Origin of the sequence: Haematospirillum sp. H4485 (assembly GCF_012102745.1) — a bacterium.
Lineage (GTDB): Bacteria > Pseudomonadota > Alphaproteobacteria > Rhodospirillales > Rhodospirillaceae > Haematospirillum.
In genome coordinates this window covers 57,672-106,407 of sequence record NZ_JAAVSY010000008.1, presented here as the reverse complement: position 1 = coordinate 106,407, position 48,736 = coordinate 57,672, and the positions used below count along the sequence as shown (strand labels likewise).

At 57.3% G+C, this 48,736-nt stretch carries 34 protein-coding genes and 1 riboswitch; of the genes, 23 read left to right on the top strand and 11 right to left on the bottom strand.

The annotated features are described in order from the left end of the window. Positions 1–185: 185 nt before the first annotated feature. Together HEQ61_RS07595 and HEQ61_RS07590 are read left to right on the top strand one after the other, a co-directional pair. A complete protein-coding gene (locus HEQ61_RS07595; protein WP_209315749.1) occupies positions 186–1,661 on the top strand; it encodes a Mu transposase C-terminal domain-containing protein in 1,476 nt (491 codons plus the stop codon). Continuing rightward, positions 1,658–2,476, top strand: a complete 819-nt coding sequence (locus tag HEQ61_RS07590) for an AAA family ATPase (protein WP_168021451.1) — start codon at positions 1,658–1,660, stop codon at positions 2,474–2,476. The genes HEQ61_RS07595 and HEQ61_RS07590 overlap by 4 nt, the downstream gene beginning before the upstream one ends. Before the next feature lie 186 nt (positions 2,477–2,662). Here HEQ61_RS07590 and HEQ61_RS11410 read toward each other — a convergent pair whose 3' ends face one another. After that, entirely contained in the window at positions 2,663–5,524 is a 2,862-nt protein-coding gene (locus HEQ61_RS11410) for a M10 family metallopeptidase C-terminal domain-containing protein (protein ID WP_209315676.1), read from the bottom strand. Between the two features lie 562 nt (positions 5,525–6,086). Between HEQ61_RS11410 and HEQ61_RS07570 the strand changes: the two genes are divergently transcribed. The 3 genes from HEQ61_RS07570 (at position 6,087) to gltB (ending at position 13,519) form a co-directional block, all read left to right on the top strand. Continuing rightward, a complete protein-coding gene (locus tag HEQ61_RS07570; protein ID WP_168020519.1) occupies positions 6,087–7,250 on the top strand; it encodes an AGE family epimerase/isomerase in 1,164 nt (387 codons plus the stop codon). 255 nt (positions 7,251–7,505) lie between these two features. Then, positions 7,506–8,966 (top strand): NAD(P)-dependent oxidoreductase, encoded by a 1,461-nt coding sequence (locus HEQ61_RS07565; protein ID WP_168020520.1) that lies wholly within the window; start codon positions 7,506–7,508, stop codon positions 8,964–8,966. Further along, positions 8,966–13,519, top strand: a complete 4,554-nt coding sequence (gltB, locus tag HEQ61_RS07560) for a glutamate synthase large subunit (protein WP_168020521.1) — start codon at positions 8,966–8,968, stop codon at positions 13,517–13,519. Before HEQ61_RS07565 ends, gltB begins: the two co-directional genes overlap by 1 nt. Before the next feature lie 2 nt (positions 13,520–13,521). On the opposite strand, the gene HEQ61_RS07555 is transcribed toward gltB, so the two are convergent. After that, positions 13,522–14,424 carry a DUF1848 domain-containing protein gene (locus HEQ61_RS07555; RefSeq protein WP_168020522.1) on the bottom strand — a complete coding sequence of 301 codons (903 nt, stop codon included), beginning with the start codon at positions 14,422–14,424 and terminating at the stop codon, positions 13,522–13,524. Between the two features lie 86 nt (positions 14,425–14,510). Continuing rightward, the gene (trxA, locus tag HEQ61_RS07550; RefSeq protein WP_168020523.1) at positions 14,511–14,834 is read right to left on the bottom strand and encodes a thioredoxin; all 324 of its coding nucleotides are present in this window, start codon (positions 14,832–14,834) and stop codon (positions 14,511–14,513) included. 171 nt (positions 14,835–15,005) lie between these two features. Here trxA and HEQ61_RS07545 point away from each other — a divergent pair, with 171 nt between their 5' ends. From HEQ61_RS07545 to HEQ61_RS07530, 4 genes are all read left to right on the top strand, one after another. Beyond that, positions 15,006–15,350: a hypothetical protein gene (locus tag HEQ61_RS07545; protein WP_168020525.1), complete on the top strand. Its 345-nt coding sequence runs from the start codon at positions 15,006–15,008 to the stop codon at positions 15,348–15,350. A 27-nt stretch (positions 15,351–15,377) separates the two neighbouring features. Further along, entirely contained in the window at positions 15,378–16,148 is a 771-nt protein-coding gene (locus HEQ61_RS07540; protein WP_168020527.1) for a competence/damage-inducible protein A, read from the top strand. Between the two features lie 13 nt (positions 16,149–16,161). Beyond that, entirely contained in the window at positions 16,162–16,410 is a 249-nt protein-coding gene (locus HEQ61_RS07535; protein WP_168020529.1) for a hypothetical protein, read from the top strand. A gap of 350 nt (positions 16,411–16,760) precedes the next feature. Further along, positions 16,761–24,629 carry a hypothetical protein gene (locus HEQ61_RS07530; protein ID WP_168020531.1) on the top strand — a complete coding sequence of 2,623 codons (7,869 nt, stop codon included), beginning with the start codon at positions 16,761–16,763 and terminating at the stop codon, positions 24,627–24,629. A gap of 12 nt (positions 24,630–24,641) precedes the next feature. Here the strand turns inward: HEQ61_RS07530 and HEQ61_RS07525 are convergent, their stop codons facing one another. From HEQ61_RS07525 to HEQ61_RS07510, 4 genes are all read right to left on the bottom strand, one after another. Then, complete coding sequence (locus tag HEQ61_RS07525) at positions 24,642–25,316, bottom strand: lysophospholipid acyltransferase family protein (RefSeq protein WP_245183188.1); 675 nt, start codon at positions 25,314–25,316, stop codon at positions 24,642–24,644. 117 nt (positions 25,317–25,433) lie between these two features. Next, positions 25,434–26,249: a GNAT family N-acetyltransferase gene (locus HEQ61_RS07520; protein ID WP_168020535.1), complete on the bottom strand. Its 816-nt coding sequence runs from the start codon at positions 26,247–26,249 to the stop codon at positions 25,434–25,436. 132 nt (positions 26,250–26,381) lie between these two features. Next, positions 26,382–26,762, bottom strand: coding sequence for a Fur family transcriptional regulator (locus tag HEQ61_RS07515; protein WP_168020612.1), 381 nt, complete (start codon positions 26,760–26,762; stop codon positions 26,382–26,384). A 262-nt stretch (positions 26,763–27,024) separates the two neighbouring features. Further along, positions 27,025–27,441 carry a MucR family transcriptional regulator gene (locus HEQ61_RS07510; protein ID WP_066133752.1) on the bottom strand — a complete coding sequence of 139 codons (417 nt, stop codon included), beginning with the start codon at positions 27,439–27,441 and terminating at the stop codon, positions 27,025–27,027. A gap of 97 nt (positions 27,442–27,538) precedes the next feature. Here HEQ61_RS07510 and HEQ61_RS07505 point away from each other — a divergent pair, with 97 nt between their 5' ends. Beyond that, positions 27,539–27,790 carry a sulfurtransferase TusA family protein gene (locus HEQ61_RS07505; RefSeq protein WP_168020537.1) on the top strand — a complete coding sequence of 84 codons (252 nt, stop codon included), beginning with the start codon at positions 27,539–27,541 and terminating at the stop codon, positions 27,788–27,790. 14 nt (positions 27,791–27,804) lie between these two features. Here HEQ61_RS07505 and HEQ61_RS07500 read toward each other — a convergent pair whose 3' ends face one another. Genes HEQ61_RS07500 through HEQ61_RS07490 form a run of 3 tightly spaced genes read right to left on the bottom strand, consistent with a single transcriptional unit; the run spans position 27,805 to position 31,268 of the window. Beyond that, positions 27,805–28,866, bottom strand: coding sequence for a DUF2125 domain-containing protein (locus tag HEQ61_RS07500; RefSeq protein ID WP_168020539.1), 1,062 nt, complete (start codon positions 28,864–28,866; stop codon positions 27,805–27,807). A gap of 42 nt (positions 28,867–28,908) precedes the next feature. Further along, positions 28,909–30,234, bottom strand: coding sequence for an aminodeoxychorismate synthase component I (gene pabB / locus HEQ61_RS07495; RefSeq protein WP_168020541.1), 1,326 nt, complete (start codon positions 30,232–30,234; stop codon positions 28,909–28,911). 53 nt (positions 30,235–30,287) lie between these two features. Further along, complete coding sequence (locus HEQ61_RS07490) at positions 30,288–31,268, bottom strand: 2-hydroxyacid dehydrogenase (RefSeq protein WP_168020543.1); 981 nt, start codon at positions 31,266–31,268, stop codon at positions 30,288–30,290. 307 nt (positions 31,269–31,575) lie between these two features. On the opposite strand from HEQ61_RS07490, the gene HEQ61_RS07485 reads away from it, so the two are divergent. The 13 genes from HEQ61_RS07485 (at position 31,576) to HEQ61_RS07425 (ending at position 46,659) form a co-directional block, all read left to right on the top strand. Next, complete coding sequence (locus tag HEQ61_RS07485) at positions 31,576–32,037, top strand: SH3 domain-containing protein (protein ID WP_322099224.1); 462 nt, start codon at positions 31,576–31,578, stop codon at positions 32,035–32,037. A gap of 216 nt (positions 32,038–32,253) precedes the next feature. Next, the gene (gene rimP, locus HEQ61_RS07480; protein ID WP_168020614.1) at positions 32,254–32,751 is read left to right on the top strand and encodes a ribosome maturation factor RimP; all 498 of its coding nucleotides are present in this window, start codon (positions 32,254–32,256) and stop codon (positions 32,749–32,751) included. Positions 32,752–32,842: 91 nt separating this feature from the next. Then, on the top strand, positions 32,843–34,384 hold the full coding sequence (gene nusA, locus HEQ61_RS07475) for a transcription termination factor NusA (RefSeq protein WP_168020545.1): 1,542 nt from the start codon (positions 32,843–32,845) through the stop codon (positions 34,382–34,384). Positions 34,385–34,398: 14 nt separating this feature from the next. Next, on the top strand, positions 34,399–35,199 hold the full coding sequence (locus HEQ61_RS07470) for an RNA-binding protein (RefSeq protein WP_168020547.1): 801 nt from the start codon (positions 34,399–34,401) through the stop codon (positions 35,197–35,199). Positions 35,200–35,220: 21 nt separating this feature from the next. Further along, a complete protein-coding gene (gene infB, locus HEQ61_RS07465) occupies positions 35,221–38,034 on the top strand; it encodes a translation initiation factor IF-2 (RefSeq protein WP_168020549.1) in 2,814 nt (937 codons plus the stop codon). A 117-nt stretch (positions 38,035–38,151) separates the two neighbouring features. Further along, a complete protein-coding gene (gene rbfA, locus HEQ61_RS07460) occupies positions 38,152–38,580 on the top strand; it encodes a 30S ribosome-binding factor RbfA (protein WP_168020551.1) in 429 nt (142 codons plus the stop codon). Beyond that, positions 38,581–39,516, top strand: a complete 936-nt coding sequence (truB, locus tag HEQ61_RS07455; RefSeq protein ID WP_168020552.1) for a tRNA pseudouridine(55) synthase TruB — start codon at positions 38,581–38,583, stop codon at positions 39,514–39,516. Positions 39,517–39,533: 17 nt separating this feature from the next. Then, the gene (gene rpsO / locus HEQ61_RS07450; RefSeq protein WP_168020554.1) at positions 39,534–39,803 is read left to right on the top strand and encodes a 30S ribosomal protein S15; all 270 of its coding nucleotides are present in this window, start codon (positions 39,534–39,536) and stop codon (positions 39,801–39,803) included. A 250-nt stretch (positions 39,804–40,053) separates the two neighbouring features. Beyond that, positions 40,054–42,186: a polyribonucleotide nucleotidyltransferase gene (gene pnp / locus HEQ61_RS07445; RefSeq protein ID WP_168020556.1), complete on the top strand. Its 2,133-nt coding sequence runs from the start codon at positions 40,054–40,056 to the stop codon at positions 42,184–42,186. A 91-nt stretch (positions 42,187–42,277) separates the two neighbouring features. After that, on the top strand, positions 42,278–43,045 hold the full coding sequence (locus tag HEQ61_RS07440) for a glycerophosphodiester phosphodiesterase family protein (RefSeq protein WP_168020558.1): 768 nt from the start codon (positions 42,278–42,280) through the stop codon (positions 43,043–43,045). Between the two features lie 193 nt (positions 43,046–43,238). After that, positions 43,239–44,639 carry an NAD(P)H-dependent flavin oxidoreductase gene (locus HEQ61_RS07435; protein WP_168020560.1) on the top strand — a complete coding sequence of 467 codons (1,401 nt, stop codon included), beginning with the start codon at positions 43,239–43,241 and terminating at the stop codon, positions 44,637–44,639. A 71-nt stretch (positions 44,640–44,710) separates the two neighbouring features. Then, positions 44,711–45,136 (top strand): iron response transcriptional regulator IrrA, encoded by a 426-nt coding sequence (gene irrA / locus HEQ61_RS07430; protein ID WP_168020562.1) that lies wholly within the window; start codon positions 44,711–44,713, stop codon positions 45,134–45,136. 152 nt (positions 45,137–45,288) lie between these two features. After that, entirely contained in the window at positions 45,289–46,659 is a 1,371-nt protein-coding gene (locus HEQ61_RS07425; protein ID WP_168020563.1) for an MATE family efflux transporter, read from the top strand. 58 nt (positions 46,660–46,717) lie between these two features. Here the strand turns inward: HEQ61_RS07425 and thiC are convergent, their stop codons facing one another. Next, complete coding sequence (gene thiC, locus HEQ61_RS07420; protein ID WP_168020564.1) at positions 46,718–48,529, bottom strand: phosphomethylpyrimidine synthase ThiC; 1,812 nt, start codon at positions 48,527–48,529, stop codon at positions 46,718–46,720. Positions 48,530–48,603: 74 nt separating this feature from the next. Continuing rightward, a riboswitch (TPP riboswitch) is annotated at positions 48,604–48,733 on the bottom strand. Positions 48,734–48,736: the final 3 nt, after the last annotated feature.

The following is a 48,736-nucleotide window of genomic DNA, read 5'->3' as shown; positions in this document are numbered from 1 at the left end:
CGACGAGGGCATGACGCTGCGCAGCAAGGTCTTGCTTGTCAGTAGAGCAGCGCGCGTAACCAATCGTAATATTCTTCATGTCATAAGATGTACGTTAGACGTACCGTTACTGCAATTTTTATCGTACTATTCAATTGATAAAGAAAGCCTCCCGTTATTTACCGATATGTGTACTGAGTGGGTTTATGATGATGAACCGTCCGCACAACGATCCCCTTACGGACAATCTCACAGACTTCTCTGAAGAACAGCGCAGCCGGGCAATGCGCCGGTTTGCACTTCTCCGGCCGCATCTGATCGAAGGTGCACCCCTGCGGGCGACGGCTTGTGCTGCTGGCCTGCCGATCCGCACCGCACAGCGATGGACAACCCGGTATCGGCGTTTTGGGCTTGCCGGATTGATACGTGCACGCCGTGCCGATGCCGGACAGAGAAAGACGCACGCTGAAATCGTTGAAGCCGTGGAGACCCTGGCCTTGCAGAAGCCCCGCTTATCGGCGGCGGCCATTCATCGGCGTGTCTCGGCGCAGGCAAAGGCCGCGAATTATTCCCCGCCATCCTACGCGGCTGTGCATGCCATTCTCTGCTCTCTCGATCCGGGCCTTCTGACCCTTGCCCACGAGGGGGCCGCCGCCTATCGTGACCGGTTCGAGCTGATCCACCGGCACCAGGCCGAAGAGCCGAACGCCGTCTGGCAGGTCGATCACACCCAGCTCGATATCCTCGCGCTCGATGCAAATGGTGCAAACGTGCGCCCTTGGCTTACCGTCGTGCTCGATGACCATTCCCGAGCGGTCGCTGGATATACCGTTTTCCTCGGCTCGCCTTCGGCGATCCAGACCGCTCTCGCACTGCGGCAGGCAATATGGTGCAAGACCCGCCTCAACTGGCCCGTCTGCGGTATTCCCGAAATGCTTTATGTCGATCATGGCAGCGATTTCACCAGCCAACATCTCGAGCAAGTTGCCGCCGATCTGCGCATTGACATCGTTTTCTCAACAGCTGGACGACCGCAGGGGCGCGGAAAAATCGAACGGTTTTTCGGCACACTCAATACTGAATTGCTGCCGGAGCTGCCTGGTGCTCTTTGCGACGGCCAGCCCGCGACCCTGCCACGCCTGACCCTCGCCGATCTGGACGAAACCATCGGTACCTTCGTAACCGGCACCTACAACAACCGCCTTCATGGCGAGATCGGTGCGACACCGAACGACGCTTGGCGCGCTCAGGGATGGCTGCCGCGCATGCCGGATAGCCTCGAAAAGCTTGACCTGCTCCTCCTTACGGTCGCGCACAGCCGCCTTGTACGCCGCGACGGCATCCATTTCCAAGGCTTGCGCTACACCGACCCGATTCTCGCTGCCTATGTTGGTGAGACTGTCACGGTCCGGTACGATCCGCGCGACATAACGGAGGTCCGTGTCTTTCACCACAATCGGTTCTTGTGCCGCGCCGTTAGCCCCGACCATGCGCACCGCACGATTTCGCTGAAGGACATCCAGCAGGCACGCATCGCGCGTCGCAAGGCTCTGCGCGGACAAATCGATGCGCGGCGGGGAAAAATCACGGACTTTATTTCCGATGACCTACCGCCTCCGGCAAGCAGCCCGGCCCGTCCAGTCAGAAAACTCGCGCTTTACAAGGAAGACAAGGCCCCATGATTCGCCACCATGCCGGGCCCTTCATCGTGACGCGTGAACACAGGCGTTTCGTCGAGTTCGCCGACGCCGTGCGTCGTCATGCCACCATTGGGCTTTGCCATGGGCGCGCCGGAGTCGGCAAAACGCTTTCCGCTCGGTCCTATGCCCAATGGGATCTGGTCGAACCGCTCTTGACTGAATGGGGGCCACGCGAACCCTCCGACGCGAAGGTCTATGCTGCCCTCGCCAAGACCCGTACCCTCTTCTACACGCCGCCCGTCTCCACCTCGATGACAACCGTGCGCAAGGATCTCTCGCTCCTGGTCACCCGCGTCAATATCTGCATCAACGACAAACTCAAGAACCGCCCACCGGGGCGGTGGACCGCGCCCCTCGGACGCATCGAACTTCTCATCGTCGACGAGGCAGAGCGCCTCACCACTCCCACGCTCGAATTTCTTCGCGACCAGTTTGATCGAGCCCAGATCGGTCTTGTCCTGATTGGCATGCCCGGTATTGAAAAACGCATGAGCCGCTATCCGCAGCTCTACAGCCGGATCGGCTTCTCCCATGAATATCCGACCCTCTCGAAAGACGAGATGCACTTTGTCTTGACCCGTCATTGGAAGCGACTCGGCCTTGAGCTCGACAAGGAGGATTTCACCGACACCCGAGCCGCGAACGCCATCATTCGCCTCACCAATGGTAATTTTCGGCTCCTTCAGCGGCTTTTCATGCAAATCGAACGTATCATCCGCATCAATGAACTCGCCATGATCACTGAAGATGTCGTCGATGCCGCAGGACAGGCCCTCGTCATCGGAAACGCCAAATAGCAATCAAAATTCAAAGCCATGTAGCGATCAAGCTCACATCCGGTATCGAGGAGTTTTGGCATTTTTAATCGGTAGAAAACATAATAAATTATCATTCTCGTTTAATAATATCAATATTCATTTTTGATAAAATGAAATAAATATTGTCATGTATTTTACAAATTAAATGAAGTTTTATTTATATAGTTATAATAATATTGTTCCTTCATCACTGAATCCAATGCCTGTTAGTGTAATACTGAAGCCTTTTGTTTCAGCGTTTCCATCTGTATCAAAGTACAAGACTATGCTGTTATCTGCTTTTTCTATCCGGATAGATGGAGGCTGCATAGAGTTTGGTTTCTGGTGCGTATGGATCTCGGGGAGGGTGGGTACGGTCTGTATGGCATCATTTTGTTTGGTGCTGAAATCCAGAACCATGTCGTGCGCGTCTGTGGTCCGGGCTGGACCATGATCTTCCCGGTTCGCTATACCCTCTTGTTCCTGAGATACCCTGAGATAAGCTACCCTCGGACTGTCGGCGTTGTCAGATGTGATGACGGGAGTATCTTCAGGTTCATGCGGCATGTCAGCCGGCATGGCATCAGGCGCGTTCCTTAACACAAGGTCTCTGGCCGTCAGCAGGGGGTTATCCTTGAGTCTGAGATCGACCTCGGCTGTACTGGTGTCAAGGTCCGTATCACCTCTCAGGACAAGATCCTTTCCTTCCGAGGTGGCCCACAGTGTCCCCGGCGCAGGTCGATCTCCGAGGAGGGTAAAGATGTATCCTGTTTGAGAGAGGTCAATCCGGTCCTCCCCTGGCTGGAAATCCAGGATTCGGTCACCATGGGTTTCGGCTGTCGTGGTGTAGAGGAAGACATCGGCCCCGGGGCCCCCGTGGAGGGTGTCGGCACCTGGTCCTCCATGCAGGGTATCAGCACCATTTCCTCCTCTGATCCAGTCCCGCCCCTCTCCACCATTCAGGTGGTCGTTACCATTGTTTCCGCGCAGCGTATCGCTTCCCGTACCGCCATTCAGGGTGTCATCACCAGAGCCACCCCTGAGCATATCGTCTCCTGTGCTGCCGTTCAGGATATCATTACCCTTTCCACCTGAAATCTTGTTAAGTCCTTTGAACTCCGAAAGCCCAAGGATGACGTCTTCCTTTGTTTCCGCAGCATTCAGGTGATTCCCGTTTATGGTCAGGGTGTTGTTAACTCCGTCGATATCGTTTGCTGTCAGGAGTGGGTTGTTCATAAGCCTGAGCTCGACTTCAGCCGTGCTGACATCGTGGTCTGTATCACCCCGCAGGATCAGATCCTCTCCTTCCAAGGTTGTCCACAGGGATCCCGGTGTAGGTCGATCTCCGAGCAGGGAAAAGATATGCCCTGTTTCAGAAAGATCGATCCGGTCCTCCCCCGGCTGGAAATCCAGGATTCGGTCACCATGGGTTTCGGCTGTCGTGGTGTAGAGGAAGACATCGGCCCCGGGGCCCCCGTGGAGGGTGTCGGCACCTGGTCCCCCGGTCAGGATATCGTTTCCTCCATCACCTTTCAGCCAGTCCTGTCCTTCTCCGCCATTCAGGCGATCATTCCCGGCATTACCGCAGATCTCGTCGTTTCCACCTTCACCATCCAGCGTATTATCTTCCTCGTCCCCGGTCAGCTGGTCCCCCGCGTGGCCTCCTTTGATGTTCTCGATATTCCGTATGCGATCTTCCTCTGTATCGTCCACGTACACAGTGGCGTCCTGTGATCCATGCAGTGTTACCCGGACAGGTGCTGTCTTTCCGTCGTACCAGGCCCAGTCTGTGCCAGATCCTCCATCCAGGCTGTCCTTGCCTCTTCCTCCCCGGAAAGTATTGTCGTTTTCATCCCCTGTCAGCACGTCGTCACCAGAGCCTCCGTACACGATTTCGATATTCTTGACCGTATCTTCAGCCCAGCGATGGATGTAAACGGTTGCTTCCTGTGACCCCAGCAGCGTGACCCGTACGGGTTCGGTCTTCCCGCTGTAGGACATAAGGTCGTTGCCTTCGCCGCCATCCAGGCTGTCTTTGCCCGGACCTCCCCTGAGAATGTCGTTGCCTGCGCCGCCATACAGGAAATCGTTTCCATTTCCCCCTTCAAGGTGGTCATCTCCGGCGCCGCCGTGCAGGGTGTCGACACCAGGACCACCGTTCAGAATGTCGTGCCCATCCCTTCCGTCCAGAAAGTCATTGCCTCTTTCGCCCAGAAGGGTGTTGTCGCCTTCGTCTCCGGTGATTTGGTCATTTCCCCAGCCACCGCGTATATTCTCGATATTCCGGACCGTATCTTCGGCGATGCCCCCCACATATACGGCGGCATCCTGCGCACCGTGCAGTGTCACGCGAACAGGAGCTGTCTTGTCTGTGTAGTCAGCGAAATCATTTCCATCACCACCGTCCAGCGCGTCATGACCGTGTTCGCCCTTCAGTGTGTCGTTTCCGGCAACACCATCGAGAACATCATTTCCGCTGCCGCCATCCAGGGTATCGTCTCCGGTCCCACCATAGAGGACGTCATTGCCGGTATTGCCCCGAAGCCAGTCGTTGCCGTCTCCCCCGTCCAGAAAGTCCTCTCCGCCACCTCCCCGGAATTCGTTGCTGCCTTCATCTCCTGTCAGTTCGTCATTTGCCCAGCCGCCGCGTATATTCTCGATGTTACGAATAGTGTCCTCGGCAACATTACCTACGTACACGGTTGCGCTTTGCGATCCTTGCAGTGTTACCCGGACGGGTTCCGCTTTTTCGTCGTACCAGGCCCAGTCTGTTCCGGCACCGCCATCCAGTGTGTCGTTGCCCGGGCCGCCCTTGAGAACGTTGCTTTCTTCGTCACCTGTCAGATGATCATTGCCCTGACTGCCGTAGACACCTTCGACACTGTTCACCGTATCTTCCGGTACACCATTGACATAAACCGTCGCTTTTTCTTTTCCGCGCAGGACGACCCTGATCGGCTCATGCCGGTCTTCGTAGGACACCGAATCATTCCATCCGGGGCCGCTGAAGATCTCTTTCATATTTGGTGTGTCTCTGTATTCCTTCATGGTCCCCTCCTGCGTGGCTGGGAGCCTGCGTTGCCTTGCTGATGGATGGTGAAGAGATGCGAGCAAGGTTAACCCGGGCCAGACCGCGACGGCCCCGTGTCATCAGGGTGTAAGCAACAGATGGTGGATTTCCACTTCTGTTGGCATGGGTTTATCAGCTCTTTTTTTGGACACAGCCCCGCTACAGGAAACAGCCCTCACCGTCAGGAGATAGAAGAACCATCTCCTGACCTGCTGCTCCATGGGCATGCGACCTTGTTTTAACTATTTTGTAGCAGAAATAATAAGTTTAACTAACCCATTGCCAAATTTTTCATTTTTATTATGCATACATCTTGTTGATCAGGGCGGATTCAGCATTGATATGAATGAGTCGATAACTTGTCCTGCTGTTGACATATTTTGTTTTCTTATCTTTTTGGCGTCTCTTGATCACGGTTGTATCGTGATCCGGTGATGCAAGGTTTGTCCTGCGACAGCGCAGTGTCATGGTGTAAAGTTGTTGCGTTCGGGCTTCTCCCCGGCCTTTGTTGCCCTCTTTTACAGATACCGGATTTTTCTGATGACACTTTCTGTACGTTCTCTCGACAGGGCTTTTATGGCTGGTCATCTTGATATCTGGGCGGGGCCCGGATGGGACAGGGAAACAGGGTCAACCGTCGAGATCCTGGAGGAAGACGGTACACCGCGCTGTCAGACGCCCCGTCGTGTGATGGCTTTGTGCCGCCAGCTCTATGTCCGCTGTGCCTTGTATGCGATTGATCCCGTCTTGTGTCGTGATCAGGGGGGGCGTCTTCTGGAGAGACTGGACACCCTGTATGCCGATCCCCTGAACGGGGGATGGTGGTTCAGTATCATGCCGGATGGCGAGGCTGCGGACCGGCGCAAGGATTTGTATGCCCATGCCTTTGTTGTTCTGGCGACAGCGGTTGCGGCCTCTGTTCTTGGTCATGATCGCGCACTGTTCCTGGCGCGGCGGACAATCGATGACATCCGGACGCTGTTTACTCTTCCCGACTGTTCGTGGTTTGCAGCCGGGGCAGACCCGGATGGATCAGGGCCAGACAGACGCCTGTTGCAAAACCCGCACATGCATCTGTTTGAGGCTGCTATGGCTTTTGCCCTGGTTTCGGGTCGCAGTCAGGATGCCGATATGGCTCACCATCTGGCTGCTTTGTTTCCATCGCTTCTGCACCCCCAGGCCGGAATGGTTGCGGAATACTTTGGGGAAGACGGATCTCCCGAGCTTGCGGCCCGGGCCCAGATTGAACCGGGTCATCAGTTCGAGTGGGCTTGGTTGTTGCATGAATATGCGGTGCGCTTCCACGAACCTGGTCCTGTGCAGCAACGCTGGCTGGACCAGGCTCATGACCTTCTGGAACGTGGCATGACGTGCGGGATTGATCGTGCGTTCGGTGGCGTTTTCAACAGTGTGGATGCGCACGGTCGTGTGACGGACGAGGGAAAGCGCATCTGGCCCTTGACTGAATTGCTCAAGGCGTTGGCTGTTCTGCGACCGGGGCAGGAAAAGGAATTCCTGGATTTTCTTGGTCGCACCTATTTGCGCCCGGGTGGCTTCTGGATTGAAGCGTGCAGCCGCTCCCTTGAGCCATTTGATCAAACGCTGCGTGCCAGTACGGGCTATCATCTGGCAACGGCCTGGCAGGAGCTGGGGCGTATGGCGGGCGGTCGCGGAGTGTATGATCTGGGGCGCGCTTCCCCTTGATGCTTTCGTAAGGATATGGGCCTAGTTCTGCCAGCATGGCGTTTACAGCGCCTTGGTTGCGGTTCATTATGGTTTCAAGGGCCATGCGAATGGCCAGTATTGCTGACCATTTCTGCGGCTTTATTGTTGCGTGAGAGCATGGTAACCCGTATACCCGAATAGTTGGGTTACTGCTCGTATTCCTCCTGTGGGTTGAGAGCGATTCTCTTCTGCGGTGCTGTTGTGCCGGTACCGCTTGATCGGGGAGGTTTTTGCATGCCGTCAAAGATGATGCAGTTTGTCCGTCTGGATCAGCAGATACCTGACAAGCGTTCCGCGCAGGAGCGATGCGGTGACTTTGACGAAATTTACAGCGTGTTTAACCCGGACAAGGCCAGTGAGCAGGCTTCGCGTTGCACGCAGTGTGGCATTCCGTTTTGCCAGATTCATTGTCCGCTCGGGAACAATATTCCCGATTGGTTGGCCATGGCCGCAGCAGGTCGCCTGCGCGAGGCATACGAGTTGGCCTCCGCAACCAATGCCATGCCGGAAATTTGCGGTCGTATCTGTCCGCAGGATCGTCTGTGCGAGGGATCCTGTGTTCTGGAGCAATCTGGCCATCACACAGTGACCATCGGTGCAGTTGAACGTTTTGTCACCGATACAGCATGGGCGCAGGGGTGGGTGAAGCCTTTGCAGCCTGGCCCGGCCCGGGGGCAGAGCGTCGGGATTGTTGGTGCCGGTCCGGCCGGACTGGTTGCTGCAGAAGAGCTTCGTCTTCGTGGCTTTGATGTGGATATTTACGATCGTTACGATCGTGCCGGCGGGTTGCTGGTTTATGGTATTCCCGGCTTCAAGCTGGAAAAGGATGTGGTACGCCGTCGTGTCCAGCGACTGCAGGACGGCGGCATTGTGTTTCATCTTGGCGTGGATGTTGGGGGCAATCTTGCCTTTTCCACTCTCAGGGAGCGCCACGACGCCATCCTGCTTGCCACGGGCGTGTACCGGGCACGTAATCTTTCAACACCGGGGTCTGGCCTGCGTGGAGTGGTTCCAGCCCTGGACTATTTGATTGCATCCAGTCGTGCCGGCTTTGGGGATGCTGCTGTGGACCTCGGGTTGGATGCGCGGGACAGGCATGTTGTCGTCATCGGGGGTGGTGATACCGCGATGGACTGTGTGCGTACAGCCATCCGTCAAGGGGCACGCAGCGTCAAGTGCCTTTACAGGCGTGATCGTGACAATATGCCCGGCTCCCTGCGTGAAGTTTCCAATGCCGAGGAAGAGGGCGTGGAATTTGTCTGGCTGTCAGCGCCAGAGGCTTTCCTGGATGAAGGAACGCCCGGCCATGTATCAGGGGTGCGGGCTGTGCCGATGTATCTGGGTGTTCCGGATGCCAGTGGCCGCCAGACACCCCGCCCGGTTGGGGATTCCCATTTTGTTCTGCCAGCTGGTCTTGTGATCGAGGCCCTAGGTTTTGATCCCGAGGATGTGCCGACCCTCTTCGGGGAGTCTGCATTGCGTGTAACGGAGTATGGAACACTGGTGGTTGATCCGCAGACCGCGATGACCTCGGTGGAAGGTGTGTTTGCTGCCGGCGACATCGTGCGCGGCGCATCCCTGGTGGTCTGGGCTATTCGTGACGGGCGGGAGGTTGCAGCCTCAATCGCCGATTACCTTGAGAAACGGTCGGATACAGGGGCTGTTGCCAGTTTTGGTGAAGGAGTGCGGGTATAATGGGAAACCAGTCTGTAGCCGAGACAGGCAAGCCGTTTCCAGACGATTGGCATAACAATGTCCGGACCCTGGAAGAAGCACACCTTTACTTTCCGCTTCAGGAGCATGACGCTTGCGGTGTTGGTCTGGTAGCAGCTCTTGACGGAAAGCCCCGGCGCCAGGTGGTCGAGGCTGGTATCAGCGCCCTGAAGGTTCTGTTTCATCGCGGGGCTGTCGATGCGGATGGAAAAACGGGTGATGGTGCCGGCATTCACGTTGCTGTCCCGCAAACCTTCTTCAAGGCTCACGTTGAACGCATTGGTCACAAGCCGCTGGATGGGGTGATGGCGGTGGGCATGATTTTTCTGCCCAAGAACGACATGCTGGCACAAGAACGGTGCCGGATGATTGTTGAAGCCGAGATTCTGCGCTGTGGGTACGGGATCTATGGCTGGCGCCAGGTGCCGGTTGATATCGATGTGATCGGGGAAAAAGCCAACGCGACGCGTCCCGAGATCGAACAGATCATGATTGCCAATACCCGCAATGTCCCCGAACAGCAGTTTGAAACAGACTTGTATGTTCTGCGTCGCCGGATGGAGGCCAAGGCATCGGCCGAGAATATTGCCGAGTTCTATGTTTGCTCGCTGTCCTGCCGTTCCGTGATTTACAAGGGCATGTTCCTGGCCGAGCAGCTGGACACGTTCTATCCAGATCTGGCTGATGAGCGGTTTGAGTCCCCGTTTGCCATCTATCACCAGCGTTACTCCACCAATACATTCCCGACGTGGCGTCTGGCCCAGCCGTTCCGGATGTTGGCCCACAATGGAGAGATCAACACTCTTTCCGGTAACATCAACTGGATGCGGGCGCATGAGACCCGTCTGGAAAGCCCTGTCTTTGGTGCTCGTGTTCGTGACCTGAAGCCGGTTATTCAGCCTGGCGGGTCTGACTCGGCTGCCTTGGACAATGTGTTTGAGCTTCTGGTGCGTGCCGGGCGCCCGGCACCTGCGGTCAAGGCCATGATGATTCCGGAGAGCCTTTCTTCCGGATCGGTCATGCCGGATGCACACCGGCATTTCTTCCGTTACAGCAACTGCGTGATGGAACCGTGGGATGGCCCGGCTGCTGTTTGTGCCTATGACGGGCGCTGGGTTATTGCCGGCTTGGACCGTAATGGCCTTCGTCCTTTGCGCTACACCATAACCGGTGACGATCTGCTGATTGTGGGCTCGGAAACGGGCATGGTGCGCATTGATGAAGCCAGTGTTCGGGCCAAGGGGCGTGTTGGTCCCGGGCAGTGTATTGGCATAGACCTGCTGGAAGGGCGCTTCTACGGTGATGATGCGCTGAAAACCGCCATGGCTTCCCGTGCTCCCTTTGGGGCCTGGACATCCCGGATGACGCATCTGGACAGCCTGATAAAGGGATCGGGGATGTCCAGTCCAACGCTTGATGCCGGTACGCTGTGCCGTCGGCAGCTTGCTCATGGCATGACCCTGGAAGACATGGAGCTGATACTGGCTCCGATGATCGAGGAAGCCAAGGAAGCCATTGGCTCGATGGGGGATGATACGCCCTTGGCCGTGCTTTCGGATCATTATCGTGGATTGCATGTCTTCTTTCGGCAGAATTTCAGCCAGGTGACCAATCCACCCATTGATCCACTACGGGAAACACGGGTCATGAGCCTGGGGACCCGTCTGGGCAATTTGGGCAATATCCTGGATGAAGATCCATCCCAGTGTGATATTTTGCAGATCGAGAGCCCGGTCCTGACCAATGCCGAATTTCGGGCCATGTGCGCCTATATGGGTGATGCAGCCGCTTTTGTGGATTGTACCTTCGACGTTCATGGTGGTGAGCATGCCCTGCGTGAGGCTGTGCGTCGTATCCAGAACGAAACCGAGGACGCTGTTCGGGGTGGTTGTACTCACGTTATCCTGACGGATGAGTCTGCGTCTGCAGACCGTGCTCCCATGCCGATGATCTTGGCTGCAGGGGCTGTGCACACCTGGTTGATCCGCCAGAAGCTGCGTACATTTACCAGCTTGAATGTCCGGTCTGGTGAATGTCTGGATACACACTCCATTGCTGTTCTGATCGGTGTCGGTGCTACCACGGTCAACGCCTGGCTGGCTGAGGAAGCTATCCATGACCGTGTCCGCCGGGGTCTTCTGGGCGGAATTTCGCTGGAGCAGGCACTGAGAAACTTTCGCAAGGCCCAGGATGATGGTTTGCGGAAGATCATGTCCAAGATGGGTATCTCCGTTGTGTCCTCGTATCGTGGGGGGCTGAACTTCGAGGCTGTTGGTCTGTCCCGTGCCCTGGTCGCGGAATTCTTTCCCGGTATGCCGTCCCGGATTTCCGGTATCGGGATGGCAGGGATCCAGAAAATGGTCCTGGAGCAGCATGTCCGGGCCTGGAAGGCTCCTTCGGTCGTTCTTCCTGTCGGTGGCCTGTATCGCTATCGGCGTGGTTCTGGCGAGACGCACGGTTTTGAGGGGACCCTGATCCATATGTTGCAGATGGCTGTGACGCGAGAGGATTATGCCCTGTATCAGCGTTATACCCGTGGAGTTCGTGCGTTACCGCCGATTTCATTGCGTGATTTGCTGGATTTCCGCCGGGCAGAGCGTCCATTGCCTCCGGATGAGGTGGAATCTGTGACCCAGCTGCGTCGCCGTTTCGTAACGCCGGCCATGTCGCTTGGGGCTTTGTCGGAAGAAGCCCATGGTACCCTGAATATTGCCATGAACCGGATTGGTGCCAAGTCAGACAGTGGTGAGGGTGGCGAGGTGCCGGAGCGGTATCGTCCCCGCCCGAATGGCGACAATGCCAATTCAGCAATCAAACAGGTGGCATCCGGGCGTTTTGGCGTGACGGCGGAGTATCTGAACCAGTGCCGTGAAATTGAGATCAAGGTTGCACAAGGCGCCAAACCCGGCGAGGGAGGGCAGTTGCCCGGCTTCAAGGTAACAGCGCAGATTGCGGCCCTGCGCCATTCAACACCGGGGGTGACGCTGATCTCTCCTCCCCCCCACCACGATATTTATTCCATCGAGGATCTGGCCCAGCTTATCTATGACCTGAAGCAGATCAATCCAAAGGCCCGCGTTGTAGTCAAGCTGGTTTCCCGTTCCGGCATTGGGACCATTGCGGCCGGTGTGGCCAAGGCCAAGGCCGATGTTATCCATATTTCCGGGCATGCGGGCGGGACCGGGGCCAGCCCGATGACATCGATCCGCTACGCCGGGCTGCCGTGGGAGCTTGGCCTGTCGGAGGTTCACCAGGTCCTGACCCTCAACCGTTTGCGTCATCGGGTTCTTTTGCGCACGGATGGCGGCATCAAGACAGGCCGGGATGTGGTTGTGGCCGCCATTCTCGGGGCCGAGGAATTCGGGGTTGGCACGGCAAGCCTGATTGCCATGGGCTGCATTATGGTGCGCCAGTGTCATTCCAATACATGTCCGGTCGGTGTCTGCACGCAGGATGAGGCCCTGCGGGCCAAGTTCGGCGGTACACCGGAAAAGGTTGTCAACCTGTTCTCCTTTATGGCTGAAGAGGTGCGAGAAATTCTGGCCGAGCTGGGTTTCCGGACCCTGAACGAGATTATCGGCCGGACCGACCTGCTGTACCAGGTTTCACGAGGGGCTTGGTATCTGGATGACCTGGACCTGAACTCCCTTCTGGTCAAGGCAGATACAGGGGGGCTGCCGACTGTTTGTGCTGTCCAGGGGCGTAACGAGGTTGATGAAACCCTTGATGCCCGTATGATCGAGGATGCCCGCTCTGCCCTGGAGGACGGGGAGAAGATGCAGCTGACCTATCATGTGCAGAATACGCACCGTGCGGTTGGAACCGGGTTGAGCCACAGAATTGTGACCCGCTATGGGATGAAGGGGCTTCAGCCGGGCCACATTACGGTTCGCCTGCGTGGGTCTGCCGGGCAGTCCCTTGGGGCCTTTGCCGTGCAGGGCCTGAAGCTGGAAGTTTTCGGAGATGCCAACGACTACGTTGGCAAGGGATTGTCCGGTGGGGCCATTGTTGTGCGCCCCCCGGTGTCCAGTCCGCTATTGTCCCAGGATAATACCATTATCGGAAACACGGTCCTGTATGGAGCAACGGCGGGAACTCTTTTTGCAGCAGGCCAGGCTGGGGAGCGTTTTGCCGTACGTAACTCAGGGGCTGTTGCCGTGATCGAGGGGTGTGGATCAAATGGCTGCGAGTACATGACGGGCGGAGAGGTTGTAATTCTTGGGCCTGTTGGTCCGAATTTTGCCGCCGGTATGACCGGTGGTATGGCTTATGTTTTGTGCGATGACAGTCTTGATCATCTGCTCAACCCGGATTCCGTAATCTGTCAGCGGATCGAAATGGATTACTACGCAAATCGCCTGAAGGAGCTGGTCCGCCAACATACCTGTGAAACAGGGTCTCGCTTTGCCGAGAAAATACTGGCCGAGTGGCACTGTCAAATCGGGAATTTCTGGCAGATTGTGCCCCGGGAGATGGTGATGCGTCTTGATATGCCTGTTTCCCGACGCCTTCCGGAAGCTTGCGTTTCCGCCTGATGCTACAGGGCGGCCTGGTCTGCTTTGTGAGACTGCGCGGCCTCGCATGCTTTCTCGTGCGTTGTTGTCGCATAGCAGTAAATGCAGCCTTGTGCGCAGGTGTTATAGGCCCCGATATCCTTGCTGGCGGCACAGGCACAGGCCGCGCGGTGGCTGCGGGATCCAGTGACAATAGATTGGTCTGCCAGGCGTGACAGACGTTCTGTGTCGATGCAGGCAGCATCGTGCAGGCCGGGAACCAGAAGGTGGCGCTGGGCGCACAGGGACAGGGCCATGCCGTTATCCTGGGCGATGGCGAGGAAGTCCCCCAGCAATGCCTTCTTGGTGTCATCATCCGGATCATGCCAGGTCAGGTTACTGTGCTGTGCTGCCCTCTCAAGGGATCGCCGTGTCTTGCTGTAGAACTGGGCAAAGCTGACAATAACTTCGTTGACGGCACCTTTCAGATCCCGGGCCAAGCGGGAAAATGTCTCACGGTGCCAGTAGGGTGGTGTCAGGGATGTGAAAAGAATGGGGTCATAACGCCAGACAATGGCATCAAGCCCGCGGGCTCTGGCCAAGGTGCGTATCATCTCAACCGCGTGGTGTGAATCCGGGACAAAGCGGTCCATGTCGCGGGGATAGCCGGTAACCGTGAACTGGATAACAGTCGGTAGGCCCAGGGCATCGACGGCTGGCAAGTGATGCAGGAACGGTTTGATGTTCCGGGTCCACAGAACAAGACCGGACAGGGCCTGCGGACGAAGGTCGACCGTAAAGGGCCTGTTGTTCCAGACATTGCGAACTGTGACGTGCCCGGCCTGCAGCCGGTTGATGAACCAGTCTCCATAAAAGGCCGGTATGTCGGTTTTGTAACTGGCGGACAGGACGGGCCTTGTTCTGGATCCTGCTTCCTTGCACGTCACGCTGTGTGCCCCTTTTGATCGAAAAGAAAGCCGCCAGCGGCGGCTTCCTGTGTCAGCGACATGAAGGCCAAGTCGGATTTCAGACCTTACTTGGGCATCGATGTCTTGATCCAGTCCTGCAGCACGCTTTTCATCAGGGGCGCACCAACCTTTGTTGCCGTGAGCTGTCCATTGTGGAACAGCATAAGGGTCGGAATGCCACGGACCCCGTACTTGCCGGGTGTCAGCGGGTTTTCATCAATGTTGATCTTGGTGATTTCCAGCGTTTCGCCCATTTCGGCTGACAGTTCGTCCAGCAGAGGGGCCAAGGTCCGGCAGGGGCCGCACCATTCTGCCCAGAAATCAACCAGAACCGGCTTTTCTGCTTTCAGGACATCTTTTTCAAAGCTGTCATCCGTCACCTGCTTCATGTGTATTCTTCCTTAGTCATCATGGTCGGCTTGTATCTTGGACTCTAGGGAGCGGCGTTGATGTCGTCAAGGCCAGGCCAAGGCACTTTGGGGTGGGTATCGTGTGCAGTCTCTTTTCATTCCACGTGTTCCCGGATAGGCTGTCGGCTATTTTTATCGAGGAACCTGTTGATGCCACCGAAGAATAACCCTCTGAAGCTCAATTCCCTGCAGTTGAAGACCCTGACCTTGCTTCAGGTCCTGGCCGGGATGCCCGATGCCAGCCAGCCGGACCCGGAAACCGGAGACCCCATGGTTACCGCGTTTCCTGATCCCCACGGGAACCATTTTCACCTTGGATCTTGGGTCGTTTCTTCTTCTGATGCCACGGGCCTGCGCAATGAGGCCGTTTGGAAGGCCCTGACCCGCAAGGGGTTGGCCATGTCGCGCTGGCCTTATGGCATTTCGGTCACAGCTCCGGGGATGACCTATGAAACCGGGCTGAAAAGCAAGATCCTGCATGGCTCTGACCATTGATATCCCTGTCTTGCGGAGTGTCGTATCATGCCCGACCGTACAGCCTGTGTTCTTGTTATTGGCAACGAGGTCCTGTCCGGGCGAACGCGTGATGCGAACATTCCCATGATTGCAACAGGTCTGGCCGGGATTGGTATTGCCTTGAAAGAGGCCCGTATCATACCCGATATGCACGAGGCGATTGTTTCAGCCTTGCACGATGTCCGGGATCGTTTCGATCTTGTTTTCACAACCGGGGGCATAGGCCCAACGCACGATGATATTACGGCTGAGGCTGTTTCAGCGGCTTTCGGGGTTGAGCTGGAGCAAAACCCCGATGCAGTAAAGCGGTTGCGTGATTATTACGGTCCCGAACACTTGACCCCGGCACGGCTTCGTATGGCCCGTATTCCTGTCGGGGCGGCTCTTCTGGACAATCCGGTCAGTGCAGCTCCGGGGTTTTGTATCGGGAACGTGTATATTCTGGCTGGTGTTCCCCGCATTGCGGCAGCCTGCTTTGACCTGTTGAAACCGGGGCTGGCTGGCGGGGCTGCGATTGTTTCCAGGGCTGTTTCAGCCGCGGTACGTGAAAGCGACCTTGCTGCGTCCTTGGGGGGGATACAGGCGTCGTTTCCTGATGTTGACATCGGCAGCTACCCTTTCATGACCCCGACAGGCTATGGCGTCAGTATTGTTGCCCGTGGCACGGATCCGGAACGATTGGATCAGGCTGCTGCTGCTGTTGCCGATGCCATGCGGGCGCTTGGTGTTGAGCCGTTCTTTGCCGACCACGCCGCTGCGGCTGATGGATCATCCTGAGGGAGAGTGCGGTGTGCCGGTGAGTCCTCAGGAAAAGAAGGCCCTGAAATTCCTGTTCCAGCATCTGTTGGCAGGGTGTGCAGGGGCTTTGTTGTGCGGCATTATGATACTGTGGCTTGATATTGGAAATATTCGTACACTTTCTTTTCGGTCTGATCACCCGGTTCTTTATACGGGGCTGCTTTTTTTCGGTCTTTTTGTTACCTTTGGCAGTGTCAGTATGGGTATCGGCATCATGAGTCTGGGCGAAGACCGTAACTAGGATGCTTGTTATCCCTTGTTTTTGTTCTTCATGAACAAATACGTTTCTATGCAGACAATAAATGTACCGGTTGGGCTGAAAGCACGGCTGTGCTGATGCTACAATGTGGTGCGGCTGTGTATGCGGGATTCGCGTATGGGCAGGATATCGTGTTCCTGTCGTCGCTTCTGAATCCAGACGAGCTGCATGGTGCGGCCTTGTTTGTATCGGCGCGCCGCGGTGCTTGCCCCGGAGTGTTGTTTCCTGGGTGTGCGTATCGTATCCGGTATGGCGGGTTTTCCAGCCCGTGATGCTGCCGGGATACGGGATTGGGCTATCCCCGCTGGAGGGGGCAGTGCAAGGAATGTGCGATGGCCGATGAAGCTCCCCGTCTGGTTGAGCCTGAGGAAATAGAAATCCTGAGCTCCGAAACACCTGTCACCGATGGGCAGTCGACAGGTGAGCGTGCAGCCGTGTCTGCCGCTGTCGGGGATGATGAAGTCGATGGCGAGATGGATGCGCTCGCCCGGTCTATCGATGAGCCAGAGCAGGATTCACCCCAGAACGTGGGTAACTTGGGTGTCTTGCACACCGGCAGCCGGTCGGAGGCCGACGTACAGGTTATTGGCGGTGAGCTTGATACGGTGCCAACGCCCGCTCCCGGTGTTGCTGCGACCGAAGGTGGAAACCAGGGTATTCCGGACGGTATCATTGATGCCGGGGCAGTTAACCCGCCGCCTGCCAGTTCCGAGAACACGCCTTCTTCTGTAGACCCTCTTTCACCATCGGCAGCTGCCGGGGCTGAACCCCTGCAGCCGGACCTGCCAGCTTCACCGGTTGCTGCGGTACAGGGTGCCCCTGTTATCGTTGCTCCGGAGCAGGCCAATGCCCCACCAGTGCCCGGGGATACGCAGGATACCACTGTGGCCACGGCCCCTGTCGTTCCTGAAGATCAGCAACAAACGGTTCAGATTCCGGCTGTGGCTCCGGTCGTGTCCCTTGTTCCGGCTATAGGTGCTGAAGATAATGGTATTGCTCTGTCAATTACCTTGTCCAGCCCGGGGGTGGGGATCCTGGATATTGTGATCAGTAATCTGCCGGCAGGGACTGTGCTGAGCGCAGGCACTCCCATTGATGCGACCAGCTGGCGGGTTTCTGCTGCTGATCTCGCTGGCCTTCAGCTGACACCGCCGTCGAATTTCAGCGGCGAGCTTGCGGTGACTGTGACGGCAACGACCACCGGAACGGCCGGCGATACGGCCAGCACTGCAACGGTATTGCCAGTTACCGTGACACCGGTAGCGGACGCCCCGGCTCTGGATGTTCCTGCCTTGACGGTTGGAGCAGAGGATACAGACGTTCCCTTTCATATTCAGGCTTCATTGACAGATACCGATGGTTCGGAAAGCCTGAGCATAACAGTGTCCGGCCTGCCGGCGGGGACGACCCTGAGCAAGGGAACGCAGCAGGCCGACGGGTCTTGGACCCTGTCCCCGGGTGATTTGCCGGGCCTGACATTGAGACCTCCGGCTGATTTCAGCGGCACCATCAATGCCACGGTGAAGGCAACCTCGACCGAAGGCCAGCCAGCAGCCCTGCCGGAACAGCAATCGGCCTCTGTTGATACATCTGTGTCACTGACCATTACCGGTGTTGCCGATACGCCGACACTGGCGGTCGCGCCTCCTGCTTCCGGCGTTGAAGATACGGCCCTTCCTTTGACGATCAATGCCAATCTTCAGGACACTTCAGAAACGCTGTCCGTTGTGATTTCCGGGCTTCCGGCTGGCGCAACCCTCAACCAGGGAACACAGGGTGCGGATGGAAGCTGGACCCTGTCGCCGGCAGAGCTGGCCGGCTTGCAGCTTAATCCTCCGCCAAACTACAGTGGCTCGTTCAACTTGGTTGTGACTGCTGTATCAACAGAACAGGATGGTGATACAGCCAGCATCCTGCAAACGGTTCCGGTTACGATTGCTCCGGTTGTGGATGCACCGACCTTGACTGCGTCACTTCCGGTCTCTGGCCAGGAAGATACGGCAGTACCTTTTGATATTCAGGCGGCCCTCACTGATACCGATGGTTCGGAAAGCCTGACAATCACGGTCTCTGGCCTTCCTTCTGGAACGACCCTGAGCAGCGGGACACAGCAGCCGGATGGATCCTGGTCACTGACTTCGGCGGATCTGCCCGGGCTTCTGCTGACACCACCGCTGAATTTCAGCGGCACCATCAATGCCACAGTGACGGCAACTTCAACCGAAGGTCAGCCGGTTGCCCTGGGACCTCAGTCTGCCAGTGAGGTGACCCTGGTTTCTGTTTCGGTTGCCGGGGTTGCGGATGGGGCTGTGGTGTCCGCCAGTGCACCGGCAGCCGGTAACGAAGATACCCGTATCGCGTTGAACCTGTCTGCTTCCCTGTCAGATAACGACGGGTCTGAAAATGTGGTGCTGACCCTGTCGGGGATGCCGGCAGGAAGCACATTCCATCTTGGTACATCCGGGACTGCCCCTGCTGTTCCCGCCACCGTCAATCCGGATGGCTCGGTGACCTTGGCGCCCTTGCCCGCAGGTGATGTTGCATCCCTGTCTGTTCTGGCCAAGGGAAGTACATCCGGGAATTATGCCGGCTCCTATACCCTGACGGTCAGTGCTGTGTCTGTCGAGCAGGATGGTAGCGTGTCGGCTCCGTCTGTCATGACAGTCCCTGTTGTGGTTGCGCCGGTATCTGATGGTGTCAGTACGTCCGGACAGAGTGTGTCCGGTCTTGAAGATACGACGATTGCCTGGCGGCCGGTCTTTACCCTTGTTGACCGTGACAACGCAACATCAGGCGATGCCAGCGGGGCACCGGGGCAGGAGAAGGTCACGACCGTTTCCATATACTCCAATGATCCCGATATGGTGGGCAGCGTGTGGAAGGTTGCGCTTCCCGGTCAACCCGAACAGGTATTGACCATCCAGACCGGGTCTTTTTCCACCGGCAGCGGATCAACCGTTTACCAGTACAAGATCGATATTCCGACGGACGCCATTCAGGTGGCTGATGGGGCTGCTGCCGACCGGTTTGCAGTTGAGGGTTTAACGGTCAGGCCGTCTCCGGACAGTGACCGTGATATCAGTGTGGTCTTTGGTGTCGGCACGGAAGACACAGCCAGTGGGATGACGGCCAGTCGGGTGACGAATGTCAGTGGAGCTGTCAAGGTTACGGCTGTTGCTGATGATATTGTCCTGACAGCTGCTGATGTAACCGGCAAGGAAGATCAAGGAATTGGCGGTGCCAATGTGTTTCCCCTCAACCTGTCTGCCACCCTGCACGATACCGATGGCTCCGAACGTGTTTATGCCGTGGAGATCATGGGTGTTCCCAATGGCTGGAAGCTGGCGGGAGCTGCGGGTATCGTTGATGCCGGGGGGGGAGTATGGCGGTATTCCCCGGCTGACCATGGCGGTGTGAACAGCAGCCCTGATTTGTCAGGGCTGCGTCTGGAATTGCCGGAGCATGCGTCAACCAATGACCCGGTCTCCCTGACCATGCGCGTGTCCTGGTATGATCCGGGTACAGAAGGGGGGGCAGGTGCCAGCGCTGCGCGTGCGCAGAGTACGGATTTCAAGGTCACAGTTGATCCGGTTGCTGATACACCTGTTGCTGTCATCAAAACCGTTGTAGGCAATGAAGATACGCCGCTGGCGGTCTATATCGACCCGCAGACACCGGACAACGATGGCTCGGAAGTGATCTCCGTCATTCTGTCCGGCCTGCCCGATGGTGTGACGTTTGGCCACATGATTGGCGGGGTTTTCCAAGAACTGACCGGTGTGACATCCAGTGTTGGCGGGCAGACGGTCTGGACCCTCTCCGAAGCCCAGTTGTCGGGTTTGCACATGATGCCCCCGGCCAACTCCAACAAGGATTTTACCTTCACCGCGGAAATACGCACGACGGAAACCGGTGGTCCGGCGGATGCGGACAACGTGGCAAGTACAGTAAAAACAATATCCGTTGACTTGCGTGGGGTAGCAGATGGCAGTGCCCTGGCGGATGGTACGGTCATAACCCGGACCGGATCCGAGGATACGGCCATTGACCTGAATATCAGTGGTATTCCGATGGTGGATACCGATGGATCGGAAAAAGCCAGCTATGTTCTGGATCTGTCAGCGCTTCCATCCGGCTTCACGCTGACCGGTGTTCCGGAGAAGGCTCTGGTGCCCCTGGGTGGTGATCGCTGGTCTGTGGCGGCTTCCGAGGCCGGGAATCTGAAGCTTGTGTCACCCAAGGATTTCTCCAATGCCTTCCCGGGTGGTACCGATGTGCGTATCGGGCTGGAGATCCGCAGTACGGAAAATGACGGCAGTGTGAGGGTCGAGAACCATCCCCTGGACATTCGCGTCAATGCGGTTGTTGATGCCCCGCATGTGGCCAGCCCGGATGCAGGGCGCGAGGACAGCCCGCTGACCATTCCCCTGACGGTCAGTGCCGGCGACAGTGATGGCTCGGAGACAGTCAGCAGCCTGTATCTGACAACACACTTGTCTGGCTTCAAGGTGACCAATGGATCCGGGGCAGAGTTGACGTGGAACGCCTCTCTTGGGCGTTATGATGCGAATCTGTCCGGGCAGACGGTTCTGAAGTTGCAGCCCCTGGACGGGCGTCAGGATCTGGGGGGGGACGGTGCTGATGTTCCCTACACCCTTCAGGTAACGGTTCGGGATGCCGGAGGTGTGCAGGCAACCTTCAATGTCGGGCGGACCATTGTGGTCAATCCGGTTGCCGATACGCCGGAGCTTTCAGCCTCGGTTCAGGGTACAGCCCCGATCGGGTCGCCTCTGGATGTTCATTTGTCCGTTGCCAGTGGCGAGGTTGGTCATCTGGTTGGTGGAACCTATGTTCCCGACGGATCTGAGAAAGTTGGTCTTCAGGTCAGCGGCATGGTCAACGGGGTTGTCCTGGTGCAGGAAATGCCCGACGGCAGCTTGAACCAGATCGGCCGCAACAACGGCGACGGAACCTGGACCCTGGATCCGCAAACTTTGGACAGTCTGCGTGCTTCGGACGGATCCATCCCCGATGGCATCATAAAAGTCTGGGCCCCATGGGGTGAGATGAGCGGAGGCGGGACCTACACCCCCGTTTCGTCCCTGACCTTGGGCCTGAAAGCCATTGCGGTGGAACCGGACGGAACCGGGGCTGACCGCGTGGCCAGCACCGAGACAACCCTGAACCTGAACTGGAACCACGGCGGTGGCGGTGGTCATCATGGTGGTGGCAATGGCAATGGCCATGATGGCTCAGTCCATTGGGGTGGGGACGGCGTTATACACGGCGTGGAAGATGTGCCGGTTACTTCGCTTAATCTGGGCAACATGCCTTCTGATGTGGCCGAGGTGGTTATCAGCGGTGTTCCGGCCGGGGCTTCGTTCTCCGCAGGGACGGATATGGGCAACGGGGTGTGGAAAATTGCCGCGGCAGATATTCCATCCCTTGTCTTCACCCCACCAGAGGATCTGGGCGGAAGTGGTACGGCCGTTGAAGGGCTGAACCATGTGACGCCTTCTGGTTTTTCGCCTCCCGGTCTGGCGCTTGGTCTGGGAAAGGGGATGTATGGCGGGACCATCATCCTGACCGTGGAAGGGTATAACGGCAGCGGTGATCCGGTTGCGGGCGGCGCCTTTATCCGCGCCGTGTCTTTGGTACCGGAAGCCGACACTCCCACGCTATCCGGCACCCCGTTGTCGGGCAGCGAGGATGCTCCCCTGTCCCTGTCCGGCATTACGGTTACAACCAACGACGTGGATGGTTCGGAGACCGCCAGTGCCTTGATCAAGGTGCCACAGGGGTTTGTGTTGTCGGTTGATGCCCCGCCGCTGCGCTACGATACCGTTGGTGGTGGCGACGGACAGCCGGCCTTTGCCCTCAATGCCGGTGGCGCCGCTGTGTATGCGGTTTACTCTGTTGCGGCGGCTGACATATCCAGCCTGACCCTGGTGCGGGATCCGTCTGTTCCGTCTGCCGAGCATTATTCAGGGCCCCTGAAGATCTATGTGACCGGTGTTGCAACAGAGCTGGAGGGAGGGCAGGCCAGCGTGGAGCAGGACTTCACGCTGGATGTGACGGCGGTTGCTGATGGTGCGGCGTTGTCTGCAGCTCCGGCAACCGGCACTGAAGATGGCGGGGCCATTGCCCTGAACCTGTCGGCCAGCCTGATCGACAGCAGCGAGACCCTGACATCACTTGCGGTGCTTGGTGCCGATGCGTCAAAGGTGACATTTGTTGATGGTGCAGGACAGCCGGTGCCCGACCTGTCTTCCTTGACCTTGGCCCAGGTGCAGGATCTGCATGTTCTGCCGGCAGCCAATGTGGCCGGTGATGTCAGCTTTGTCCTGAAAGCGGTAACGGCCGATGGTGCAGATACCAAGGAAACCCAGCATGTGGTGACGGTGCATATCACGCCGGTAGCGGATATGCCGTCTGTTGTTGTGACCCCGTCCCAGTCTGGTCCCTTTGCCTTCTCCGGGACGGAGGATACGGCGATTGCCCTGGATATTGCCGCATCCCTGACTGATACCGACGGATCGGAATCCCTGTCCCTGGTTCTGGATGTCCCCGTAGGGGCCACGCTGGTGCATGTGGCGGCTGACGGGGCCATGACCGTTGCCGGAGCCAACACAGGCAATGGGAAATGGGTGCTGGATACGTCGGACCTGTCGGGTCTCCACATTGTGCCGCCTCAGGATTACAACGGCTCCATGACGGTCAATGTGACGGCCACAGCGTGGGAGAACGGCCTGCGCAGTGGTGCCGTATCGCAAAGCCAGTCCTTTGCTGTTGAGGTTGTCGCGCAGGCAGATACACCGGATATCGAACCCCCTGCCCACGTACATGGGCAGGAAGATACGGGTATCGCCATTGATCTGGGGCTTGCGCATGGGACAACAGGCCCTCATGCTACGCCTGAGTCCCTGACGCTGGAAATTGTTGATGTGCCTGCTGGTGCGTCTTTCACCCTGTCCGACAATGCGGTTGGAACCCATGGGGCTGGTGGTGCCTGGACGTTCTCGGCAGCCGAGGTTGCCCAGATCATGGCAGCCGGGTCCGGGGCTTTCAAGGTTGTTCCCCCCGCTGACAGTGATGAAAGCTTTACTCTTGGGGTGCGCGCCATCAGTACGGATGGCGACACGACAGCATCCTCAGCCGGGTTGGGGGACAGTCCCTACCGCCCGGTACATGTGACGATTGATGCTGTGGCTGATGCTCCTTCCCTGTCTGTATCGAATGTATCCGGGCAGGAAGACCAGCCTATTGCGCTTGATATTGCGGCGGCTCTTGTCGATACAGATGGCTCCGAGACCCTGTCTGTTACCGTTTCTGGCGTGCCGCATGGTGCTGCTCTGTCGGCGGGAACCAACAATGGAGACGGCAGCTGGACCTTGACCTCGGCGCAACTGACGGGCCTGACCTTTACTGCCCCTGAACATGAAAGTGGTACCTGGACATTCTCTGTGTCTGCAACGTCAACAGAGAAAGCCAATAGTGATACTGCAACGACTTCAGACTCGTTCACCATTACTGTTGACCCTGTTGCCGATCCCCCCGATGTTTCTGCACAATCCGTCGTGGCAGACAGCGGTGCCCCGGTTGCCTTGTCCCTTGCCGCCAATCTTGTTGACAGCTCCGAGACGCTGTCACTGACCCTGACCGGTGCTCCGGAGGGGAGTCTGTCAGCGGGAACGTGGGATGCTTCGACTTCCAGCTATCAACTCCAGCAATCCGAGTTGACGGATCTGACCTTCACGCCGCCATCCGGTGATGCGGCTGAGTTTCCGATGACCCTGACCGCTGTTTCAACAGAGTCCAATGGCTCGACCGCCCAGACCAGTGCTGACTTTACGGTGACAGTCCCGGATGCCCCTGTGCCCGATACACCACTGGTTTCCGCCATGTTCTTCCTGCCGGATGCAGGGGGGGATGCCTGGAATACCTTCCTGTCCGATGACAGTGTACCGGTGGTCGGCCATGATGGTGGTGTGGCTGCGGCAGACCAGCTGGTGACCCTTGGCAGTGATACGTTTGATACTGGCGCCGGCGATGTGTCCGGTGGAATGGTTGATGGTGCCGTTGCCGGGGGTGGCCTTGACCTGGCTGGCCTTGGTGACAGTGGTGGAGCAGGGGATCTCATCATCCCGCACGAGGGTGACCATGGAGCGGGTTCGGCAGCTTCCATGGCTGGCGGGATTTGATCCTTCAGGCCCTTATTCCTGTTCGGGCCTGTTTCCGGACAGGGCAGCGTTCAGTCCGTCGCGGACGATGGTTTCGCAGTGTCGTGACAAGGCCTTCCTGTTGCCTGTTTCCGCAATGGTGACGGTCGGGAAGAAGTCAACCTCGACCGTCAGGCTGCCGAGCCTCAGGAAGTCCATCAGATGTGGGAAAAGCTCCATGTCCCCGTACCACGCGAAAAACGGGCGCATACTGCGTCCCATCGGTAATCCCTTGTAGCGTGTATAGGCAATGCTGACCGGCTGTACGTGGACCGCTTCTCCGTTTACCGCTTTCTCTGCGGTATTGAACAGGCTGCTTTTGAACGGCAGAACCCGGTTTCCATCCGATGAGGTTCCCTCAGGGAAAAGAATGATGGGTTCCCCCTCCTGCAGGCGCTCGGCAATGACATCGCGATGCTGTGCCGTGGCGCTGACCCGCCGCTCGACAAAGATTGTGCGGGCAATGGAGGCCAGAAACCCGATCCCGGGCCACTGTCGTACCTCGGCTTTTGAAACGAAAGCACCCGGAATCAGGGCGCACAGGATCATGATATCGATGTAGCTGACATGATTGGCAACACACAGCAAGGGCCGGTGCTGTGACAGTTTTCCCCGGACAACGACCTTTACGCCGAATATCAGCGACAGGGCAACCTTCCAGTAGAACATGGATATGTTCCTGTAGCGGCAGCGCAAAAAAAGGGCCGGTATGTAGGCTATCAGACACAACCCCGTCCACAGGACGTAAAGGGCCAGTTTTGTTACAGCGCCAATTGTGGTGAGCATTCAGCCCGGATTCCCTCTCAGGTTGCCTGCCGGTCTCGATTTCCGGTCATAATGTTTGAAGTACTTGTCTGAGATCAGGTCCGTCTTGACCATCACGCAGACATCAACCGTGTTGAAATCATGGTCAATGACAGCTCCGTCGCCAACAAAGCCTCCCAGGCGGAGGTACCCTTTGACCAGCGGTGGAACGGACGCAAGCCCCCGTGCCGGATGAATGCGATCAGGGGGCAAAAGGTCCATAGCAGTGTAGCGGTCCTTCAAGGCAACCGGACGCATGGATTCCGGAGCCAGATGGTGCTGGTAAAGATAGGAAAGCGGAAGTGCCAGCTTTGATGGATCCGTACCCTGCAGGCTGGCACAGCCAAACATCATGGTAATATCATAGTGGAACACATAGGCGGCAATGCCTCGCCACAGCAGCTGCATTGTTGCTTTTGTGCGATAGGCGGCATCAACACAGGACCGGCCCAGCTCCATGATCTCACCGGAGAGGGCTTCAAGTGGTGCAATATCGTACTCATCGGCTGTATAGAAACGTCCGGCCTTGTGCGCCTGGGAGCGTCGGAGCAAACGATAGGTTCCGACAACAGCTTCGGGACCATCCCCTTTGGTATGGTCAATGACAACAAGGTGGTCGCAGAACGGATCAAACCGATCAAAATCCCGGCCGGTAGCGGCAACCTCCGGCGTGGGTCGTGCGCCCATCTCCTGGAAAAAAACCCGGTAGCGAAGCGCTTGCGCTGCTTCTATCTCCGCATCGTTGGTGGCCAGCCGTATTTCCTGATCCCCTGTCGTAAGGGTTTCCAACATTACCATAAACGTATCCTGTTGTTCGGGCTGTTCCCGCTGCCCTGTTTTTCTGGTGCGCACGGCGACAGAATGCACGGCTGTCACACAAAGAGCAAGCTGTGCCCGGTGTGTTACAGGGCATCTGTTGTTGGTTCAGGCTTACGTTTCCGGGTCGTCCAGGGGGACGCCGTACAGCTCAAGCCTGTGCCCTACCAAGCGATAGCCCAGTTTTTCGGCAATACGCCTTTGCAGTTCCTCGATTTCTTCATTGTGGAATTCGAAAACCCGGCCTGATTTCATGTCGATCAGATGATCGTGATGTTCGTCCTGTATTTCCTCGTAACGGGCCCGCCCGTCACCAAAGTCATGGCGTGCCAGGATCTGTGCTTCTTCAAGCAGGCGTACGGTACGATACACGGTTGCAATGGAAATCTTGGGATCGATTGCTGTGGCGCGGCGGTATACCTCCTCCACATCCGGATGATCTGTGGCATCAGAAAGAACCTTGGCGATGACCCGGCGCTGGTCGGTCATCTTCATTCCTTTATCGATACACATTTGCTCAATGCGGGAAATCGGCTGGAAGCCTCTGTCCATAGTCTTGTCCCTTACGTGTTGGGTGGATAGGGCGGACGGTCCATTGTGTTTGTTGTATCAGGGTCAGGCTGCTGACTGCGGGCAGCGTCGCTTGCCGAGTGTACCGTGTTCCGTCATGTGTGCACAGCCTTGTACCGGCTTGACCCAGCACAAAGCGCCACGACCGTTGGCACGTGGCGCTTTGTATCAGCAGTCCCGCCTTTTATCAGCGCTTTGTCCGCCGCCGCGACTTTGTGCCAAGGCCGATTTTCTTGGCAAGTGTCGAGCGGTGGTTCGCATAATTGGGTGCGACCATCGGGTAGTCAGCGGCAAGCCCCCAACGATCACGATATTCTTCCGGGGTCATGTTGTAGGCTGTCTTCAGATGACGCTTGAGCATCTTCAGCTTCTTGCCATCTTCCAGGCAGATGATGTACTCCGGTGTCACCGACTTCTTGACAGGGACAGCAGGTTGCGGGCGCTCCGGCTCGACCAGTGGTGCCCCCAAGGACGTCAGGGCACGGTGTACCTCGGAAATCAGGAGCGGCAGTTCATTGGTCTGAACGCTGTTGTTCCCTACGTGAGCTGCGACAATTTCGACCGTCAGTGCCAGCACTTCCTTGTCGGTGATTTGTTCGTCCATAAAAACACATCCTCGTGTTTGCGCTATTTTTCCCGCTGTATATTCTGGTGCTGGAAGTTTAGCAACACACAAAAACCAAATAAAGTGAGTGTATGATATGAATGTGGATAAAAAAGATCACTTTATCGATATAGCAGGAGAGGTTTGTCCATTTACGTTTGTGAAGACCAAGATTCTTCTAGATAGGGTGGAGAGAGGTTCTACAGTCCGTGTTCGTCTTTCCGGAGCCGAGTCCATAAAGAATGTCCCGGATTCTGTACGGTCAGAAGGTCATCTTATTCTTTCATGTCATCCTGAAAATACAGGGGACCCTTATGGCCCCCATATTCTGACCATCGAAAAGCAATAATATTGAATGCATTGTTAGTATGGTGTTGCTTCTTTTTCTTCTGGATTTCTTGCAGGTGACCAAGGGATATCTGGAATGCGGGAAATCTTGAAAGAGCCGACACGCAGTGTGTTGTCCTGCAGGGTCAGGGGAATAACCGGGTTCTGTGCACTGCCGGTCGTGTTGTGTCTCAGGGCGGCCAGAACCATGCCCAGGATGGCGGCTTCTGACGGTTTCAGAATACCTTGCCCCAAGAGAATACCCGGTAATTCCTGTGTACCATGAATTTCGGCTGTGACAGCGGCTTCGGGCTGTAGTCTTTTATCCAGGGCCAAGGTGCCGCGGATGTTTGCACTGGCATGTTTGTATTGCAGGCCGATACGCCTGATTTCCACTGTTCCGCCGTTTTGTCTCCAGCCATCCAGACGATCCTGCCAGGTTCCGGACTTTGGAAGAATACCGAACAGCTCAAGGTCAATGGCTGCGTCTTCCGGTATTGCAGTATGGCTGCGGCCATTCTGGTCCTGGATATCAAGTCGGTCCAGGATAAGGGAGATTTGCCCCAAGGCAGGGTTCTGGACGCCTTTTTCCTCTGGTTCGATATGGGCTGACAGTTTCATAAGATCAGCCTTGATCAAGGGTGCTGTTTTGCCCCCGTCCAGAACAACATGGTGAAGTTCGTGGTGCAGGTCCGTCAGCGCCCCTGAGGCTGTGACATTCACAGCCAGAACGGAGTCTGTTGCCTGAAGGTGGTAGTTTTCTCCGGATGGTGCTGTAACTCTGACGGGGCCTGATGTCCGGATTTCAGGGGATAAGAGGGCCCATGGCCGCACGCGGATCTGCATTTGATCCAAGGCAACATGGAAGCCGGAGGTATGACCGATCTCGATCTCACCAGTATCAAATGTCATGATACCGGGAAAGCCGGACAGGGTTACGGGTGTTGATGAAACGGTCCAGCCTGCGTCAGGAAGCTGGCCTTGCGTTTCATTCCATGCCCGGGTGATCATGGAAGATGCCAGAAACCAGCAGGCAGCATACAGCCCGGTAAAGCATGTGAGTACAATGGTTGTTATCGTAAGGAAACGCTTTGTCATTCCGGTTTTTTCCGCTTGTTTTGATGTCCGGGGTATGATTGTTCAGGGTGCTGTTCCGGCGGCAGCCTGTAACAACGGCGCGACTTTTGTCCGTGCTTCCTCGACTTCATCGGCTGGGCTGGAATCCGCGACAATGCCACCTCCGGCTTGTGCTACCAGCCGCCCTGTACGTCCGGCGACCAAGGTTCGTATTACAATCGAGCTGTCCATGGACCCGTCAGCCCCGATCCAGAAGATGCTGCCACAGTATGGACCGCGCCGCCCTGGTTCCAGGGTATTGATAATTTCCATGGCCCGTATTTTCGGTGCGCCGGTAATGGACCCCCCCGGGAAGGTGGCTTTCAGCAGGGAAATGGCATTCTCACCCTTCCTCAGGCGCCCGCGCACGACCGAGACAAGATGGTGGACGCTGGCGAACGTTTCTGGCCCGTTCAGGACCGGCACTTTCACACTGCCGGTCCGGCAGACGCGTGAAAGGTCATTACGCATAAGGTCAACAATCATCAGGTTCTCGGCTTGATCCTTCTTGCTGTTGATCAGTTCATCCAGCAATGCCTTGTCTTCCGCAGGTGTTTGTCCGCGTTTGCGGGTTCCCTTGATGGGGCGTGTTTCAACCGTGCCGTCTGCCTGTACTTTAAGGAAGCGTTCCGGTGATGCAGACAATACAGTTGCCCCGCCGAAGTGCGCAAAGGCAGCAAACGGGGCTGGCGATGCCTGCCTCAGGCGGCGGTAGAGGTCAAAAACAGGAAAGCCATCCGGAAGATGCCCCATGAAACGACGGGTCCAGTTGGCCTGGAAAATATCGCCGGCCCGGATAAAATCGATAACCTGTGCAATGGCTTGAGCTGCTTCTTCGTCGTCTTGCTCAGGGTAAAGCAGTATGCCGTCGGTTCGTGGTGGGGGCAGGGGCGTGGTTCCCGCTGCATCAAGAAGCGTTTTGGCGGTATCTTTGCCGTCCGGTGTGTGGGTGAGAAAAGCCCGGCGACAGCTGGTATCGAAAACAAGTGCAGCCTTGTACACGCCAAACGCCACTTCTGGCACGCTAATGTCATCGGTTTTTGGAACAGGCAATGTTTCCAGATGCCGTCCGGCTTCATAGCTGATCCAGCCAATAAGTCCGCCGTGGAAGGGCGGAGCTTCGGGGTGCCTGGGCAGAGCAGGCTCCCGCATCGCTTGTATGGTCTGTTCCAGCGTATCAAACGGGTTGGCAGGGTCTATAACCAGCTTTTGTGGGTAGGCTGCCAGAATAGTCCAGCGGCCGCGGCCTCCAGCTTCTGCTGCGGAGTCAAGAAGAACAGCGCCCTCCTGCCCCGACAGGGGGGCAAAAGCGGTCAGAGGGTCTCGCCATGGAATTTCGCATGCTGTCATGGTGAGAGGGTATAGTCCCTTCCGCTACGGAAGGCGAGCCCTGCGTTATGAAATCAGGATGACAGAACCCGGTCCGGTGGGCAGTGCCCATCGCTGAAGGCGCGGATGTTGCACAGTACCTTTTCTCCCATCGCAATGCGTCCCTCCACGGTTGATGATCCCATGTGGGGCAGAAGGATGACATTTTCCAGGTTTCGCAGTTTCGGGTTTATGTGCGGTTCATTCTCGAAAACGTCCAGTCCTGCCCCTGCCAGTTCCTGTCGTTGCAGCATGGTGACAAGGGCTTCTTCGTCAACAATATTACCCCGTGCGGTGTTGATGACGCAGACGTGGTCCCGCAATAACCTCAGTCGTCGTGCGCACAGCAGGTGATAGGTAGCAGGGGTCTGTGGGCAATGGACGCTGAGAATATCAACGCGGGCCAGCATCTGGTCCAGGCTTTGCCACCATGTTGCCTCCAGCTCGGCTTCTATTTCGGGGTGCAAGCGGTTGCGGTTGTGATAGTGGATGGTCATGTCAAAGCTTCGCGCCCGCCGGGCGACGGCTTGCCCTATGCGCCCCATGCCAATAATACCCAGTCGCTTCCCGGATATGCGACTGCCCAGCATGTGGGTCGGGCTCCATCCTGTCCATTGCCCCGAGCGGGCCAGGCGTTCGCCCTCTGCCAAGCGCCGTGGAGCAGCCAGGATCAATGCCATGGTCATGTCAGCCGTATCGTCGGTCAGAACGTCCGGGGTGTTGGTGACAACGATTCCCCGTTCATGTGCCGTGCCAAGATCAATGTGATCGGTTCCGTTGCCAAAGCTGGCAATCAACCGGAGCCGACTGCCTGATTGTTCAAGGATTGTCTTGTCCAAGCGGTCTGTTACCGTCGGCACCAGGACATCCGCCTCTTTCACGGCCATGATCAGCTGATCGTGCCCAAGGGGGGTGTCGTTTATATTCAGGCGACAGTCAAAAAGTTCCATCATGCGGGTTTCGATGACATCCGGCAGGCGGCGTGTTACGATCACCAGCGGTTTTTTTGCTGCCATCAAGGGGACTCCGACCATACATCGCAAGATGATAATCCGGTACCACCGCTACCTTGGTTTGTCCATGCCTTCCGGGTCGTCCTGTTGAGTGTGTCTTGAAAAACGCGCAGGAGCCTGTATTGAAGGTGGGTAGATCAGGCTTGTATCGGTGTTCCTGTGGCCAGAAAATTTGGGTCCATGTGCGCTGTTCAGGGCTTCCTTGCCGCTGCGGCCAAAGGTATGAGGTGTGCGACTCTCCGTGCGACGACTGTTTTTTCTCCGTTTTATTTCGTTATCTCTTGCGGCCTTCTGCATTCTCTGGGGCGGTGTGTCGCTTTATGCGGGAGTGGCTGTTGCGGCATCATCCAGCGGGGTTCTTCCCTTGCCCCGCTTTGTCTCCCTGCGCGCGGACCAAGTGAACATGCGGGCTGGTCCCGGTGCCCGCTATCCGGTTGACTGGGTTTATATGCGGCGGGATTTACCCGTGGAAGTCATTGCCGAGTATGAAACCTGGCGCAAGATCCGCGATCCGGATGGTACGGAAGGGTGGGTGCACCAGAGCATGCTGGCCGGGCGACGGATGGCCGTGGTTCGCGGTCGGAAAGCTATGCTGCGCCGCACGGCAGATGATAGCTCTTCTGCTGCGGCCTGGCTGGACCCCGGTGTTGTTTTGCGCCTGCATCAGTGCCCGCCGGGTAGCGAGTATTGCCGGGTTGAGGTTGAGGGGTATCAGGGATGGTTGCGTCGTGGTGAAATCTGGGGAATTTACAAAGGCGAGATTGTTGACTGAGATGAAGGGCCTTCACAGGCTGTAAGGTAGCTCTTGCCTTCGCCTGTGAAGCGGTGTACAACCCATCGATGACATTCTCTGGTTTGTCCTGTCCGGGACTTTCGAGGGTGGGCCACTGGCCCACTTTTTTGTTATGTGGATCAAGGATTCCCGGGCAGTTAAACTGCTCTGGGCGTGTCCGGTCTTGATGTTTTCTTGGGGTGTTTGGGTACCGGTATGGATCTTGCCGAGCGACTGGTTGGTATTGTAGGGCCAACCCTTGACAATATGGGATATGAACTGGTGCGGGTTCTTATACAGGGAACGCGGCGCCAGACAGTGCAGGTTATGGCAGAGCGCCGGGATTCGGTTCCCATGACGGTGGAAGACTGTGCGGATATCAGCCGCGCCCTGTCCGCCGTCCTGGACGTGGAAGATCCTGTGGCCGGGGCCTATAACCTTGAGGTCAGCTCGCCGGGCATTGACCGTCCCTTGACCCGTGCCAAGGATTATGAGGTCTGGGCCGGCTTTGACATCAAGCTGGAGACGCGTCAGCTTCTGGACGGGCGCAAGCGCTTTTCCGGTCGCCTTCTTGGCTTGGATCCTGATGAGAATATTCGGATACAAGGTGACGAGGGGGCTTGGTTGGTGCCGCTGGATGCGGTCTGGAAGGCCAAGCTTGTCCTGACTGATGAGTTGATAGAATTTGTGACCCGCCAGGAGGCGGAGCACTGAGTAAGGAACAGCGTGCGGCGTGTCGGTTCGCCGGATTTGGTCTGCACCTGATGTAATACCGCGAAGACAGTAACTCGAGGGCTTGGAAAAGATGGAACGTACTGTTGGCATGGCGCGACCGGAGCTGATCATGGTCGCCGACAGCGTCGCCCGCGACAAGAGCATTGATCGCGAAGAGGTGTTCATTGCTATGGAGCAGGCCATCCAGAAGGCCGGACGCTCCAAGTATGGTCACGAGCATGATATTCGCGCCCGTATTGACCGTCGTAATGGTGAGATCAAGCTGGCCCGTTATCTTGAGGTTGTCGAGGACGTCGAAGACGAAAACACGCAGGTCACGGTTTCACAGGCGCAGCGCCGCAAGCCGGGTGCTGTTGTTGGTGACTTTATCGTTGATCCTCTGCCGCCGATTGATTTCGGGCGTATCGCTGCCCAGACCGCCAAACAGGTTATTGTCCAGAAAGTGCGCGATGCCGAGCGCGACCGTCAGTACAGCGAGTACAAGGATCGCGTTGGCGATGTAGTCAACGGCCTTGTGAAGCGTGTTGAGTTTGGCAACGTTGTTGTGGATCTGGGTCGTGCCGAGGCTTTGTTGCGTCGTGATGAATTGATCCCGCGCGAGCACTTCAAGAACGGTGACCGCGTACGCGCCTTTGTCAAGGATGTCCGCCGGGAGCAAAGGGGGCCGCAGATCTTCCTGTCCCGTACCGATGCTGGCTTTATGGCCCAGCTGTTTTCGCAGGAAGTTCCCGAAATTTATGACGGCGTCATAGAAATCAAGGCTGTTGCCCGTGATCCCGGGTCCCGGGCCAAGATTGCCGTGGTCTCTAGGGACTCGGGTATTGATCCGGTTGGTGCGTGCGTTGGTATGCGTGGGTCCCGTGTTCAGGCCGTTGTGGCAGAGCTTCAGGGCGAAAAGATCGATATCATTCCGTGGTCTGTTGATCCGGCCACCTTTGTTGTCAATGCCCTTGCCCCGGCCGAGGTTGCCAAGGTCGTGATCGACGAGGACAGCGGGCGCATGGAGGTGGTAGTGCCTGATGAGCAGCTGTCGCTTGCCATCGGGCGTCGTGGCCAGAATGTCCGGCTTGCTTCCCAGTTGTCCGGTTGGGACATTGATATTCTGACGGAAGAAGCGGAATCCGAGCGTCGCCAGGAAGAGTTCCGTCGTGTGTCCGGTGCCTTCATGGAAGCTTTGGATGTCGATGACGTCTTGGCTCACTTGCTGGTGACCGAAGGTTTCGGCTCTGTGGAGGAAGTCGCTTGGGTCGATCTGGAAGAAATCGCCTCGATCGAAGGTCTTGATGCCGATGTTGCGGCAGAGTTGCAGCAGCGTGCCCGCGAGTTCCTGGAAGAGCGTGACCGGGCTGCGGAGGATGAGCGTCGTGCCTTGGGCGTTTCCGATGAACTGGCTGCGTTCTCGGGTATGACGCCTGCGCTGTTGGTCTGTTTGGGTCGTAATGATGTGAAGACCATCGATGATCTTGCTGATCTGGCGTCGGACGAGTTGGTTGAGTTCTCTGCTGGTTCCGTTTCCGAGGGTGATGCCAATCGTATGATCATGGAAGCGCGCGTCCAAGCGGGTTGGTTTGGTGATGAAGATCCCTTTGGCGCTGCCGGGGATGAGGCATAAGGGAGAGCGCCAGGGTGGCTTTTCGTTCCGGCATATCGGTTGCGCCGTCCTCTTCAGGGCGGCGCCCCCACCGGAAAGGGGCATCACCGGGTTCTGCCGGTGATCGTGCCAAGCCTGTGATGTCTTCCAGTCCGCAGCGTTGTTGTCTGGTGACGGGTACCAGTTGTTCGCGGGATGATCTGTTGCGTTTTGTCATTAGTCCCGATGGTATTCTGGTTCCCGATCTCGAGGCGTGTTTGCCCGGACGGGGATTCTGGTTGAGTGCACGGCGGGATGTGTTAGAAACGGCAATGCAGAAAAAAGTTTTTTTGCGTGCTGCACGCCGCCAGATTGATATTCCCCGCGATCTTCCTGACAGGATTGCCGGGCTTGTCAGAAAGCGTTGCTTGGCACTTCTGGGTTTTGCCCGTCGTGCTGGTCTGGTTGTTGCCGGGTTTGACAAGGTACAGGCCCTTGTCCGCTCCGGTCAGGTTGCCCTGTTGCTGGAGGCGACAGAAGGAGCAGCTGACGGGCGCCGCAAGCTGGAGGCGCTGATGCACCACACCAGCGGTGTTGCGCGTGTGGTTGATATTTTGACGGGGCCTGATATGGCCTCTGTTCTGGGGCGGGAGCACGTGGTGCATGTTGCTGTCGCCTGCGGAAAGCCGGAGCAGCGTATGCTGGTTGACCGGCTTGTCAGGGAACTTGACCGGCTCGCGGCCTGTTGCGGGAAGGTCACACGGCCGCTGGAAGCAGTGGATGAACATTTGCGGTCGCCGACAGCGGCGACTGTGCCCGAGCCGGAGCCAGGAGTGGCGCCGGGGAATACGGAATAGACGCCAGGACAACCGGTACGCATGTCGAACGAAAATGAAAAAAAGCCCCTTAGCGTTTCACCGCGTGGGAAGCTGGAACTGAAAAAGAGCGCTGAATCCGGACAGGTTCGCCAGAGCTTCTCCCATGGTCGATCCAAATCTGTGGCGGTGGAACACAAGAAGAAGCGCAGTTTTGGTCCCGCAGCCGGTACGCGCCCGGATGCCCGCAGATCTGGCTCCGGTGATGGACGGGGATCTCTGGGTGGTGCCCATCTGACAGAGGATGAACGTCAGCAGCGCCTTCAGGCCCTGATTCGGGCTGAAGAGCAGCGCAAGGTGGATGAGGAAAATCGTCGCTTGGCAGATATTGCCCGGGTCAAGGCTGCTGAAGAAGAGGCCCGCCTGCGTGCGGAAAGTGCAAACCATGTTCCGGTAGAGCCCGAGCCTGTTCCTGAGCCAGCGGTCTCGGCTGTTGTTGCAAACGTGGAGCCTGCGCCTTTGTCACCGTCTCCGGTGCGGGATGTTGTAGCGCCTGCGCCAACAGCCCGTGCGGGTGGCCAGTCCGGAAGCTGGACCGGTCCACGTCCTTCTCCGAACCAGGGACCAGGCTGGACGCCGCGTTCTGTCCAGAGTCGTGACGCCCAGAGGTCGGCTCCTGCTCGTGGGCCCGGCGGGCGTGGCGCTCCTTCGGGGTCGGGATCTGCCCGTCCGGCACAGGGTGTTTCCCATGGGCCGCGTCCTGCATCTGCCCAGCCCGCTCTTGGGGTGGTGCGTCCCGCCGCTGCTCCGGATGACTTGGTCGGTCGGCCGCCGTCACGCGATGACCGCTCTGTTGTCCGTCATGCGCCCCGTGAGCGTGATGACGAGGGGGATGACAGTGGGCGTAACCGTGGAGCTACCGGGAAGGTTGCTTCAAAGCGGGCTGCTGTTGCTCCTGGTGCTCCTGGAATGGACAAGAGGCGCGGCAAGCTGAGTGTTGTTGCTGTTCTGTCCGGTGACGAGGAAGGCTCTTCCCGCGGGCGTTCTGTTGCGGCTATGCGGCGTGCGGCCCAAAAAGAAAAGCGCAAGGCCCAGGCACAGCAGAAGGCTCCTGAAAAGATCGTGCGCGAGGTTATCATCCCGGACGTTATTACAGTCCAGGAGCTTTCCAACCGTATGGCAGAGCGCTCCGGTGCCCTGATCAAGGTTCTGATGAAGCTGGGGGTCATGGCGACCATCAACCAGACCATCGATGCCGATACGGCACAGCTGGTCACCGAGGAATTTGGTCACACGGTCAAGCGTGTTTCCGAAGCTGATATTGAAATTGGACTGGAAGCCGGTCCTGATTCCGATGAAGCCATGGCACCTCGGGCTCCGGTTGTTACCGTGATGGGTCACGTTGACCACGGCAAGACATCCTTGCTGGATGCCCTGCGTGAAACCAACGTTGTTTCCGGTGAAGCCGGTGGTATTACACAGCACATCGGGGCCTATCAGGTCAGCATGTCCAACGGGCGCAAGATTACCTTTATTGATACACCGGGCCATGAAGCCTTTACGGCCATGCGTGCCCGTGGCGCCAAGGTGACGGATATCGTTGTTCTGGTTGTTGCGGCTGATGATGGCATTATGCCCCAGACAATTGAGGCCATTCGCCATGCCCGTGCGGCAGAGGTGCCGATCGTTGTTGCCATCAACAAGATGGACAAGCCGGGTGCCAACCCGGGTCGTGTACGGACAGAACTCCTTCAGCACGAGGTTGTGGTGGAGGAAATGGGTGGGGACATCCAGACCGTCGAGGTGTCGGCCAAGCAGCGCCTGAACCTGGAGAAGCTTGAAGAAGCTATTCTCTTGCAAGCCGAAATGCTGGATCTGAAAGCCAACCCTGATCGTATGGCGGAAGGAACCATTGTTGAAGCCAAGATGGAGCGTGGGCGTGGCTCTGTTGCTACGGTTCTGATCCGTCGCGGTACCCTGCGGGTTGGCGATGTGTTCGTTGCCGGGAAAGAGTCCGGGCGTGTCCGTGCCATGATCGATGACAAAGGGAACCGCATTGAAGAAGCGGGGCCCGCTGTTCCGGTCGAAATTCTGGGGCTGGATGGTATTCCTTCTGCCGGTGACGACTTTGTTGTGACGGGAGATGAGACAAAGGCGCGTGATATCGCGGCCTATCGTCAGCGCAAGGAACGTGAGGCACAGGCCGTAAAATCTGCCCGTGGAACCATGGAGCAAATGTTTGCCCGTATCCAGGCTGGTGAGGCAAAGGAACTCCCGGTTGTTATCAAAGGTGACGTTCAGGGTTCTGTCGAAGCCTTGATCGGTACTCTGGAGAAGCTGGGAACCGAAGCTGTCAAGGTCAAGGTTCTGCATGCTGCGGTTGGTGCCATCAATGAGTCTGACATTACCTTGGCGCGTGCGTCCGGTGCACTTGTCGTTGGCTTCAACGTGCGTGCCAATCCACAGGCCCGCGAGCTGGCCCGGCGTGATGCTGTTGACATCCGCTACTACTCTATCATCTACGATGTGGCAGAGGACGTGAGACAGGCCCTGACCGGTATGCTGTCACCGACCTATCGCGAGAAGTTCATTGGCTACGCCGAGATCCGTGAGGTGTTCAATATCACCAAGGTTGGTAAGGTTGCGGGCTGTATGGTGACCGAAGGCGTCATCAAGCGTGGTTGCAAGGTTCGTTTGCTGCGGGACAACGTGGTTATCCACGAAGGAAACCTGTCCCAGCTCAAGCGCTTCAAGGATGATGCCCGCGAGGTCAAGTCTGGCTTTGATTGTGGTATGTCCCTGGCAAACTATGACAACATCCAGGTGGGCGATGTCATAGAGTGCTTTGAAATGGAAGAGGTTGCGGCCCAGCTCTGAGAGCGGTTCACGCCCTGTTCCTGATTTCTTCTGCAGGCGCCAACAGTATATTTCCGGCAAGGGAGAACGTACTGTTGGCGTGCAGGGAAGTGTTTTTATTTCTGCTTCGAGGTTCTCATGAGCAAAGTGCGCGGCCAGGCCCCAACGCAAAGGCAGCGTCGCATCAACGAGGAAATTCGTCATGCTCTTGCCCATGTTTTCGAGCGTGGGGAGCTGCGTGATCCCTTGCTGGCATCGACCGCGATCACGATTACTGAGGTCCGGTGCAGCCCTGATTTGCGCAATGCAACAGCGTTTTTCACGCCGCTTGGCGGTATAGGGGATGCGCAGGCGCTACGGGCGGCCTTGATTCGGGTTCAACCCTTCTTGCGTCATGAGATCGCCCGTCGTGTGGAGATGAGGTACGTTCCGCGCCTGTCGTTCGAGATCGACACCAGTTTTGATGAATATGCCTATATTGCCAATCTGTTGAAGCGCCCGGATGTTGTCCGGGATACAGAATCCATGCGTCATGCCGATGATGAGGACCAAGGTGAGGAATCCTGAATGGGGCGGACACGGCGTGGTATTCCGGTTCATGGCTGGGTAGCTGTTGACAAGCCGGAGGGGATAACCTCGACGGCTGTTGTTGCGCGTGTGCGCCGTGCTTTCGGGGCGCAGAAAGCCGGTCATGGCGGGACACTGGATCCATTGGCATCCGGTATTTTGCCTGTTGCCCTGGGGGAAGCTACCAAGACGGTTCCCTACGTTATGGATGGCCGCAAGGTTTATCGCTTTACCGTTCATTTCGGAGAAGAGCGTTCTACGGACGACCGGGAAGGAGAGGTGACAGCAACATCTGCCTATCGTCCCTCCCGTGCCGAGCTGGAGGCGGCCTTGCCTGCTTTTGTTGGTACTATCGAACAGGTTCCCCCTTGTTTTTCCGCGATCCGGCTTGACGGGCGCCGGGCCTATGACCTTGCCCGGGGTGGTGTGGATGTAGAGCTGAAGGCGCGATCCGTTCGCGTGGATTCATTTGTGCTGGAGAGTTGGGATGGGGCTGATTCGGCAACATTCCGCGTTGAAACCGGAAAAGGCGTCTATGTTCGTTCCTTGGCCCGGGATCTGGCCCGATCCGTTGGGTCTGTTGGTCATGTCTCCATGCTTAGGCGCTGTCAGTGCGGCCCTTTCTCCGAGAGCAACGCGATTTCTCTGGATAAGTTGGATGAGCTCGGGCATAGTCTTGGCCCTGCGGGTTTCCTGCTTTCTGTTACGACCGCGCTGGACGACATCCCGGTGCTGGCCTTGACAGAAGGAGAAGCTCGCCGCCTGTCGTCCGGGCTTCCGGTGGATCTTTTGCCGGTGCTAGCCCGTACGGGGGATGGTCCGGACGGTATTCATGCCTCTGCGAGTGTGGCCTATGCCATGCAGGAAGACCGCCCGGTGGCAATCGTACGGATTGAGGATGGAGTGATTCGTCCGGTCCGTGTCATGAATCTCTGACAGAATGGAGTCATTTGATGTCGATCACCGCTGTGCGTAAACAGGAATTGATCAAGGATTTTGCCACAAAAGAAGGCGATACCGGTTCCCCCGAGGTTCAGGTTGCCATTCTTACCGAGCGGATCCGTAATCTGACCGAGCATTTCAAGACCCACAAGAAGGACAACCACTCCCGCCGTGGGCTCCTGATGTTGGTCAGCAGCCGCCGCAGCCTGCTGGACTATCTCAAGAAGAAAAGCCAGAAGCGCTATGAGGGCTTGATTCAGCGCCTTGATATCCGCAAGTAAGCGACGTTTTGAAGGGGGGTGCATACAGCACCCCCCTTTATTTATGGCCGAAACTAGGCAGTATTTTGCCCTTACCCCTGTTTTTCGCATGATTGCCGGGGCAATTGGCCTTATATTCACCCAATGATTTGAAGAGAACAAGGCCGGAACCGGGCGGTTGCGGGGGTCTCCTTTTGCGCAGAGTAAGGTTTGCAAGGGGCTTCCGTGCCGAAATTGGGGCACCGGTTTCAGACGTAAGGAAAGCAAACGCATGTCAATGTTCAAGGTGTATCGCAAGGAAATCCAGTTCGGTGGACGGCCCTTGGTGCTGGAAACCGGTCGTATTGCCCGTCAGGCCGACGGGGCTGTTCTGGTGACCTATGGCGAAACCTCTGTTTTGTGTACCGCTGTTGGGGCCAAGGCACCCAAGCCGGGCCAGGACTTTTTCCCGCTGACCGTGAACTATCAGGAAAAGAGTTTTGCCGCCGGCAAGATCCCGGGTGGTTTCTTCAAGCGTGAAGGGCGCCCGTCCGAGCGGGAGACACTGACCTCGCGCTTGATTGACCGTCCGATTCGTCCTCTGTTCCATGACGATTACAAGTGTGAGACGCAGGTTGTTGCAACGGTTCTGTCCCATGACCTGGAGAACGACCCGGATATCGTGTCCATGATCGGTGCTTCGGCGGCGCTGACCCTGTCGGGTCTGCCGTTCCTTGGGCCAATCGGGGCGGCGCGCGTGGGCTACATAAACGGCCAGTACGTTCTGAACCCGACGGTGTCAGCCCAGAAGGACAGCGTTCTGGATCTGGTGGTGGCCGGTACCTCTGAAGGGGTGCTGATGGTCGAGTCCGAGGCTCAGGAACTGTCTGAAGATATCATGCTGGGTGCTGTTGCTTTCGGTCATGAAGCCTGCCAGGCCGTTATCGATGCCATAATTGACTTGGCTGAACAGTGCGCCCGCGAGCCACGCGACCTGCCGCCATCCTCGCCGGAAAAGGCATCGGTAAGTGCCCTGTTCGAAACGTTCCGCAAGGATCTGGAGACGGCCTATCGCATTCCTGCCAAGGCTGCGCGCCAGGATGCGGTTGCTGCTGTGAAGGAGAAAGCGTTCGCCGCCCTGGATTCCTCCAACGAGGCAGCCCTTCAGGTAGCCCCTGAAGTGTTCAAGGTGCTGGAAGCTGATGTTGTCCGCTCCAATATCCTGAATACCGGTGTGCGTATCGACGGGCGTGATACCCGTACTGTCCGTGCGATTGAGTCAATGGTTGGTATCCTGCCGCGCACGCATGGATCGGCCCTGTTTACCCGCGGTGAAACCCAGGCTCTGGTCGTTGCCACGTTGGGCACCGGGCAGGACGAGCAGGTCATTGATGCCCTGGGTGGTGAGTACCGTGAAAACTTCATGCTTCACTACAACTTCCCCCCTTACTCTGTCGGGGAAGCAGGTCGCATGGGGTCGCCCGGTCGTCGTGAAATCGGCCATGGCAAGCTGGCGTGGCGTGCGGTTCATCCCATGCTGCCGGATCGTGATGCCTTCCCTTATACCATTCGCGTTGTGTCAGAGGTGACCGAGTCCAACGGTTCATCATCGATGGCCACGGTGTGCGGTTCGTCCCTGGCCCTTATGGATGCCGGTGTTCCGCTGAAGCGTCCGGTTGCCGGTATTGCCATGGGGTTGATCAAGGAAGGCGAGCGTTTTGCTGTGCTGTCCGACATTCTTGGTGACGAAGATCACTTGGGTGACATGGACTTCAAGGTTGCCGGGACCGATCAGGGTGTGACATCCTTGCAGATGGACATCAAGATCACGTCCATTACCCGGGATATTATGGAAATTGCCCTGCGTCAGGCCCGTGAAGGGCGTCTGCATATCCTGGGCGAGATGTCCAGGGCACTTGGCACGGCACGGAGTGAGGTTTCCTCGACCGCTCCGCGTATCACCACCCTTAAAATTGATGCCGGCAAGATTCGTGATGTCATTGGGTCTGGTGGCAAGGTTATCCGCGAGATTACCGAGCAGACAGGCACCAAGATCGATATTGATGATGACGGAACCATCAAGATTGCAGCGGTTGATAACGAAGCAGCCCAGAAGGCTGTCAACTGGATCCGTGGTATTGTTGCAGAGCCCGAGCTTGGCGAGATTTACCAGGGCAAGGTGGTCAAGCTGATGGACTTTGGCGCGTTTGTTAACTTCCTTGGCAAGCGTGACGGGTTGGTTCATATCTCCGAGATGTCGGATCAGCGCGGCAGCAAGCCGTCTGACCATGTCAATCAGGGTGATTCGGTCTGGGTGAAGTGCATCGGCTTTGATGACCGTGGCAAGATCAAGCTGTCGATGAAGCAGGTTGATCAAGTAACAGGCAAGGCCAAGGTGTGCGCGACGGAAGAAACGTCGGGCTGATTTGGTTCCCGTGTAACGGGGTGGGAAGGCTGCTGCGTTCCCACCCCTCTGTTTGTAGTCTAATCCGGGGGAGGGAGTTTTTGTCACAGCCATGACCCCTGTACCTTCTCCGGCATATGCTTTCCCCCGTGTTGTCGGGCATCGGGGGGCTTGTGCCCTTGCCCCTGAAAACACCCTCGCCTCCATACGCCGTGCGGCGATTGACGGGGCTGGTATGGTCGAGCTTGATGTCAGGCTGACGGCAGATGGGCGCTGTGTGCTCTTGCATGACGATACCCTGGACCGGACAACAGACGGTTGCGGGCCGGTTTCTTCGGCATACCTTGATCATCTTTCTGCTTTGGATGCGGGTCTTTGGTTTTCCTCCGATTTTCGGGGTGAGTCTGTTCCAACTCTGGAAGAGACCATTGATCTTCTTCTGGAGCTGGGAGTGGGTCTTAACCTGGAGCTGAAGCCTTCCCCGGGTTATGAGGCTGACATGGTCCGGGCTGTTGTTTCTGTTCTGGAGTCCATGTGGCCTTCCGATCGTTTGTTGCCTCTTCTTTCTTCCTTTGACTGCACGATCCTGGAATATGCATCTGACCTTGCACCGGGGTGGCCTCTGGGGTTGATTGCGGACCGTTTGCCGGATGACTGGCTGGCGCTGGCCCGTGACCTTGGATTGAAGTCTGTCAATCTTGGGTATGAGGGGTTGGATATGGCGGCAGTGCAAACCGTTCGCAAGGTCGGGTATGAGGTTGCCATCTGGACGGTAAATGATCCGGTTCGTGCACAAGAGTTGCTTTGCAGCGGTGTCTCCGCCATCATCAGCGATGATCCGGGTGCGCTTTTGCGTGCCGGGGTTGGGGTAAAGGGGTAGGGTCCCCTTGATTCCCCGTTATTCTCCCGGGTCAGTTCGGCTCAAGCGTTGTATGCGCTGTGGCCGGGTTGTTCCGACTTATCATAACAAGGGACCACGAAGGCCCCTGGGTGTAGCAGTGTTGAATAACTGGACCGTCAAGGCATGCGATCCGTTTTCAGTCTGAGGCATCCGAAGCATGGGAGTAAGAACTGTGAAACCTGTAAACCCCGTTGTTATTTCGGGGCGTGAGGTTCATCCCGTTGTTGAGGGTGGCAAGGGCATTGCCGTTTCAACCGGAACCTCCGCCGGGGCTTTTGCCGCAGCCGGGGCGGTTGGCACTTTCTCTGGTGTCAATGCTGACTTCTATGACGAGAACGGGAAGCTTGTGCCCGCTGTCTACAACGGCAAGACTCGTGCTGAACGTCACGAAGAATTGGTTGCCATGGGAATACGTGGTGCTGTTGCCCAGGCGCGTATAGCCCACGACATATCAGGTGGCCAAGGACGGCTGCACATGAATGTCCTGTGGGAAATGGGTGGGGCAGAGCGTATCCTGGAAGGGGCGCTGGCTGGTGCGTCCGGCTTGATACACGGCGTAACGTGTGGTGCGGGTATGCCCTATCGGGTTGCCGAAATTGCCGCAGCCCACAAGGTCTGGTACTACCCGATTGTCTCGTCGGCCCGTGCGTTCCGGGCGCTGTGGAAGCGCAGCTATCACAAGATCCCCGAATGGCTGGGCGGTGTTGTTTACGAGGATCCGTGGCTCGCTGGTGGTCATAACGGTCTTTCCAATGTTGAAGATCCGCTGCAACCCCAGGATCCGTACCCCCGTGTACGGGAGCTGCGGGATATGATGCGTTCTCTTGGAGCTCCTGAAGTTCCGGTCTTCATGGCGGGTGGTGTTTGGTTCCTGCGGGAATGGGCGGACTGGCTTGATAATCCAGAGATCGGGCCGGTTGCATTCCAGTTCGGGACCCGGCCTCTGTTGACCCGTGAAAGCCCGATATCCGATGCTTGGAAGCGTCGCTTGCTGACCCTCAAGCAGGGCGATATCCTTTTGCATCGCTTCAGTCCAACGGGCTTCTATTCATCGGCTGTTCGCAATCCATTCCTGCAGGATCTGGAAGTGCGCAGTGGGCGGCAGATTTCTTATGCCCGTGAAGCTGCTGAGGGCCTCAGCGAGGCGGTTCAAGTTGGTGCCCGTGGGCGTGACATTTATGTTGCGCCCCAAGATCGCGCCAAGGTTCTTGAATGGGTGGAGCAAGGCTTTACGCAGGGAATACGAACCCCCGATAATACAATGGTTTTTGTGACCGAGGCTGATGCCCGGCAGATCATGACAGACCAGAAGAACTGTATGGGCTGTCTTTCTGCCTGTTCATTCTCCAACTGGTCCCAGCATGGCGACGGGTACTCAACGGGCAGGCCGGCAGATCCGCGCAGCTTCTGTATACAGAAAACCCTGCAGAGCATTGCTCATGGGGCAGATCCAGAACATGAGTTGATGTTTGCAGGGCATAATGCGTATCGTTTCGGGGAGGATCCGTTCTACCAGAATGGGTTCATACCAACAGTTTCCCAGCTTGTGGAACGGATCCTGGCTGGCGACTGATTGCAGATCTTCCGGTGCCGGGGTGTACCCCGGTGCCGGAAGGGTTGCAGGATGTGGACAAGAGTAATGGCATGCCGATAAAAGCACAGACAGATCGCCCCGCCTTGTCGGAGCAGCTGCGGGCTGCGGGGCTTCGGCCGACCCGTCAGCGTCTGGCCCTTGCCCGGCTTCTGTTCGGAGATGGTTCCCGCCATCGCCATGTATCCGCCGAGGAGCTGCATACAGAAGCCATGGACCATCAGGTTCGTGTGTCCTTGGCAACGGTTTACAACACGTTGCACCAGTTTACGGATGCGGGGTTATTGCGGGAAATAACGGTTGAATCCGGACGGTCCTGTTTTGATACGAATACTGGTGCGCACCATCACTTTTATTTTGAACAGTCCGGTGAATTGCGCGACGTCCAGTGGAACCAGGTTGTTCTGGCCCAGCTGCCTGATCCGCCAGACGGATGCCGCATTGTCGGTGTGGATGTTGTCATCCGGGTTGCCGGTTGATGGGGCGGAAGCGGGCTCTTCTGTCTTTTCTGGTGTGATGGATCGCCAAGCATAGCATCGTGCACGGCTCCATGAATGGACCGGGGTGCTGTACATCAACACGGTTTCGTGGCACACGTACAACTCTTCATATGGGTCCGGAGGGTGTCTGCATGCTGCCTGTATCATGGCGGTCCGAGCTGGTTGCCACCTCGGTTCTTGCCTGGCCCCTGATTCTGGGCGGGCTGGCCCAGGTTGTCATGGGCACTGTCGATGTCATGATGATCGGACGCCTGGGGCCCGATGCTGTCGCAGCCTCTTCTCTTGCCACCAGCTTTCTCTGTCTGGCTATTCCTGTCGGTTTTGGTCTTGGTGCTGCGGTATCAGCCATGGTTGCCATTGCCTTGGGAAGGGGACACCATCGCATTCGTGAAACCCGAAGAACAGCGCGCCAGGCATTCTGGATTATCGTGCTGTCTGTCATACCGGTCTGGTTCGGTATGAGTTACGCTGAGAACTTCTTCCTTGCGATCGGGCAGCAGCCCTTATTGGCCGTGATGGCTGCGGACTATGTTCAGGTAAGCCTGTGGGGTATGTTGCCGCTATGGGGCTTTCTGGTTTTGCGCTCCTTGTGTACGACCTTGGGGTATCCACTTGTGTCCATGGTGGTGACAGCGGTGGCTATTCCCTTGAATGCAGCACTCAACTGGATACTGATCTATGGCAATGCAGGCTGTGAGCCGCTTGGTATCAGGGGGGCTGCCCTGGCGACGGTCACCGTGGATATCCTGATGTGCCTGGCGTTGTTGTTGTATGTTCTTCTTCATCCAAGGCTGCGGCGCTTTGGTTTGTTTGTTGAGATCTGGAGGCATGACTGGTCTCGTTTCTTTGAACTTCTCCGTTTTGCTGTACCCGTTGTGGCAGCATACGGTCTTGAGTTTTGTGCCTTTACAACAGCGACATTCATGATGGGCCTTGTGGGGCCACTGGAGCTGGCGGCACACGCGATTGTTATCAATGCCATCACAGTTCTGTACATGGTGCCCGTGGGTTTGTCACAGGCGGCAACTGTTCGGGTTGGTCTGGCTCGTGGTGCCCTGAATACAGCGGCCATAACCCGCGCAGGCTGGGTTCCCCTGTCCATGGGTATGGCTTTCATGGCCCTGTGTGCAGCGTGTGTTGTTCTGTTTCCCGATGTGATTGTAGCCCTGTTTATGGGGAAAAACACACGTGGGTCGGAACAGGTTCTTGGCCTTGCAACGGCGTATTTGCAGATATGTGCCCTGTTCCAGATCTTTGACGGAATCCAGAGTGTTTCGTCGGGTGTTTTGCGTGGCCTCAAGGATGCAACGGTCCCGATGATTTGCATGGGAACAGGATTCTGGGTGCTTGGTCTTCCCCTTGCTGCCCTGATGGCGTTCCCCCTTGGTCTGGGGGGGGCTGGAATATGGTATGGGTTGGCAATTGGCCTGGGATGTGTTGCCCTGATGCTGATGGTCCGCTGGATACGTCGGGACCGTTGGGCCATGCTGCCTGCACGCTGACGGGAAGGCTCCTGCTGTCCAGAGCCTTCCCTGCCTGACGTCAGCTGTCTGCCGGTGTCTACAGTTCCGCACCATGTTCGCGGAATGTCTGGCTCATGGTCTGCATGCCCTGCTCTATCTCCCGTCGGGCTTCGTTGCGGATATCCTGTGTAATCTTCATCGAACAGAATTTCGGACCACACATGGAACAGAAGTGGGCTGTTTTGTGCGCTTCCTTCGGAAGAGTCTGGTCGTGGAATTCCTTCGCCTTTTCCGGATCCAGAGACAGGTGGAACTGGTCCATCCAGCGGAATTCGAACCGTGCCCGTGACAGGGCGTCGTCACGGACCCTGGCCGCCGGGTGGCCCTTGGCAAGGTCAGCCGCATGGGCCGCAATACGATAGGTTACAACGCCGGAACGTACATCTTCACGGTCGGGCAGGCCAAGGTGCTCCTTGGGGGTGACGTAACACAGCATGGATGTCCCGAACCAGCCGATCATGGCCGCTCCGATGGCCGAGGTAATGTGGTCGTATCCGGGTGCAATATCGGTGACCAGGGGGCCAAGGGTATAGAACGGGGCATCGCCGCAGAATTGCTTCTGTTTGACCATGTTGTCCTGCACCTTGTGCATGGGTACATGGCCGGGACCTTCGATCATGACCTGGACATCGTGGTCCCATGCAATGCGGGTCAGCTCGCCCAGTGTTTCCAGTTCTGCAAACTGTGCCCGGTCATTGGCATCGGCTGTTGATCCCGGACGCAGCCCGTCTCCGAGAGAGAACGACACGTCATAGGCCTTCATGATCGCACAGATGTCATCAAAATGCGTGTACAGGAAGTTCTCGCGGTGATGGGCCAGGCACCACTTTGCCATGATGGAACCACCGCGCGATACAATGCCGGTAACGCGGTCAACGGTCATCGGGATGTAAGCCAGGCGCACGCCGGCGTGAATGGTGAAGTAGTCCACGCCCTGTTCGCATTGCTCGATCAGTGTATCGCGGAAAATATCCCAGGTCAGGTCTTCCGCAATGCCACCTACTTTCTCCAGAGCCTGGTAGATGGGGACTGTTCCGATGGGAACCGGGCTGTTGCGCAGGATCCATTCGCGGATGTTGTGGATGTTGCGGCCGGTTGACAGGTCCATGACCGTATCAGCGCCCCAGCGGATGGCCCAGACCAGCTTCTCCACTTCTTCGGCCACGCCCGATGTTACGGCAGAGTTACCGATGTTGGCGTTGATCTTGACCAGAAAGTTCCGCCCGATAGCCATCGGTTCCAGTTCGGTGTGGTTGATGTTGGCCGGAATGATGGCCCGTCCTTCCGCAACTTCCTGTCGCACCCAGTCAGGCGTGATGTCATCGGGGATGGCGGAATCCCAGGGCACACCGTCACGGGGTCCAAGCCGGTCGATGGTTTCCCGGGCCTGTTGGCGCAACAGGTTCTCCCGGATGGCGACAAATTCCATTTCCGGGGTGATGATGCCGCGTCGGGCGTAGTGCATCTGGGTGACGTTATGTCCGTTGCAGGCGCGACGGGGTGCCCGCTTGTGAGGAAATTCAGGCACGCTGTGGATGCCGGCGGCATGCCCGTTGTCTTCGGGAAGGACAGATCTGCCGGTATAGCTTTCGGTATCCTTGCGGGCCTCGATCCAGCCGCTGCGGATATCGGGCAGGCCCTTGTCGATGGCAATCTGGACATCCGGATCGGTGTAGGGGCCCGATGTGTCATACAGCCGTACCGGGGGTTCATGGCACGAGGGGTCGAGCGCGACTTCCCGGAACGGGATGCGGCTTCCCGATGGGCCAGGAACGTGGACTTTCCGGGACCCCGGGAGTGGTCCGACGGTAATGGCTGCGCTCTGGAAAGGTTGAAGGACAGAATTCATCAGGTCTCCCCCTGCGGATAGTTTCGGACACAACCGGATACACGCGAAGCAGGGGGGGCACGGAAGCTGTGTCAGCTCCTTGCTGTTCCTGTCCCTCCGCCGGTATGACCCGGATCAGGTTCAAAGGGTTTCCGGCCAGTCAGCCAGATCTCAGCGCCTTGGCCCGGATGTGAAAAACGGACGGGGGCACCCCTCGGAACAGCGACA

Excerpts from the sequence above, each read along its gene's own strand:
- HEQ61_RS11410 (WP_209315676.1), bottom strand. The coding sequence starts at position 5,524 with ATGAAGGAATACAGAGACACACCAAATATGAAAGAGATCTTCAGCGGC.
- infB (WP_168020549.1), top strand. The coding sequence starts at position 35,221 with ATGTCGAACGAAAATGAAAAAAAGCCCCTTAGCGTTTCACCGCGTGGG.
- pabB (WP_168020541.1), bottom strand. The coding sequence starts at position 30,234 with ATGACAGCATGCGAAATTCCATGGCGAGACCCTCTGACCGCTTTTGCC.
- thiC (WP_168020564.1), bottom strand. The coding sequence starts at position 48,529 with ATGAATTCTGTCCTTCAACCTTTCCAGAGCGCAGCCATTACCGTCGGA.
- irrA (WP_168020562.1), top strand. The coding sequence starts at position 44,711 with ATGCCGATAAAAGCACAGACAGATCGCCCCGCCTTGTCGGAGCAGCTG.
- pnp (WP_168020556.1), top strand. The coding sequence starts at position 40,054 with ATGTCAATGTTCAAGGTGTATCGCAAGGAAATCCAGTTCGGTGGACGG.
- HEQ61_RS07510 (WP_066133752.1), bottom strand. The coding sequence starts at position 27,441 with ATGGACGAACAAATCACCGACAAGGAAGTGCTGGCACTGACGGTCGAA.
- HEQ61_RS07440 (WP_168020558.1), top strand. The coding sequence starts at position 42,278 with ATGACCCCTGTACCTTCTCCGGCATATGCTTTCCCCCGTGTTGTCGGG.
- HEQ61_RS07520 (WP_168020535.1), bottom strand. The coding sequence starts at position 26,249 with ATGGTAATGTTGGAAACCCTTACGACAGGGGATCAGGAAATACGGCTG.
- HEQ61_RS07425 (WP_168020563.1), top strand. The coding sequence starts at position 45,289 with ATGCTGCCTGTATCATGGCGGTCCGAGCTGGTTGCCACCTCGGTTCTT.
- HEQ61_RS07565 (WP_168020520.1), top strand. The coding sequence starts at position 7,506 with ATGCCGTCAAAGATGATGCAGTTTGTCCGTCTGGATCAGCAGATACCT.
- HEQ61_RS07500 (WP_168020539.1), bottom strand. The coding sequence starts at position 28,866 with ATGACAAAGCGTTTCCTTACGATAACAACCATTGTACTCACATGCTTT.
- rimP (WP_168020614.1), top strand. The coding sequence starts at position 32,254 with ATGGATCTTGCCGAGCGACTGGTTGGTATTGTAGGGCCAACCCTTGAC.
- rpsO (WP_168020554.1), top strand. The coding sequence starts at position 39,534 with ATGTCGATCACCGCTGTGCGTAAACAGGAATTGATCAAGGATTTTGCC.
- HEQ61_RS07515 (WP_168020612.1), bottom strand. The coding sequence starts at position 26,762 with ATGAAGATGACCGACCAGCGCCGGGTCATCGCCAAGGTTCTTTCTGAT.
- HEQ61_RS07540 (WP_168020527.1), top strand. The coding sequence starts at position 15,378 with ATGCCCGACCGTACAGCCTGTGTTCTTGTTATTGGCAACGAGGTCCTG.
- HEQ61_RS07590 (WP_168021451.1), top strand. The coding sequence starts at position 1,658 with ATGATTCGCCACCATGCCGGGCCCTTCATCGTGACGCGTGAACACAGG.
- HEQ61_RS07530 (WP_168020531.1), top strand. The coding sequence starts at position 16,761 with ATGGCCGATGAAGCTCCCCGTCTGGTTGAGCCTGAGGAAATAGAAATC.
- trxA (WP_168020523.1), bottom strand. The coding sequence starts at position 14,834 with ATGAAGCAGGTGACGGATGACAGCTTTGAAAAAGATGTCCTGAAAGCA.
- truB (WP_168020552.1), top strand. The coding sequence starts at position 38,581 with ATGGGGCGGACACGGCGTGGTATTCCGGTTCATGGCTGGGTAGCTGTT.
- rbfA (WP_168020551.1), top strand. The coding sequence starts at position 38,152 with ATGAGCAAAGTGCGCGGCCAGGCCCCAACGCAAAGGCAGCGTCGCATC.
- gltB (WP_168020521.1), top strand. The coding sequence starts at position 8,966 with ATGGGAAACCAGTCTGTAGCCGAGACAGGCAAGCCGTTTCCAGACGAT.
- HEQ61_RS07595 (WP_209315749.1), top strand. The coding sequence starts at position 186 with ATGATGATGAACCGTCCGCACAACGATCCCCTTACGGACAATCTCACA.
- nusA (WP_168020545.1), top strand. The coding sequence starts at position 32,843 with ATGGAACGTACTGTTGGCATGGCGCGACCGGAGCTGATCATGGTCGCC.
- HEQ61_RS07505 (WP_168020537.1), top strand. The coding sequence starts at position 27,539 with ATGAATGTGGATAAAAAAGATCACTTTATCGATATAGCAGGAGAGGTT.
- HEQ61_RS07525 (WP_245183188.1), bottom strand. The coding sequence starts at position 25,316 with ATGTTCTACTGGAAGGTTGCCCTGTCGCTGATATTCGGCGTAAAGGTC.
- HEQ61_RS07570 (WP_168020519.1), top strand. The coding sequence starts at position 6,087 with ATGACACTTTCTGTACGTTCTCTCGACAGGGCTTTTATGGCTGGTCAT.
- HEQ61_RS07490 (WP_168020543.1), bottom strand. The coding sequence starts at position 31,268 with ATGGCAGCAAAAAAACCGCTGGTGATCGTAACACGCCGCCTGCCGGAT.
- HEQ61_RS07545 (WP_168020525.1), top strand. The coding sequence starts at position 15,006 with ATGCCACCGAAGAATAACCCTCTGAAGCTCAATTCCCTGCAGTTGAAG.